General features: G+C 44.9%; 37 protein-coding genes and 1 riboswitch (2 of these 38 cut by a window edge). Of the genes, 15 read left to right on the top strand and 22 right to left on the bottom strand.

Translation table 11 applies throughout. The features are described from left to right. The 5 genes from GO003_RS19350 to GO003_RS19330 all read right to left on the bottom strand — a co-directional run. Positions 1 to 204, bottom strand: the 5' portion of a protein-coding gene (locus GO003_RS19350; protein ID WP_159658894.1) for a chemotaxis protein CheB. The gene continues 390 nt to the left of window position 1, outside the view; the window shows 204 of its 594 coding nt (coding positions 1-204); it begins with the start codon at positions 202 to 204; its stop codon lies beyond the left edge, outside the window. A 132-nt stretch (positions 205 to 336) separates the two neighbouring features. Then, entirely contained in the window at positions 337 to 2349 is a 2013-nt protein-coding gene (locus GO003_RS19345) for a copper-translocating P-type ATPase (RefSeq protein WP_159658895.1), read from the bottom strand. 142 nt (positions 2350 to 2491) lie between these two features. After that, complete coding sequence (locus GO003_RS19340; RefSeq protein ID WP_159658896.1) at positions 2492 to 2878, bottom strand: DUF302 domain-containing protein; 387 nt, start codon at positions 2876 to 2878, stop codon at positions 2492 to 2494. A gap of 20 nt (positions 2879 to 2898) precedes the next feature. Further along, positions 2899 to 3150, bottom strand: a complete 252-nt coding sequence (locus tag GO003_RS19335; protein WP_231089096.1) for a hypothetical protein — start codon at positions 3148 to 3150, stop codon at positions 2899 to 2901. Positions 3151 to 3516: 366 nt separating this feature from the next. After that, the gene (locus tag GO003_RS19330) at positions 3517 to 3747 is read right to left on the bottom strand and encodes a hypothetical protein (protein WP_231089095.1); all 231 of its coding nucleotides are present in this window, start codon (positions 3745 to 3747) and stop codon (positions 3517 to 3519) included. A 207-nt stretch (positions 3748 to 3954) separates the two neighbouring features. On the opposite strand from GO003_RS19330, the gene GO003_RS19325 reads away from it, so the two are divergent. Together GO003_RS19325 and GO003_RS19320 are read left to right on the top strand one after the other, a co-directional pair. Next, on the top strand, positions 3955 to 4791 hold the full coding sequence (locus tag GO003_RS19325; RefSeq protein WP_159653986.1) for a dihydrodipicolinate synthase family protein: 837 nt from the start codon (positions 3955 to 3957) through the stop codon (positions 4789 to 4791). A gap of 240 nt (positions 4792 to 5031) precedes the next feature. Continuing rightward, positions 5032 to 5160: a DUF2024 family protein gene (locus GO003_RS19320; protein WP_159653963.1), complete on the top strand. Its 129-nt coding sequence runs from the start codon at positions 5032 to 5034 to the stop codon at positions 5158 to 5160. Between the two features lie 215 nt (positions 5161 to 5375). Here GO003_RS19320 and GO003_RS19315 read toward each other — a convergent pair whose 3' ends face one another. From GO003_RS19315 to GO003_RS19290, 6 genes are all read right to left on the bottom strand, one after another. After that, positions 5376 to 6314, bottom strand: coding sequence for a VPLPA-CTERM sorting domain-containing protein (locus GO003_RS19315; RefSeq protein ID WP_206444609.1), 939 nt, complete (start codon positions 6312 to 6314; stop codon positions 5376 to 5378). A gap of 95 nt (positions 6315 to 6409) precedes the next feature. Continuing rightward, positions 6410 to 6497, bottom strand: a riboswitch (cyclic di-GMP riboswitch). Positions 6498 to 6949: 452 nt separating this feature from the next. After that, positions 6950 to 9337: a tetratricopeptide repeat protein gene (locus tag GO003_RS19310; RefSeq protein WP_159653960.1), complete on the bottom strand. Its 2388-nt coding sequence runs from the start codon at positions 9335 to 9337 to the stop codon at positions 6950 to 6952. A gap of 1182 nt (positions 9338 to 10519) precedes the next feature. Beyond that, entirely contained in the window at positions 10520 to 12610 is a 2091-nt protein-coding gene (locus GO003_RS19305; protein ID WP_159653957.1) for a hypothetical protein, read from the bottom strand. A gap of 557 nt (positions 12611 to 13167) precedes the next feature. After that, the gene (locus GO003_RS19300; RefSeq protein WP_159653954.1) at positions 13168 to 14661 is read right to left on the bottom strand and encodes a hypothetical protein; all 1494 of its coding nucleotides are present in this window, start codon (positions 14659 to 14661) and stop codon (positions 13168 to 13170) included. Positions 14662 to 14686: 25 nt separating this feature from the next. Then, on the bottom strand, positions 14687 to 16300 hold the full coding sequence (locus GO003_RS19295; protein WP_159653952.1) for a glycoside hydrolase family 57 protein: 1614 nt from the start codon (positions 16298 to 16300) through the stop codon (positions 14687 to 14689). Between the two features lie 10 nt (positions 16301 to 16310). Then, a complete protein-coding gene (locus tag GO003_RS19290; protein WP_231089094.1) occupies positions 16311 to 17174 on the bottom strand; it encodes a DUF4912 domain-containing protein in 864 nt (287 codons plus the stop codon). 1369 nt (positions 17175 to 18543) lie between these two features. On the opposite strand from GO003_RS19290, the gene GO003_RS19280 reads away from it, so the two are divergent. From GO003_RS19280 to GO003_RS19265, 4 genes are all read left to right on the top strand, one after another. Then, on the top strand, positions 18544 to 20574 hold the full coding sequence (locus GO003_RS19280) for an HDOD domain-containing protein (RefSeq protein ID WP_159653946.1): 2031 nt from the start codon (positions 18544 to 18546) through the stop codon (positions 20572 to 20574). A 270-nt stretch (positions 20575 to 20844) separates the two neighbouring features. Beyond that, positions 20845 to 23070, top strand: coding sequence for a cytochrome-c peroxidase (locus GO003_RS26440; protein WP_206444608.1), 2226 nt, complete (start codon positions 20845 to 20847; stop codon positions 23068 to 23070). 63 nt (positions 23071 to 23133) lie between these two features. After that, positions 23134 to 23895 (top strand): hypothetical protein, encoded by a 762-nt coding sequence (locus GO003_RS19270; RefSeq protein ID WP_159653943.1) that lies wholly within the window; start codon positions 23134 to 23136, stop codon positions 23893 to 23895. Between the two features lie 626 nt (positions 23896 to 24521). Continuing rightward, positions 24522 to 25493: a VPLPA-CTERM sorting domain-containing protein gene (locus tag GO003_RS19265; RefSeq protein WP_159653941.1), complete on the top strand. Its 972-nt coding sequence runs from the start codon at positions 24522 to 24524 to the stop codon at positions 25491 to 25493. A gap of 83 nt (positions 25494 to 25576) precedes the next feature. Here GO003_RS19265 and GO003_RS19260 read toward each other — a convergent pair whose 3' ends face one another. The 4 genes from GO003_RS19260 to GO003_RS19245 all read right to left on the bottom strand — a co-directional run bounded on the left by GO003_RS19260 (position 25577) and on the right by GO003_RS19245 (position 31577). After that, positions 25577 to 27133 carry a tetratricopeptide repeat-containing sulfotransferase family protein gene (locus GO003_RS19260; protein ID WP_159653939.1) on the bottom strand — a complete coding sequence of 519 codons (1557 nt, stop codon included), beginning with the start codon at positions 27131 to 27133 and terminating at the stop codon, positions 25577 to 25579. A 94-nt stretch (positions 27134 to 27227) separates the two neighbouring features. Continuing rightward, the gene (locus GO003_RS19255) at positions 27228 to 30869 is read right to left on the bottom strand and encodes a DUF3570 domain-containing protein (protein WP_159653937.1); all 3642 of its coding nucleotides are present in this window, start codon (positions 30867 to 30869) and stop codon (positions 27228 to 27230) included. Then, positions 30856 to 30969, bottom strand: a complete 114-nt coding sequence (locus tag GO003_RS19250; RefSeq protein WP_231089220.1) for a DUF4266 domain-containing protein — start codon at positions 30967 to 30969, stop codon at positions 30856 to 30858. The genes GO003_RS19255 and GO003_RS19250 overlap by 14 nt, the downstream gene beginning before the upstream one ends. A gap of 122 nt (positions 30970 to 31091) precedes the next feature. Further along, positions 31092 to 31577: a TlpA family protein disulfide reductase gene (locus GO003_RS19245; RefSeq protein WP_159653933.1), complete on the bottom strand. Its 486-nt coding sequence runs from the start codon at positions 31575 to 31577 to the stop codon at positions 31092 to 31094. An 884-nt stretch (positions 31578 to 32461) separates the two neighbouring features. Here GO003_RS19245 and GO003_RS19240 point away from each other — a divergent pair. Continuing rightward, the gene (locus tag GO003_RS19240; RefSeq protein ID WP_159653931.1) at positions 32462 to 33229 is read left to right on the top strand and encodes a VPLPA-CTERM sorting domain-containing protein; all 768 of its coding nucleotides are present in this window, start codon (positions 32462 to 32464) and stop codon (positions 33227 to 33229) included. A 153-nt stretch (positions 33230 to 33382) separates the two neighbouring features. Here GO003_RS19240 and GO003_RS19235 read toward each other — a convergent pair whose 3' ends face one another. The 3 genes from GO003_RS19235 to cysD all read right to left on the bottom strand — a co-directional run bounded on the left by GO003_RS19235 (position 33383) and on the right by cysD (position 37196). Continuing rightward, complete coding sequence (locus GO003_RS19235) at positions 33383 to 34282, bottom strand: FAD:protein FMN transferase (protein ID WP_159653929.1); 900 nt, start codon at positions 34280 to 34282, stop codon at positions 33383 to 33385. 300 nt (positions 34283 to 34582) lie between these two features. Continuing rightward, positions 34583 to 36217: a sulfate adenylyltransferase subunit CysN gene (gene cysN, locus GO003_RS19230; protein WP_159653927.1), complete on the bottom strand. Its 1635-nt coding sequence runs from the start codon at positions 36215 to 36217 to the stop codon at positions 34583 to 34585. Between the two features lie 70 nt (positions 36218 to 36287). Then, positions 36288 to 37196: a sulfate adenylyltransferase subunit CysD gene (gene cysD, locus GO003_RS19225; RefSeq protein WP_159653925.1), complete on the bottom strand. Its 909-nt coding sequence runs from the start codon at positions 37194 to 37196 to the stop codon at positions 36288 to 36290. A gap of 495 nt (positions 37197 to 37691) precedes the next feature. Here cysD and GO003_RS19220 point away from each other — a divergent pair, with 495 nt between their 5' ends. After that, the gene (locus GO003_RS19220) at positions 37692 to 37913 is read left to right on the top strand and encodes a hypothetical protein (protein WP_159653923.1); all 222 of its coding nucleotides are present in this window, start codon (positions 37692 to 37694) and stop codon (positions 37911 to 37913) included. A 275-nt stretch (positions 37914 to 38188) separates the two neighbouring features. On the opposite strand, the gene GO003_RS19215 is transcribed toward GO003_RS19220, so the two are convergent. Further along, positions 38189 to 40411: a VanZ family protein gene (locus GO003_RS19215; RefSeq protein WP_159653920.1), complete on the bottom strand. Its 2223-nt coding sequence runs from the start codon at positions 40409 to 40411 to the stop codon at positions 38189 to 38191. Between the two features lie 400 nt (positions 40412 to 40811). Between GO003_RS19215 and GO003_RS19210 the strand changes: the two genes are divergently transcribed. Genes GO003_RS19210 through GO003_RS19200 form a run of 3 tightly spaced genes read left to right on the top strand, consistent with a single transcriptional unit; the run spans position 40812 to position 46314 of the window. Further along, on the top strand, positions 40812 to 41150 hold the full coding sequence (locus GO003_RS19210; protein ID WP_159653917.1) for an STAS domain-containing protein: 339 nt from the start codon (positions 40812 to 40814) through the stop codon (positions 41148 to 41150). Between the two features lie 8 nt (positions 41151 to 41158). Beyond that, a complete protein-coding gene (locus tag GO003_RS19205; protein ID WP_159653915.1) occupies positions 41159 to 41596 on the top strand; it encodes an ATP-binding protein in 438 nt (145 codons plus the stop codon). Positions 41597 to 41607: 11 nt separating this feature from the next. Further along, entirely contained in the window at positions 41608 to 46314 is a 4707-nt protein-coding gene (locus GO003_RS19200; protein ID WP_231089092.1) for an NAD-glutamate dehydrogenase domain-containing protein, read from the top strand. 3 nt (positions 46315 to 46317) lie between these two features. Here the strand turns inward: GO003_RS19200 and GO003_RS19195 are convergent, their stop codons facing one another. The 3 genes from GO003_RS19195 to tssJ form a co-directional block, all read right to left on the bottom strand. Then, on the bottom strand, positions 46318 to 47169 hold the full coding sequence (locus tag GO003_RS19195) for an alpha/beta fold hydrolase (protein WP_159653913.1): 852 nt from the start codon (positions 47167 to 47169) through the stop codon (positions 46318 to 46320). After that, positions 47166 to 49577 (bottom strand): caspase family protein, encoded by a 2412-nt coding sequence (locus GO003_RS19190; RefSeq protein ID WP_206444606.1) that lies wholly within the window; start codon positions 49575 to 49577, stop codon positions 47166 to 47168. The genes GO003_RS19195 and GO003_RS19190 overlap by 4 nt, the downstream gene beginning before the upstream one ends. 78 nt (positions 49578 to 49655) lie before the next feature. After that, positions 49656 to 50150 carry a type VI secretion system lipoprotein TssJ gene (gene tssJ, locus GO003_RS19185; protein WP_159653911.1) on the bottom strand — a complete coding sequence of 165 codons (495 nt, stop codon included), beginning with the start codon at positions 50148 to 50150 and terminating at the stop codon, positions 49656 to 49658. Positions 50151 to 50392: 242 nt separating this feature from the next. On the opposite strand from tssJ, the gene tagH reads away from it, so the two are divergent. The 4 genes from tagH to tssM form a co-directional block, all read left to right on the top strand. Continuing rightward, entirely contained in the window at positions 50393 to 51880 is a 1488-nt protein-coding gene (gene tagH, locus GO003_RS19180) for a type VI secretion system-associated FHA domain protein TagH (RefSeq protein ID WP_159653909.1), read from the top strand. A 224-nt stretch (positions 51881 to 52104) separates the two neighbouring features. Continuing rightward, positions 52105 to 53481, top strand: a complete 1377-nt coding sequence (gene tssK, locus GO003_RS19175) for a type VI secretion system baseplate subunit TssK (protein ID WP_231089091.1) — start codon at positions 52105 to 52107, stop codon at positions 53479 to 53481. After that, positions 53481 to 54842, top strand: a complete 1362-nt coding sequence (gene icmH, locus GO003_RS19170) for a type IVB secretion system protein IcmH/DotU (protein WP_231089090.1) — start codon at positions 53481 to 53483, stop codon at positions 54840 to 54842. Before tssK ends, icmH begins: the two co-directional genes overlap by 1 nt. 17 nt (positions 54843 to 54859) lie before the next feature. Then, positions 54860 to 57671: the 5' portion of a type VI secretion system membrane subunit TssM gene (gene tssM / locus GO003_RS19165; protein ID WP_159653905.1), read on the top strand. Its footprint extends 755 nt past the window's final position; the window shows 2812 of its 3567 coding nt (coding positions 1-2812); it begins with the start codon at positions 54860 to 54862; its stop codon lies beyond the right edge, outside the window.

Raw genomic sequence — 57671 nt, 5'->3', positions numbered from 1 at the left:
GATCAGTTCCACTGGCATCTGAGTGTACTGCGGCAGAATCTCATGCAGCATGGTAGAAACGGTTCTCAAGTGATTGACAATGACGATCGCAACACCCAAATCGGACGGCAGATTCTGTAATAATTGTCTATAGGCGTCGAGGCCGCCGGCCGAACCGCCTACGCAAACGACAGGAAAATCTTTTGCCCCCGCCTTAGCTTTCATCGACCATCACCTCGATTGCTATGGGATATGTCTCCGAAAGGACGAGCTGTAAAAGCAGATTTTTTAACATTTTGTGTAACCCCTTTGTTTTCTCTGTGACTAGTATTCCGAAACTCGATTTTGTGTTTAGAATTACTGGTGCATTTTTAACAATCGCGCATTGATGGCGACTATCACCGTACTCGCCGCCATCAACACCGCGCCCAATGCAGGGGACAGCAACACACCCCAAGCATAAAGCGCACCGGCCGCCAGCGGAATGGCAACCACGTTGTAGCCAGTGGCCCAGACCAGGTTTTGAATCATCTTGCCATAGGTGGCGCGGGAAAGTTGCAGGATGGCCACAACATCCAGCGGATTGCTGCGCACCAGAATCACGTCGGCGGTTTCTACTGCCACATCCGAACCGGCACCAATGGCAATGCCGACATCGGCCTGGGCCAGTGCCGGCGCATCGTTCACACCGTCGCCAGTCATGGCTACCAAAATACCTCGGGATTGTACCTGTTTAACTTTGGCAGCTTTGTCCTGCGGCAGAACTTCGGCGAAATATTCATCCAGTCCGATCTGGTCTGACACCCATTTGGCGGTTGCTTGGTTATCGCCAGTGAGCATCATGCAGCGGATGTCTAAAGCCTTGAGGGCAGCGATAGCTGGCTTGGCCTCGGGGCGGATGATATCGGCCAGAGCTATCGCGCCTTGCAACTGTCCGTCAACCAGAACAAACACGACTGTCTTGCCCTGGGCTTGCAGTGGCTCTACCCGCTGATCGGTCATGCTGATATCTTGTTCTTGAAGATAGCCGGGACTGACCACCTTGATGTCTCTGCCCTCGACCCGGCCTTCCGCACCTTTGCCGGGGATACTTTTAAAGTTTTCGACCGGCGACTTCTGTTCCGAAGAATCAGCAATAGCCTTGGCGATAGGATGTTCTGAATTTGCATCCACGGAAGCCGCATACTTAAGTAACGTTTGTTCGTCGATGTTCTGCGCAAGCACCAGGGTGTCGGTCACGCCAAAACGGCCCTCGGTCAGCGTGCCGGTCTTATCAAAAATAATGGCCTGCAACTTCCGGGCAGCTTCGAAAGCACTGCGATTACGAATCAGCAGGCCGTTGCTTGCAGCCAGCGCGGTAGAAACGGCCACCACCAATGGTACGGCCAGGCCGAGTGCGTGCGGACAGGTAATCACCATCACCGTGACGGCACGTTCAATGGCAAAGGCAAATTCCTTGCTCATCAGAACCAGCCAGATAAAAAAGGTAATACCGCCGCTGCCAAGCGCAATGATGGTCAGCCACATCGCAGCGGTATCGGCCAGATTTTGGGTTTTGGATTTGCTTTCTTGCGCCTGTTTGACCAAGTCGATAACCTGCGACAGAAACGAATCCTTACCAGTGCCTTTGACTTCGATGGTCAATGAACCTTCACCGTTAATGGCGCCACCGATGACCTTATCGCTGGATTTTTTGCTGACGGGATTCGATTCCCCGGTTAGCATGGCCTCATTAACCGAGCTCTCGCCTTTGATGATGACACCATCGGCAGGGATTTTCTCGCCCGGCTTGATCAGCACCTTGTCATCCAGCACCAACTCGCCGAGAGGCACCTCTTTCACACTGCCATCCGGCATCAGTTTGTGGGCGTCGGAGGGCATCAATTTGGCCAGCGCCTCCAGCGCCTTTGAGGCGCCCATCACCGATTTCATCTCGATCCAGTGCCCCACCAACATGATGTCGACCAGGGTGGCCAGCTCCCAGAAGAACATCTTACCGGTCAGGCCAAATACCACTGCGCTGCTATATATATAGGCGGTGCTGATGGCGACGGCGACCAGTGTCATCATGCCGGCCTGGCGAGATTTCAGTTCCTTGAATAACCCTTTCAGGAACGGCCAGCCGCCATACCAAAACACCGCCGAGGCAAAGCCAAACAACAGGTAAAGATCGCCGGAAAAACTAATGGCATCCCGCAGTCCCACCAGCTTTTGCAGCATAGGTGACAGCAGCAAAATTGGCAGGGTCAGGGCCAGCGATATCCAGAAGCGTTTCTGGAAATCGGCCGCCATGTGCGCATGGTGATCGCCTCCTGCATGCGACATTTTAGTTTCTGGATTATCTTCAGTAACGTGATCATGATGCTGCATAGCGATCTCCTGGCTTTATTTAGGATTGCTTCCAAACCCTGATTTACCGCCCTCCACAATACTTTGAGCGGGTTTTGATACGACTTTCTGCCGGCAATAGTGATTAGGATCCAAACCCGCAGAACATTAAAGACTGAGCCGATCAGGCCAACGCAGCCTGGTTCATGATTTTAACGATAGTGTCTTCCACTTCCTGAGCCACTTCTGCCAGTTGGGGCGTGTTGAACATCGCCAGAAGCGTGGTTGGCTTCAATGTTGCCATTACCGTTTTGCCGTCCTCCTCGTAAATGGAAATCCGGCATGGCAGTGCGGTGGAGACACTCATGTTTTCATCGAGCACCTTCTTTGCTTGTTGAGGTTGGCACACCTCAAAAATCTGGCATTCGCGGGTGAACTCCACGCCTTTCTTGGTCATGGTGTCTTTTAGGTTATGAACCTGCATGACGCCAAAATGGTTCGCCTGAACGGCGGCCTGTAAGGCATTCGCAGTGTCACTCACTGATTTATTCGTCGTTAATTTGATTAGCATAGCGGTTCTCCTTTCATGGTTTACAGTTCACGTATCAGTAATGCCGCGGCCCGACTTATTTTTTGGACCGTTTGAGGATAACGACGACCAGCAGGATTGCCAGCAATACGCCAATCACCGACCAAAGCCACATTCCGCCGGCCATGGCCCTCTCTGTAACCGTCATCCTGTATTCTTCGTGAAACCTCTTTGATTGTATTGTGACCTTCTACATATTTCGCCTTTGCTTCAGTGGAAAGAAGATTAACGAGAGGCGGCTCTTGGTCAGCCATGCTCACGCTCAGCTGATTCGCATCCTTACTCTCAGTTGGCGGCGTCGTTATACGGAAACAGAGCCAGTTGCGTGCCGTTCTTGTCAAGCACGTGGTTGAAATAAGCGACGCAGTTGTCTCACTGGAGTGCCGCAGGGTCTGCACCCGATCATCAACATTCTTGCGAAAACGGGATCGGCCAACCCACGCTCGATTTGACCACTCTAATTTCCACTCAACCTGTTCCAGGCCGCGGTTTTTCAACAGCTCGTCGAACAAACGTACAGGGCACGTTTCTTCAGCTAAATGGACGCAGGAAATTTGGTCTTCTACTGAAATTGAATGCGCTCTATCGGGAACGACATCCCCTGCGCCTTTAATGCCCCTCTATTCGTAACGGGCAAATTTACAGATAGAGCAAAGCATCGATGTCATGCGATCCAGTGTTTTAGGATCATCAATTAGTTCGACATAATGACGATAAAACCCCTCCGGGTTGGTGAGAGGCATTCGCAATCTGAATGGATTGCTTTGGAATTTCTCCAAGGTAATCCGATTTTTAGACACGTCGTGTTCGGTTTCAAGTAAGTCACCCCCTGATATAGGTAAATAACTCATGGTTTTCAAAATTGTCACCGCGTTTCTGGACGCCGGCATCTGGAAACACGGCAAGACATTGGGTTTGAGTCATGGAGGATAGTCTTTTAAAGAAGTGATTTAGATGCCTTTCCGTTAGTACGGTGTCAATCGAATTATTTTCGATTCCTTTGAGGGTGTCTGTTCGATAACACACATAAAATCCGGTCTTGACCAAGCTACTTCCAGATTGAATCAGCACGCGTTGCTTCAAAACTACTAGGGCAATTAATTGATCGTCTTATCCAGGATGGCTCTCATGCAATTGCTCCACTGGGCAGCACTGGCGAGAGTGCGTACCTAACCGATGAGGAATGGAATACGGTGGCGGAGGCCTCGGTAAAACAAGTCGCGAAACGAGTACCGACAGTGGTTGGGATATCCGATCTGACTACTCAAAACGCAGTGCGCCGAGCAAAGTTTGCCGAAAAAGTGGGTGCAGACGCGGTAATGGTTTTACCTATTTCTTATTGGAAACTGACGGAACGGGAAATTTTTCAGCATTACGCTACAATCAGCGAGGCTATCGGCATTCCCGTGATGCTCTATAACAACCCGGCTACCAGCGGTCTGGATTTGTCTCCCGAGTTAATCGTGCACATCATCAAGGAGATTGATAACGTGACCATGGTTAAGGAAAGTTCTGGCGATATTCAACGCATGCATCGAATCTCCCAGCTTTCCAATGAAGAAATCCCCTTCTATAACGGTAGTAATCCCTTGGCATTGGAAGCTTTTGCCGCAGGCGCTGCCGGTTGGTGCACGGCTGCGCCCAACCTGATTCCTGCCTGGCCGTTGAAGCTGTATGAGGCGAGCCTGGCGGGTGATTTAAAGCAGGCGCGCGAAGTATTTTACAAACAGCTCCCATTGCTGCAATTTATTCTTAAGGGTGGTTTACCTACGACGATCAAAGCCGGCCTGCAATTGCGCGGATTTGACGCAGGTGTTCCGCGCAAACCGTTACTCCCACTGGATTCAGCCGGTCAAGATGAATTGGCTGCATTGATCAAACAATTAAATGGCTAAAACTTACGCCAAGGACGCTGGTCCTTGGCGAATTTTTTGAGGATACCCCAGCTGTGGATTAACAAAAGAACCGCAAACCCATCGTGATAACGAAAAAATCTGTCAGGTACATGACGGATAATGCTTAGTTGTTAAGCTCTGCTAGTTACCGCTGCTATCCTCCTATACTTTAAATACTTAATTAAATAAATAGATGGAACTCACTTTTCCAAGGGCAACCCGTTTTAATAGGAAATATCGATGTCTATTTCACACGTATTTGATACTTATGCAAAAACAGCTCAGGGTAGAATTATGCGCTTTGATGTTGTGCTGGATAAAAAAATTTCAACGAATAAGGTTAGCGATCAGTTATCTCAATTTACCTAGATGGTGCAAAGTTTTACGATCAAGAATAATTGAACAGTAGCAACTCGCTTTGTATTGTCATTAAAGTGAGTTCCTGATTTAAAGCAGTAAAAGCCATCCTTGGCTTGCCGGTTTTGAGGTTCTGATTGGCCTGTGACTTAAACAGGCTTTAAGAACCGCTGAGATAATGTCCTGCGGTCCGGCAGATGAACTGCTCATTTTGGAACGGGTGTAATTTAAGCTGTTTTTTCTTTTTTACGGCCAAATGACATCAAGCCTACCAGACCACTGCCCATCAGCCAGACGGCAGCTGGGATTGGGACAGCTGAAGTGGTTATTTCCAGTTTATAGTCAGCGACGTTTGCATTCCAGCGGCCTACGCCTGCTCCACCGATGTATACAGAATACTCTTGTCCTGCAACTGCCTTGAACGTCAAGCCATTCAAGCCATCTACAGTTGCGTCGTGGATCAAATAGGTTAACCCTTGGGTGCCAAATGGATCATTGGCATCATAGGGTTTTGGTGCGGGGTTGCCACCTGAAAGACACCCTGGGCAGTTCCACGAGCCATGGTGACTGTAATCACCAGTGTTCTTATCCATGCCAGTAAACACAGTGATACCGAAGTTTTGGATATCAAAGCCTGTTCCAGTGACTACTGAGGGTTTGAGCGTTATGAACATGGTTTCTTCGGCTTTGATCAAACCGATATCGGTTTGATGCTTCCAGCCGGTAGGTCCGTTTACTGTAGGGTTGCCGTTGCCATCTATTCCTGCATCTTGCCATGCTCCTGCGCCGGTATCAATTTCTGCATCACTGATTGACGAGCCGTATCGAGTTAGAGCGTCGGCTTTGGAGATTTCCAAAGAACTGCCTGCATGATGCAATTCGGCGGCCCAGTTCAAATGAGCTTTGCCGGAGTAGTTGAATGGCAGATTGCTGGAAATACCAGTGCCGGTGCCTACCCATCCTGTTACGTTAGGATAATTGGCATTTTGAAAGCCATATACAAAACCGTCTGTACCAGATATACGATTTGGTATTCCGTTACTATCAACGCCAGTTCGTATTTCTGTGTTGTACATCGTATGCGCAGATGCGCTTGATATTGAACCGATTGTTAAGGCTGAACCTGCAATTGCCATAGATACAGCTTTTGCTAATTTAGTTGTCATCACTTTTAGAACCCTCATGGTTTATTTGCTAATAAAAGAAGTGATGTCTGCCGGCCTCATTAAAACGCAAAGCTAAGCAGACCTCCTTTTTAAAAGGAGGCGACCCGGCTATCTTGAAGTCAATTGATTCAAGACCCATAGGCTTTCCGGCCCTGTCTCGCAACAGGTGTGGCGATCTACTGATATCATCGATTAAGTCAGTATGACTTTCATAAAGGCAATTAACGAGCCAATAATTATCAAATAAGCGGATGTGGATTTTATTTTTTTGATGAGAGAATAAGCAATTGATTATATTGAAATTAAAATAACCATTTGATAGAGAAGTGACGTTTTTAAAGCCGATTTATTGATTGAGGCTTCTGAACATTTTATTTGGGAAAAGAGAAAACTCAATAATGTGTCATATGACGCAGACACATACAAAAATTGTGGGATATGACCTGAAATTTTTCGATTTCGGTTTATTGCTAAAACCAAGTTGACGGGAAGCTACTGAATAATGCAGCTTTCTTGTAACAGAATAAGCCCTGAGATTTAACGCGTGTTGTGAGGCAAACAGAGCTAACTTTAAAACCGTTGAATCTATCACTCGCATCAATGGCGGTGATAGATTCAACCCACTATATTAAGGATTATGAACCTGTTTTCAGTTTTTCAAGTTCTGTTTTTGCCTTATCTGCATCATCAAAAGCCGTGTTAAGGGAAAGTGCTTTTTCAAATGCTTGTTTAGCGTCTTCATTACGCCCTTTTTTCAGATAGATCATACCCAGATGGTAATGAAGGTCGGGAATTCTCGCCTCTTTCGCAACGGCTTTTTCTAATGCGGCCACTGCATCATCTGTCTGATCATTCAGATAACTCAACCAGCCAAAGGTATCCAAGAATGACGGGAAATCTGAGTTTTTAAAGGTTTGCGCTAACGATAATCCCCGTTTAATATTTTCTTCACCACCTTTGTTGGCCAGTAATGCGGCTAAATTATTGGTTGCCAGCTGATGCTCAGGCTTAAGTGTGAGCACTTTTTCATACGTAGCCATTGCGGCATCGGTATTTTTGGTGATTTCATTAATCGCTGCAAATTCCATTAATAGCTGAACGCTATCGGGTAAGACGCCCAATCCTTTTTGATAAACGTTAAGTGCTTTATCGGTTTGTTCCTGTCTTAAGTAAACAGAAGCCAAATCGCGATAGCCTTGTTCAAACTTAGGATAAAGTTCTACCACTTTGGAATAAAGCTTCTCACCTTCGACAAATTTGTTTTGTTTGAGATATATTTCGCCACGCATGGACAGGAAAGCACCGTTTTCGGGTTGTTTGGCTAATATCTCATCCAGCGTTTTTTCAGCTTGTTTAATGTCTTTTTGTGCCAGGTAACTGTTAACCAATCCGCTGACAGCGTCGATAGCAAAGGGTTTGATTTCCAATACTTTTTTGAATTCATCCGCTGCTTCTTTTGTTTTTCCTTGAGCTAAATTGACTTGGGCTATTTTATAATGGGCCAATTCTTTATTATCGCTAAGGTCGAGCAATGAATGGGCTGCGGCTTCAGCTTTAGGCCAGTCTTTACGTTGCCCGTATAAGTCGACCAGCATAACGACAGTCTCGACATCTTTTTCATTATTGGTTTGCGTTTTTTCCAACAGTGCTAATGCCGCGTCAGCCTGATTTTGTCTTACCATCAATCTGGCCAAGTCACGTGACGCAATCAGATTCTTGGGATTGATAGCCAGGATTTTCTCAAGAGATTCACGGGCCAAATCGATTTTTCCGTTTTGTAGATGGGTGCTTGCCAGCAATAGCAGGGCTTTTTCGGATTCCGGTTCATCACGCAATACGGTTCTTAAATCGGCCGTGGCGGCGTCAAAGCTCTTCTCGTTAAGAAAGATGCCCGCCCTCATCAAAAGCGCATTACTGTTTTTCTGATCGGCTTTGATAACTTCTTCAAGAATCCCACGGGCTTTTTCCATGTCTTTGTCACTGATTGCAATGGCGGCCAATCGAGTTTGTGCTTCAAGTCCGTGTTTACCGCCGGGATCATCAGCAACGATGGTATTCAGAACTTCTTTGATACGGTCCGGTTGATCCTGATAGATTCTGAGTAAGGCAAAACGCAGGCTAAAGTTTTTTGGGTTTTCCTTGATTAGGGCCTGCAATTTGGTTTCAGCTATGTCTTTGCTTCTTTGTGAGATCAAAAAATCGACCAAAGCTAACTTGGGGCCATCAGCTTCTGGCAGTTTAGTTATTAAATTGTTTAATACCTGTTCAGCCTCATCAATACGTTTATCGGATGCATAAAACTTGGCTAACCCATAATTCAAATTTTCATTTTCCGGAAATTGCATTGCCAAGGCTTTCATCTCGGCTTCAACCTGATCTTTTTTGCCTTGAGCAGAAAGAATATTGATTTTTACCAACGCAAGATTAATCGCATCAGGATGGACTTTTAAAGCCGATTCTACTAACTGCAATGCCTCATCAATTTTTTTCTCGTCACCCAGAATTTTCACCATTAATAAGGTTGCGTCTTGTTGGCCCGGTTCGAGTGCCAAGACTTTTTCAAAAAGCGCCTTCGCTTGGGTCGGGTCTTCTTTACGTAGGAATATCGCGCCTTTTAATGCCAGAGCATCGATATTTTCAGGAGCTTTTGCCAGGACTAAATCCGCTTTTTCTTCCGCTTTCTCTACGTTGCCGCTGATTAAAAATAATTTACCCAGTTTAACTTGAGCATCGAAACGGTCCGGTTGGCCTTCGACAACGGCGGATAATAAACCGAATACTTTTTGCCAATTTTGGCTTTTTTCTTCGACTTGAGCCAAAAGAAAATTAGCATCCATGTTTTTGGGGTTGATTTGCAGAACATTTTTTAGCTCTACACGGGCTTTCTCAAGATTGTTCTGATCGTAAAAGGACTGGGCTTTTTCAAGATACTTTTGCTCGCGCTCTTGTGAGCTGCCGCAGGCCGTCAGCAGTGCGAGCGTGATAACCAGCAGTAACCGGTGGATAAATTGTACAGCTATCATTTGGGAGGTCCCTATGTTTTATGAAAGTAGTGGTTTAAATAGTTTGTCATGCAGGCCGGAAGAGACGTTAGCCAAAATGCTGAATATCAGAATAGAAGTTATCGTGACACTTTTTTCAGGTTAGAGATAAAGTGCAGGGTTTCTGGGAATCATTAATGCCAAATATTAAAATAGCCCCAACTCTATTTGCAAATTAATCATTAACTAAACGATATCACTCTTCCAAAGCAAACTTAATGCAATAAAGGTCATGATCCATGTTCTGGAAATTCAAATGTATATCCTAGTATTCTCCAAAAGGAGAGGTTAAAGAGCGCGTGTAGGCAAGGTGAGCGCCTTCTTTCTCTGGCTTCAGAACGTTTATTTCCAAGTGATCCGTTCAATTATTTGCTGTAAACAAGGTGGCCAATGTTGCTAATCTGATAGGGTTTTATCCTAAAATCCGTTGTTAGTCTACGAAAAACCAAGATAGACTCAAAAGAAATCAGGGTGTTGTATTGATTCAGTTATTCATACTGTGAGTGACGGCCTACAGATTGACATCTCTTTGAAAATTTTTGTATTTTTTGTGAATTTTGGGGGATGAAATGATTCTTTCCAGATTTAAAAATTAAGAGATATTCTAGTTCATCAAAGTGACAGTTGATAGGTGATTTATTTCTTTCATACTGAAAATCGTTCGACTTTCTTAATGGTGCAGGATGAGCCTTGAGGATCGTTCTGAACACGTTCTGTGCGGTTTGGAGGCAGCTTTAATGCTATCGACATCCTTGCCAAACTCATCTTGCCTCCTTCTTTTGGAGCCACATTGGTAATTGCTGCCGTTTTTCGATCAGATAGGTGTATAGCATTTAATAGCCGTGATTAGTTAGTTTCGGAACATAATTACTGCAGGTGTCTGGGAAATACACCGCTATGGACCAGGCCGATTATTACATAGAGCACCAATCGCAGTAAGTGCCATTGGCGTATTGTGTGAGTCAATAATATTACCTGATTAGCAAGCTGTTTCAGCTAAATCAATAAGAGCCCGTCATGCCCGTCCGGAAACGGGCATCCAGTGCCATGTAGGGTAAGCTTCGAGCTATCCAGATGGTCTGGATTTCGGCAATCACTGCCGAAATGACGCGGTCGGCTAGGGGAAAAGAGTTAGAACCGAAACATTTTTATAATCAGGAAAAATTATGAGGCAATATCGACTATCAGTGAGTTGGCTTCCGACTTTAAGTTTCTGGCTTTTCTCAGCATGGGATTCCGAATGGTTGGGACTTGTAACAGTGCCGCTGTCGCTTCCAGTCTATAGGCAGCTTCCAATTTTTTTACCGCTTCAGGATAAGGTAATATTTGTCCTTCAGTCAGCACCTCTATCGCGTCTTCGGTATCAGCCATCGCGAGCTTGACCATTTCTCTTCCGTTTGCGGCATCCAGCTTCATGGCTTGATCCAGCAAATGATTGGAGTTTCGAATATTTTCCAGAGCATTGATGCTTCTAAGGAAGAGAGCAACTGCCACTACCTGCGATGAGCCTATCTTGACTTGGCGATCTTTACGAGAAGAGGTGAGGTGTCCGGGTGAGTTATTAAATGCCTCTGTGTTGTAATAGGCAACCGCTTCTTCTATCGTACTGACGCTGTTATTGTGAAAGAAGGGCGCTGTGTCAGCCGCTTCGACCAGAGTGGGGGTGTTAAAACGTCCTTCACCATAATTGCAAGGCGCATCTTCCTCCTGTTGCGAGCGTAAAAGGCTGCTGCAATCACCGTGAGGATCTGTCCCGAAGCCGCCGTCCATCGGTGTGTCCGGATCCAGCAGAACTGCGGCCTGATCCATCATCATTTCTATCCCGGTATCACGGGTTGGATTACCATTTGTCGTGGAACTGATTGCGCCCGCATTGGAGTGGCATCCGTTACAGTTAGCTGACTTTCCGAAAACCGGTTTTCCTGACGAGTCAACCGGATTTTCTTTAGTGTCGAATAAAACTTTTCCTCGCTGCACTATTTCTGATTTGAAGGTCATTTTGCTCAAATTTAAGTCTTCACTGCGGCCTAACGACAGCATATAAAGCTCAATTGCAGTTAATTCAGCGTCGGTAGGCAAGCGGAAATCTTTACCCGGCTGTCTGTTTAACGTTTTTGGAAAATGCTGAACCACTGCCCCGATGGTAAATTCACGCAACGAACCGTTGCCCACTGATCCATCACCTGACCAACCCAAGGCATGTTCAAATTCTTCATCTTGCGGGAATTCTCCTTTATTGGCGACCAATTCTGTCGTGATGCTGGTCGACAGTGCCAGCAAATGAGGGACACTTCGCATGACGCCGGGCTTGTCAAATCCATCGATGTTGCTCAGCACCAAGCCCATTTCCCGCATCAGTCTGGGTTTTTCCAAGTCCTTGAGAGCAGGTCTGGTCTCGGCAACAAATAAAGGATCATTTTTAGGCAGCTTGGCAATGTATTTGGGATCAATGGTATGGTTGTTATCCAGTCTATGGCAGGTAACGCAAGTGCGGCCGTTACCGTTGAAGGTTTCATTGATAAATAATCTGCGTCCTTCGGCGATTTCTGCACCGAGTACGCTGGTCAGGTTGGTTTGTTTGTGATTTGCTGCCTGTGCGGATTTGGGTAATAAAAATTCAAAAGGTATTTTTGAATAAGGTTTTGAAATGACTTCACCCACTTGAGTCAAAGTCCATAGCTTGTCTGAATAATACAAGCGTTGTAATGCACCAGGTGCTCCGCTGATGACAATCGATTGATCCGGCCTTATGCCAGCGGGTGTGATGGCCAGCATATCTATTTTAAAGTTTTGCAGTTCATCTTTTTTTAATTGAGTAATCAGCTCGGCAGAGTTGTCTTTGTGGTTCAGTTCCCCAATCCGGTAATAGCCGTCAGCCGGTTCGGGTTTTACTGTCTGTTGATCGCCTTCTTTGTTATCCACTAGCCATAAGTCATAGCGTTTGTTGTCGAGCCCTTTTACCTGGACTGATATATCGCCTTTCATAAGATCCAGCTTGAATAGTCCCCGAGCCAAAGTCGGCGTTTCAGAAAAAATGCGAGAATAAGCTAAGGGAATTTTTAGCGTTGTAGGGCTGCCGCCACTCGCTTCATAATTGCTTTTCCAGTTGCTGTATATCGTGCTCAATGCGTCTTTATTGCCGTGGCCCAGTAACGGTTCATTGCTAAATTCAGTTGAAGATTGTAAAGAGAAAAATGCGGTTATACCGATGATCGTCATAACGCCTGTTAGCGTGTAAGCTCTTTTTTTATTCATGCTTTAAAATTATGGGCTAGAAGTCAAAGTAAGGAGGCTCAATAATCGAGGGATGTTCAGCGCAATCAACAAGCCTTCGTTCACACGTATAACGGAGTGTGTTTAAAATTCTGTAACTATTCAGAGCGAAGCACAAAAGTCCCTCTCCAGCCGGAGAGGGCAGGGTGATGGGCGTTAAAAATAAGGAAAAAATTCTTCATTTTATTCCCTCATCCCAGCCTTTTCTTGGGGGGGGGCAAGTCTGTCGCGCTGAATAGTTACAAAATTCTTTGAAATAACTCTTAGCAATATTGTGGCCATTATGTAAACAATGAAATATAAAACAAAGACTTATTGATTTAAATATAAGGTTTTTCAGTGTTTTTTGATAGGGAGGGATAAGCGTTATTCTCGCAACAGGGCATATGACACAGAGCGTTGTGTTATTTAACCTGTTTTAATTTTCTATACCCACAAAATTAAGCGAGGGAATAAGAGGTTTTTTTGCGTTTATCTTGAAAAAACGTGCCGCCACGCCCATAACCTAAGCAAGATAAAGCGGATGCTTTGTGATGGAATTAACTGAACAGTTGATTTTGGTCTTGTCTGAGCTGAGCAATATTTTCTTCAGTAAAATAAAACCGGTTTTTAAAAATCCTGTTCATGACGGCCAGAATTTGACGAAATTTGTAGGCGTTATGATGTGATTCGCCTTTCTGTTCTGAGGTTCGCCAACTTTGTTCGTCAGATATTCTGATTTCAACACCTAAGGTATGTTGCTGGGTAATTTTGTTGATTTGATTTCTTCCGGCGTACAAAGGTGTTCCGGGGATCAGGATTTCATGCGTATCGGTTGCTCTATGGATGGGTAAGGAGAACGTTATTTTGCATTGAAATTTTCTATGGCCTTGCGAGGAATGTTCGTTCTTTGCGGCATTGACACTCAGTGCTTCATAAAACGCCTGTGCCTGGGTTGCCAGTTCTTCTTCATCCGGTTCATCCTGCCGTCCGGCGCTTCTGGATAAGCTGATCATCAGTTTTCTAACCGCTTCCTTCATGCTTCCCGGCGTGTCGAAGAGTGTTTGTGTAATCGAATGGGATGCCGTGTTTTCCTGCAAGATAACGCCTCTTTTTTGGAGCGCATGAAAGAGTTTTAAAGTATCGTTTTTATCCTTGAGAATAAAGGTCAGCGCCAAAATATCTCGGATATCATAGGCTTCGCCTTCTAAGTCTTTGCCAAGTTTTGTAAACATGCTCTCCGGACTTTTCAGACGGGCTTTGATCTCGATAATTTTCACTCTGACGCCGTCACCGCTATCGAACACGATGTAGCCATGATTTTTATGATGGCAAATGGATTCGTTTAATTTATGGAAAAAAGTGGATATTTTAACGAATGCATTCTGAGCTGATTCACTTTCGGGTATATGGCGCGGGTTTTCCCAGTCATAAATAAACAAATCATCCAGGCTTTGTTTTTCGCTGGCTAAAAAAAAGCCCAATTGGGCGAAGTCATTGATATCCTGACTGTCTTCCTCAACCGATTTGATCAAATGACACATTTTCAGTAATGCGCAGGCGGTTTCTTGCCAATGTTTCGGAACCTCCCTATTCTGGTCACGATAACCATGAAATACCTTCGGATATTTACCCGAAGAGGCTAACAAGAAAAGATGTCTGGGATCTTCAAGCGTCAAGTATTGAAACTCAGGATCATTTAACGTTAATTCAAATTGACCGATAGTTATAAGACACTGCCGGTAAAGCGTCTGATTATTGCCCGCCTTTTCACAAAGTGCGTTCAACTGGCTTTTTACAAAAGGAAACATCCAATTGAAAAAATACTTATAAGTTTGTTTGATGTATTGCGTGGCCCTGATTTTCTCGCTGGCTTGCAGTTCATCATTGTTTACCGTATCAAAACCGCGGTTGCCCATCATTTTTGCGGCTTGTTTCAGGGCTGTCGAATAGTCTTTTGCCGGTAACAATAAATAGGGCGTCATCTCGGTTCTATCCAGGATGGAACCGAATATTTCATGATGCAATTCGTGGCTTGAAGGTGTGTCATCCATTGGATTTTCCTGTCCGTCTCCAGATTTAATAGGGTGCCGTATTGTTTTTTTTAGGGCAGAACGTTCTGAAATTAATGTCCGGAAACAGATTGTCCATGGTTTCCAAAGCTATAAGATAGCGCTCGTCAATACGGTTTTTGCGGATACTGTCATGAAGATAATTAAATCGGGCCAGATGGTCCGTAATACGTTTGTTAGCGTATTCGACTGCTGTGCCTGATTTCATGATGAACGGCCAGTCTGACGCTTGGGCTAGTAGCAAAGATCTTGCTGCTTGATTTAATGTTCTTTCTTGTAAATTATCAACTGTCAGACGGGAAAGGTCACTGGCCAGTTTTTCCATCTGCGCTTGGGCTTTATAAAGAAACGGGTAAATCCAGTCATTTTTCTCGTTAATCCAGTATTCGGAAGAGCCGTGTTCACCCCATGATGAGGCTTTGGGCGTTATGACATGACCTCCCTCAAATTGTTCTAAATAAGTCTGACAGTTTGTCGTCGTCAAGCCGTGAGCCGGGTTGTCAGCCAAGCGCAAAACGTGCTCTAGCCAAAAAGGCCCTTCGAACCACCAGTGGCCGAACAGCTCGGCATCAAAAGGGGCGACGATGATCGGCGGTGTTGCTGTTTCGTCTGTCAGCGTATCGATTTGCTCTAGTTTTTGCTGGATAAAGTGCTGGGCATGACAAAAGGTCTGGTTGATTGCCTGCTTGGGATCATACAGCTCTTTTTCACTGTCTTTGCCCGTAATGCGATAGTATTTGATACCGGTTTGGATGCGGGTAATGCCATCTAAAATGTAAGGCCCCAAATACTCCAAGTCCAGATCAAAGCCAATGTCTCGATAATATTCACGATAACTAGAATCTCCTGGGTAACCTTCCTGGGCACTCCAAACCTGTTTTGAAGAGGCAGGGTCCCGGCCAAAAACAGCGATTCCGTTATTTAGTCTGTGTGCACAATAAACCGTCTGTTTGATCGAATAATCACTCGATGAAAGGCTGTGGCTGTCAACAAAAAAATAAGCAATACCGACTTCTCTTAAATGGTCTTCAAGGCCCGGATAATATCCGCATTCGGGTAACCAGAATCCGGTAGGTGCAAAACCCAAATGGGTTTTAAACGTGTCAATTCCGACTTTGATCTGATTGCGGACGGCGGTTTCACTGGTATTCAGCAAAGGTAGATAGCCGTGCGTGGCTGCGGTGGTTATCAACTCTAAATTACCCAGCGAATGATGCCGTTTAAACTGCTTGACCAGATCGCCTTGATAGCGGTCCTGATAATCGGAGCAGGATTTTACAAAGAAACGTCGATAAAGACGGGCCAGCTTTTGGTATTCGGGCTGGTTGCGGGTTCTGATGACTTCCTTTTCGGCAAGCTCTATCTGCCGGTGCAAAAAATCAAGATACCGTGATTGCAATAACGCATCACAGAGCATGGATATCAATGTAGGCGATAAAGAGAGCGTCAGTTGATAATTGATCCGGTCTTTTTCCAATCGTTCTAAAACATTCAACAAAGGCAGATAGCATTCTGTTATGGCTTCGAATAACCAGTTTTCTTCGAAGAAACTGTCGTACTCCGGATGGCGCACAAAAGGCAGGTGCGCGTGAAGAATGATGCTCAAGTATCCTTTTTTCATATCCTGTTAATCAATCAAAGTAATTCAAAATAAAGTGTTCAGAGCGAGTCTGAGAAAAAGATGAACATGTCTCGTTACTATAAATTATGTCTTGTTGATTTTGTTCCAGGAGCATGCTCATTTTTGTGAAAAACAGATATTCATTCTGGTCTTTCTTAGCTAGGGAAACAAAACGCGCATTCTTTGGATAAAAATCGGTTTTTAAGCGGTGTTTTTCATCAGTATGTTCGTGTTCAGGTAAGTCATCATGACGATTATTTGTATTGACAGCAGAATACACATTATCAGCAGGGACTCGGACAATGTTGGATTCTACGACAGGTTGTAGCGAATGACTGGTGCCTCTTTCTCCAATAACAGCGGTATATGCTGTGTCGGAGATTGGAATCCGAATTCTTTGACTGTGTTTATTTTGAGGGAGCGGGATGTCAAAAAATAAGTTGGAATTGTTAAAAGATATCGAATTATCGGGAAGCCAGTAAATTCTGAGCGTTAAAGGTGGAGGGTTAGGCGTGTTAGTTTGAGTATTGAGTTGTGCGGGTTCAACAGACCATACCGCATGAACATGATGAGGATCTACAGGCATGAGTAACAGCTCCGGTTTTTCAATGTTGCGTGACGGAGCAAAATCCCGGCTGACGGCCTGGCTGATCTCCAGCAACTCGTTGGTCGGTAGTTTTAATCCGGGACCTGGAGCTGAACGAGCATGCTTGCGGTTGGGCGGATTGATTCGTATGCCATTATTTATCCGTACTTTTGATACGTTTTCGTTCCGGTCCGGTGAAAATGTTTGGCTGATTTGCCGGCTGATATCAAGCATCTCTTCTTGTGACAGATTGACTCTGGGATCGAGTCCTGATTGAGAAAGTGTCATCACCCGCCTTTGGTAGTTATTTAAGTCATCCAAGTTAGGGAGTATTTTATCGATTAAAAACACGGGATGCGAGAAGTAACAGTCAAATTAAGGTTCTACCAAGATTAACCCAGTCTAAAGGCTTAACTCGTCATGATTAAAATTCTTTTGAAATAGAGATCTTTCAATTTTATTGATAGCTTTGCCGTTTGAGCTTAAAAATGGAAAACAATTGGGGTAAGCGTTAGCTGGAATACGCCGCTAGTTGAAAATAGAATTAATTATCCGGCGATAATTAAAGATCCTATTAGTTTCTTAAAACACTAACCTTAGCCGACAATTTTTGCAAGGTAATTGAAAGGTTTTTCCGAAATGCTGAAGGTGAAATAAATTAAAATTGTTTTTGTTCAGTAAACAATCTATTAATTTATGACGGGTTGCTAAGTTTGACTTACCTACTTATAGTTTAACCTGTGTTTTCAAACACATAGTGAAAAACTGCCGCGAGGATTAAATTATGAGTTATAACAAATATGAAATTATTATTGGCTTGATGTTTTTTACAGGTATTTTTGCATTTATTTCAGGCCAATTTATTATTTCAACTGTTCTGTTTGCAATATCAGCGATATATAGCAACATTATTATGAGTCGCAGGCTTCGATCTCAAAAAAAATAATGAGTATTGAAGGTTAGAGCAATTATTTTTTTCTTATAAAACACATGTATTATTTTACTTTTAATATGTTAATTCCCGCAAAACTTTGTTGCGGGAGTTTTTTCTAGAAAGCAAAAATTATAAGTGTGTCACGCTGTAAAATTTTGAGAAAGGAGAGAGTACTTAGATTTCTTTCCTTTGCCCGCCCAGATTAATGTGATTTCAGATTAAATCCAGCAAAAAAACTGGATTTATTTTTTCGTATCACGGTTCTCATTTATCGATTTAAATTTCAAATAAACTTATTTCATATTTTTAGGGATGAAAAATGGAAATAAGGGCAAAAGTTGAATATTCCTTTTATAACGATTGACTGCTAATGTTACTTGAGCATGGCGTTCACTCTGCAATGAAATCAAACTATAGTTCATTGGAAACTACTCGCCCGCTTGGCATTGAGGGTGTAGGTGATTGAAAGAACTTCTGCAACACCGATGTTGCAGAGAGCTACAGGGATGGTTTCATGCGTCCTTTGAAATCATCCTACACCCAATAAAATGGGGGTGTTGAGCAAGTACGTTCATGGTTTGTGCCCTCGCAGTTTGGGATCAATGGCTTTGACGTGTCCTAATGATATTCGCCGTAGTGATGCTCTAATTCAGTCATAATTGATCCAATCGTATCTCAACGTTCAGATGTTATAACATTTTTTGTAAGACGGGCCGCTATCACATGTCTAATGACAATATTATTGAAATTGACAATACAACTGACAGTTCAACAAGAACCGGCAGGTTAGCAAGGTCTATTCTTAAAAAACCCGTCAAAGATTTACAGCTAATTCCGGCAGCTGCAATTAAATTACTAAAGCTGACCAATGATGACACGTCTAAAGTTAAGGATTTGTCCAGAGTCATAGAGACTGAGCCCGCTTTGGCGGCAAAAGTAATACGGATAGTCAATTCTGCTGCTTTTTGCCTCCCCAAAAAAATCACATCGATAAAACATGCCGTCAACTTGCTGGGGTTTTCTGCAGTCAGGCAAGCGGCAATGGATCAATTGATGTACAACAAGTTGATCCGTAATCGAACTAAAAGTCTTTTTAACCAATTATTTTTCTGGCAACACTGTCTGTTTGTTGCTTCATTAAGTAAAAGGATCGGTGTAGCTTTAAGATATCCGGATCCGGATATGCTGTATACAGGGGGGTTATTGCACGACATTGGTAAAGTCATTCTGGAAAACTACGGTGAGGTCTCATACAGCGATTATTTATCGGTAGTGGAAAAAACAGATTGTGCCCAAATGGAGAGTGAGAAGACATTTTTTGGCTTGTCTCACACTGAAATTGGCCATCACTTTTGTCTGGAATGGCATTTACCCTCAGCTTTAACAGCTATCATTGCGTTTCATCATGATTTCCCGGCCCCTTCTTCCGAATATAATCAGTATCAAATTGAAATTGCGATCATTGCTTTCTCAAACTACATAGCCTGTATGCAGGGCATCGGTTCAGCGGCAAATTTGAGTGTGCCGGTGCTGCCGGAACAGGTATTTAAAATTATCGATATCAATAAACTGGATTTGGAAAGTCTGCTGGAACAAGTGGACAAAGATATGCTGAACACACGCGAGTTTTACGGCATCCAGTTTCCAAATGCGAGCCGCCTGCGAGCAAGTTTGGTAAAAACAACTTTAAAGTTATCGTATTTTGGTGATAGTAAAACGAGAATCAAACCAAAAAGCGTAGACCTGATCGCGCCTAATATTTCAAGTTTGACAATTCCGCATCGAAGTCTTGATCCCGATGAATTTATTCCCTGGACGCTTGAGGCAATACATAATGATTTTCATGTGGACCGGGTCATGATGCTTAAAGTCGACCCCAAGCTAAGAGGCATGGTTGCAACTTATTGGTGGCCGAGTTCGATTCTGCAACATGACTTGGGGAAATTTGAAATACCGATAAGTTCAATCAGTGGTCAACTGCTGAAATGTTTACGCACAAAAAAGCCGGTGCTGATAAAAAATGAAAGTGTTGACGATGAGAAAATACTGCACCGTCTTGCAGTTGATGAATGTATTGTGCTGCCAGTTCTGCGTCATCAGCGGATGGAGGGTCTCATCTATGTGGATAATGCTCTGACGCATCAACCCTTACAAGCGCATCTATTATTCGAGATGTTACCTATTGCCAGTGAATTGGGTGTGGCTTTAATAAATGCCCAACTTTACCGGCTGGCGCAAAAAAAATCGCAAATAGATCCTTTAAGTCAGTTATTCAACAAGCGCGTTATCAATGAATTTTTGGACAAGCTTTTTAAAAGCGGTAAGACGATGCTTGAAAAAACGGTATTGGGCTTTATTGATATCGATCGATTCAAGCTATTTAACGACGATTGCGGGCATCAGGCCGGTGACGATGCATTGAAAATCGTAGCAGATATCCTTCGATCAATGACGCGTCCCGGCGATTTAATCGGTCGTTACGGAGGCGAAGAATTTTTGTTTGTATTGCGCGATACAGACTCCAAAGGCGCTCTTAACTACGCAGAGCGTATCCGAAACGAAATCGAGCAAAGAGGCAAACTACTCAGTGAACGTTTTCGTGGTCATGCATTGACAGTCAGTATTGGCGTAGCCGTTTACGACGCATCCTTTGCTACTTATGCCGATATGATCAAGGCAGCCGATGATGCCATGTACCGAGCCAAGTCTGAGGGGCGAAATAAGGTTGTGTTGAGTAATCTAAAGTTTCATTAGAGATACATTTTCATTTAAAACGCTCAAATTCGGTGAGCGATCAATTTCTCTTCAGAAAGAATTCGCGACAAATTCCTCCGCTTTACTTCATATCCTTACCCCTTATTTTGCTGAATAAGTTATATAACATAGTTTTTTAGCAAAATATACTTGTTCATATTTGTAAAGCCAAAATAAATCAAGGGCTTAATATTTTTTTTCGTGGCAGGATTATTGCTTTGTAATTCCCGGAAAACGAATTATAAAAAATACCCGTTCTAAGGAAACAACATGCGACTTAACAAAACATTTATCCTATTAAGCATCATTATGCTTACGCAAGAAGTGAATGCTCACGGGCCTTTTCCCGCTTCTTTGCAAGGAGCGCCTATCCCGCCTGTGCCTGGATTGCTGGATGGGGCTGATCCTATTGTGGTCAACAAAGCTGAGGCTATTGCATTGGGTAAAGCCTTGTTTTGGGATATGAATGTCGGTAGTGATGGAATGGCCTGTGCGTCCTGTCATTATCATGCCGGTGCTGATGATAGAGTAAAAAATCAACTAAATCCGGGTTTGCGAAGCCCCAAACCTTCAGGTCAAACGTTTCAAACAACTGCTTCGGGTGCGGCAGGCGGTCCTAATTATACATTGACCAAAAACGATTTTCCTTTTCACCAATTTGAGGATCCTTTCCAGCTTCCTGAAAATGGTTTAACAGGTGTTGTTAAATTCAGCAGTGATGATGTTGTTTCTTCTGCCGGAACGTTTAGCGGCGAATTTAAAAGTGTTACCAAAACAGGAAGCACTGTCGATCAATGTGATAGAGCGGCCGATCCAATTTATCATGTTAACGGTATCGGTACGCGCCGGGTTGAGCCAAGAAATACACCGACTGTTATTAACGCTATTTTTAATCACCGAAATTTTTGGGATGGCCGTGCAAACAATACTTTCAATGGCAGTAGTCCCTGGGGAAATAGAGATCCCAATGCTGGCGTATGGATTAAGGTCAATACAAGATCGGTAAAAAAAGAACGTCTGCAGCTTGTAAATTCATCACTGGCCTCACTGGCATTAGGGCCGCCAATGGATGAGCTGGAAATGGGTTGCCGGAACCGCACGTTTTCAGCTCTAGGGCGAAAGTTGTTGTCGCGGCGTCCTCTGGAAAACCAGAAAGTGCATTACCAGGATAGCGTCTTGGGTAGTCTGAGCCTCAGCACATCAAGTCTTTTAAAGCCAGGGCTCAATACCACTTATTCGGCCATGATAAAAAAGGCCTTTAATCAGAAGTATTGGTCTTACACGCGCATCGGCGAGTTTGGTGCTCCATCCGCTAGCAGTGAGTTACCTTACAATCAAATGGAAGCTAATTTTTCCATGTTTTTTGGTCTGGCATTACAGCTTTATCAGGCCACGTTGGTATCTGACCAAGCCCCCATTGATATGAGTCGACGGGATGCCGACTTTATGCCCATTGATCTCAATGAGTCAGAGTTGCGCGGATTTAACTTATTTAGAGAGCTGCACTGCAACGCGTGTCACGCCGGAGCTGTTTTAACCTCTGCCGCCATCGTTACAAATGCAATGACATTAGAAGCCGATCCTGAAGCTTTCGGGCCTTTGCCGGCATCTTATGGCGCCAACTTGTCGCGAAATGTGATCGGTCATGATAACACTCGACTTGGCGGTGGTGCCAAGTTGATGGACTTCGGGTTTTTTAACACAGGTGTAGCAGATCCGGACGGCGATCCTGGACTGGGTGGTGTTGATGGATTGGGTAATGCGCTATCATTTTCTGATCAATATCGCCGTTATTTGGCGGGCGATACCACCGGCGGAATTGCTTCTTCAGGCTTAATGGATTCAGGGGTCACCAAAACGCGCTCTTGTGATTTCGTTTCGCCGTTTGCCAGGAATGCAACCGTAAGTAACGTGAACCATTTTACATTGGTTGATGGCTTATTGGCCGATCCAAATGGCGATCAGAACTGTCTCGGCGTAGGAAAATCCTCTTGGGCATTTATCCCTACTAAAGGCGCAGCAACTTTAAATCTTAATGATCCTTCATCCAAAAAAATAGATACTGCAACCAAAGCAGCCTTTAAAGTGCCAACGCTCAGAAATATTGAGTTAACAGGTCCTTACATGCATAACGGCAGTATGGCCACTCTGGAACAAGTGATCGAGTTTTACAGCCGGGCCGGAAATTTTGCCAGCAATAATACGCATTCTTTTATATTTCCGATGTCAGATCTCCAATACGACGAAACACTTCGGGCTGATTTAATAGCTTTTTTGAAAACGTTAACCGATGAGCGGGTTCGCTACCAACGGGCGCCTTTTGATCACCCTGAAATTGTCATTCCTAATGGACATAGCGGCGATGAGTTGTCTGTGCAAACGGGCAATCCTATCAGTTCAGAATTCGCCAAACAGGAATTTGAAGTTATTCCTGCTGTTGGCGCAAATGGAAGAGTTGATCCTATAAAGTCCTTTGAAGCAAATTTTGCCGATTAATTACAAGAGCACTGGGCGGTTTCAATCAGGCCGGTGCTCAATTATATTTTTGGAAAAAATGACATGAAAAATCACATTATCAGCAACACAAAAAAGTCGCCTATGATTTTTTTGGCGGGCTTGCTTTTGTTGACGGCCTCAAACGCAGAGGCGGTAAGTACCTTTGGTGGAAATGCGACAGTAAATTTTACTATCGATAGTATTACCAACAGGGATGGCTCAGCAAATTTAGAAGGCTTAAGCGTGTTTGCTTCATTCGTTTTGGATGACTCGCAAACCTTTAATGACTTCGCGTTAAATGGGAATGGCTCAGTCACAGCAAAGCCTTTAACGCCTGAATCATCCGAGATGTTGAGTAGTGGACGTCGTTTTTCCAAGACATTTCAAGTGGATGGGGCTGTGTCAAATGGTTACGGGACGGTTAATTATTTTGCCTTGTTTGATCTGTTGTTTATTAACGAATCTGGATTTGACTACGATATAGGCTTGACGATTGATTACAGCTTATCAGCAAATGCTGAAGGCCAAGCTGCTGTGACAACGGTTTCTATCGCGTATGAGCACGTAGAAGGTGATTTTTCCGGTAATGATTATGCCAATGCCTGGGCGGATTTAAATAGCGGCGTGAATCAGCAGTTAATTGAAGGTAAAGAATCTTTTTCTTTTGGTCTTTTAGCGGGTGATGAGGAGATTGTAATCCTGGACGCTAACATTCTGAGTTATGCTCAAGCGACTGCTGTTCCCCTTCCTGCAGCTTTGTGGTTATTTGCTTCTGCTGTTATGGCTCTCCCTGTGTTGAAAAAACGTAACTATTCAGCGAAGTAATAAAGCTAAGGTGATGCGCCGTGTAGGTTGCGGTTGGCGATAGCCAACCCAACATTTCAAGGTCATGGCATTAATTGTTGGGTTGCGAAAAGCATGCAACCCAACCTACGCTGGATTTTACGAAAAAACAAAGTTTAAACAACAAACGTATTTGATGGCTGCAATTTCCGGGTTCGTTGTTACTGGTGTGATGAATATCATGCGAAGACAGTCGTTAATTCATTCAAGAGTGTGTGAGAACAGTATCTGTCTACTAAGGTTGCAAAGTTTTGTTTCCTTCCGGTTGGCTCGTCTCAATCAGGGTTGTGAATGGATGCCACATTAAAATAATGTGTCATATCACACAGTTAATGAGGTATATGGCTCATTATGAGCTTGCGATTTTATAAATGTAACGTAAGTACTTGAATAAAATAAATTTTAAAGGTGGAATGGAAAATGCTTTATTTTAGTTTGATTATCTAAGATCAAACTTTTTCTAAAGTTGTAAAGGAATTTAAGCTTTTAAAAGTAATACCGGGAATAGTTTTGGTTTTCATCAGAACTTAATTTATCTTCAAATCAAAAGATTAACGGGCATGCGGTTAGTGTGCCTTGTTTTTAATTTTCTCGAGGCAGCAAAAAACATGTACCAAACAAAAAAACAGAAACTTCGTAAAGCGGTGATTGCAGCATTGGGATTGTCGGTAATGGCCGGTTTTTCCACTCAGGCCAGTGCTTATAATAGCTTTTCCTTAGGTACCTATACGGGTACAGACATTTCATTAAATCACACAACGCCTTTCAAAGCGTTCTCTGACTATGAAGCACAAAATCAGGGTTGGGTTCATACTGCACGGTTTTTAACGTTAACAGTAGGCTCTGCCCAGGATATTACTGATGGCAAAACGTATGATGTGCAGTTGCAGATGACGGGCCGAGGTAATTTGGGCGTATCAGGATCTGTAGCCATTGATAATCCTTCTTTTGCAATTTGGACAGCGGGTGCAAACTCAATAGATACGGGCTCGGTAGTCGGTATTGGACATGCCTGGAATCCAACGCGTGGGCCCAATGAAGTGGCTTTGGATAGTACGGGTAATCCAGCCACTGTGCTTACCAATGAAGTGATTCGCGCCGCCGGTGTGCTGGATGGTCATGACGGCTGGATTGGCTATGTCAACTCCGGGCCGGCTTACACTTTAATCAATTCTACTGAACCTCTTGCTGGAGGTAATCAAACAAATACCGGTAATCCCGTAACTGATAGCGTTTCTAACGGCGCATTAAATACTACCAGTTTGTCTTGGTTGACCAATCCTTCAGCTTCAAGTACCAGTTTTACTAATGATTATTACAGAAATGGTAATGCTATGGCGGGCGTTACCAGCGATTATGCGATGATGCTTTTATACGGTTTAAAAGCCGGTAATTATCTGATTGCTACAGGAGGCAGCTGCCCAACCAATGTAACACCCGCCGCCGTATGTGGAACGGGACAACAGTTTACATTCGATGTATCAGCTGCGCCGGCAATGGTTCCGGTCCCTGCTGCTGTATGGTTTTTCGGTACTGCTCTATTAGGGTTGGTTGGATTAGGTCGCCGCAAAAGCGCGTAATATTACTCTAAAATAATTTAGGCTTATAAGCCCGCTTAAGATTTTCTCAAGCGGGCTTTTTTTTGAAGGTAATTTTAAGTTTGTCATTTTGTTGTTCCGTAACCAAACGTTTTAATATAACGCGCAAGAATTGGCTCAATTGCATCAAAACAGTCCTTATAGCCTTGCCAGCGGCCCAGGGCGGAAGCATATAAGGGTTGAGCAACTGCAGAAAAGCTGGGCGTGGCAATGAATCGACCAGCAGTCTTTTCGTGAAATTGATTCACTTCTTCCGTCCAGTCCAAACCAAGAAAGTTAAAAACGCGTTTAAAACTGCTTTCAAAATCAAGCACGGTATCCTCGTAACGCAGTTCCAGATAGTCGGGCTGGATTAGATCGCGCAGATTTAGCCATAAATCCATAACGGCGGCATATTGCCTCGCTATGCCTTTCCAAGACAATAAATTTACAGTACCGGGCGATAAGCTGAAAGCTTGTTGAGCGCAGCTGATACAAATATCTCTGGGATCCCGCAATGCGAAAATGATCCTGGCTTCAGGAAATAGCGTGCTGATAAACCCTATTTCAATGCTGTTCAATGCCACTTTGTTGATAAAGCGAAGAGTCAATGCTTGCGGGCCATATTCCTCTGCAACGCGCCTCCAGTAGAGCTGCCGCAAGTGCCGGGCATCATCTTTATCCAGACGCCTTAATGCAACCGGTACATTACCTCTTATTTCGGATATGTGTTCCATTTCACGGATGACTTCCTGAATAAGACTGTTCTCGTCGGAGGTCAAAACATTCGGGTGAGCAGACAGAACTTGTTCAGTTAATGTAGTGCCCGAACGGAGAAAACCAACTAAAAAGACCGGGATGGGTTGAGCATCATTTAACGCTAATAATGACCAGCGCTGCAATAAGGGCTTGTCGAAGCCGATTTTATACGACTCAATTTGTTGGAAAACAGACTCAGCATCAAATTGCTGAATGGCGGGTAGCAGCCGAGACAGTTCTCCTGCCTGGCTCATCAAGTCAAACGCTTCACCGTAACGATGTTGTTTGTCATAGACTTTCGCCAATTCCAGGCAGGCCCTGGCTCGCTGTTCCGGTTCATATTCCGTCTCAAGCAGTTTTTCCAAACGCTGTTTTGCTGTTGTCCATTGCTTTAATTCAATCTCGATGATGGCGAGTAAAATAATGCAACCTGACGCATCTTTGGTTGTGGCTAATTGACAGGCTTTTTGTGCCTGGGTCAATGCCTGATGGAGTTGATTCATTCTATGCAGGCAGGCTGCCAGATTATGATAGGCGGCCGCACTTCGGGGTAAGAATTGCACGGCGGTTCTGGCTAGCTGGTGTGCCGAATCCAGCTCTCCTTGCCTTTGTAATTGTTCTGATAGCTCTAATAACGCTTTACTTCGGGATTTATCAGGTTTTCTTAATAACAGCTTGGCCGCTTTAACTAATAATTTTCGGCCCTCTGCATTATGATTTCGCCAACAAAGGCATTGACCTAAACCCGCCAAAGCCTCGGCATTATTAGGGGATTGTTGTAAGGTTTGTCGAAAGCACTGTTCGGCCGCTATAAAATTGCCTTGTTGTAACGCGTAAAATTTTGCTTTACTCAGTAGCTCGTTCGATGGGACGGAATCTGTCAAATGAAAAGGGTGGGTTAGGGGGTTAAAATCTTTGGTGACTGTTCACAGCGTGAATCCTTGAAATCCTCTCTCAAAAGGAGTTTTAAAAAGTCTGCTAAAACATAAAGCTCCAGCTCGCTGTTATAGCGCCTTGACGATCAAGTTGGTAGCCATTGGCGTCCGTGCTAACCGGCTGCAACCATTCGACGCTGACAGAGTGCCCGGCAAATTGGCCGGCAGGTATAAATGCGTTTAGACCCAAGCCGATATCCCAAGTGTTCCCGCCGTAATTACTGGGATAATCGACCGTTGCGGTGGTGTCATGGGGTTGGTTGGTTTCTCCACGAATCTGGTCTTGCCAGGTATAAATACCTCGGACGGACGCGGATAGCCAGTTAAAAATGGTATAGCTGCCCCAGCCGGTAGCCTGAAAAATATCGCCATACGCATAGCCATGATCATTTTTTTCCAGACGCTTGACGCCGCTCAGCTGGGCCCCCCAGCCCCATTCATCTGCTTGTCCTGTATAAGTCAGGCTGGGCTTTAAATCCCAGGTGCCGCTACCCAACTGCATGCCATAGTCTTGCAATACCGCCGTGCCGGGTTCAACCTCGGTTGAACTCCCGCTGTTTTGCAATGTGCCGCTACTCAGCTTGGCGTCTATGCTGCCGGTAGGTGCGCTCATGCCTATGCCTAAATGAACCTTATGATTCCCCGTATCAGCCACTTTAACCAGTGCGGTAATTACTGTATCGCCGATATCACTGCTGGTGTGCTCCGTGCCGCTATGACTGTCATCGCCACCTGTCTGGAGAGATTCGCTCATGGTCATGTCCATGCTCATGATCTGCGGCATAACCATCAAGTTAAGCCAATCAGTCGGGGCGTACATTAGATCCAGCATATGCATCTGCATATTCATTTCGACGGGTCTATTTAAACAGCCGCCAGTTAAACCTTTGCAAGCATTAGTGATCAAGTCTTGATCACTGGCAGTATTGGAGCCATGCAGCATCGATCCGTCCTGCATGCTGTACATAAATCGGTAGCCGACCATAATGTCGTCGGCTTTGTTCATCATGTGGCCGAACATGATCCCCGCAGGTATTGGAGCGCCGTGGTGGTGCATATGATGGCCGCTATGGTCATCGCCAGCGCCCATTTGCCTGGCTGAAAGGTCGACACTCAGATTGGCATGCGCCAGAAAATAATCAAAGTCAGCATAATCGCCTACGCCACCGCCGCCCAGCTTCAGAGAGCCGGAATGGGTCACGTATTCAAAACCGGCTTCCACTTTAATGCCGCGGGCAAACTGTTTGCTGACGGTAAGACCGCCGCTCAAGTCGCCGAAGGCTGACAAGCGGAAGTCGCTGGAATAATTGCCATCGGCTCTGGGTGACAGAAAATAAGGCGCAAAGAAATCGGCTTGTGATTGCGAGTAATAGCGAATTCCGGGTGTAACCGTTAATCCTCCCGGTAAGGATTGGTACCACTTTAATTCAAAGGTATGCGAGTTGACGCCCCAGTCGTCAATAAAAAAACGGTAATCCAGATGCGCCGTAGCATCCATTTGCGGCATGTAATGATTGATACGGTTAGAAAAAGACCAGATATTGCGTTGATCGGGACGTTTGTCGCGGAACAGCTCCAAGCCGACAACTTCCAGATCAGTGACTGATTTCCAGTCAACTTCACCCGGTTCAGCCTGCCATAGCTGGTAATATTCTTCAGGAGTAATTTCGCCTCGAACATAAACGTACTTGTAGGGGTTGCTTAAATAACCTCTCTGATGGCTGAAATTGGCAGTTGACTGGAACAAGGTGTTTTTAGACAGCACTTGAGCAATGCTGGTATTGAAGCTGTGAAAATCGCTGTCATCATCTAGATCGTCATAATCGGTGGGATTATGTGTAGGGTCATCGCCGTGGTGCGATAGCGTATGTCCACCGTTACGGGTAATCGAATTGCTGGTCATGCCGTAGCCGCCGGATATCGTTGTGAGCTTGTCGTTAAACTCATGGCTGACGTTAATAGATCCGAAGTGTGACAAAAAGTCGGGCTCATCAGACAATCCGCCCGATAAAGCCAGAGTGGTTGCATCAAAATAATATTTAGCGGTCAGTTGCGGCATGGACCGCGCTTCCTGGGGCTGGATCTGGAAACGCTGAACTGCGGGGGTGCCGGTAGGTACCATTTTGTTAAGGACTTGCCGGTAAAAATCGATCGCAGCTTGGGCATTGAGCGCGTCTGCGGCGGCTTTTTGTTGGTCGGTGCTTTGCGAATACAGTTGTTCAGCCGTTGATAACGCAGCTTGATATTCGCCAGTGATAGCCGCTAATTCTTGATTGAAGATTGTGGTCAAATTGCCGAATTCAACTGGGTTAGCCGTGCTAAGCGTACTCAATTGGCTATAAAAGTTAGCTTTTAAATCAGCTAATTGTTTTTCATAAAGGGCGGTCAAGTTGTTCGCTGGAGGTCCTATTTTGATGTTATCTAAAGACATCCCAAATTCTTTACCATCCGCAGGCGTTTGTGGGTAGCCATTAAAGTGAATCCAAACGGCATTGATGTTATGAAAAGCCTTGTCTAAGAGCAGATTCCCACTGAATCCATTGGCAATTGTTTGATAGGCAACCCGGGTGGCATAGTTAGTGCCATCTCCTTGGTCCAAACCAGGATTTACCGCCGAGTTGAAGCCTAAAATTTCCCAAAAATCATTAGGTCCATTATCCGGATTTTCGTCACTGATCGCCGCAAAAAAGTCCATTGAGATCAGGCTGAACGCACTGTTATCCAAAGCTCTCATGTAAATACCTGAAGAATCCGCGTGATAACCCAGTGTTCTGTCAACTGAAGAGCCACTTCTGTGCAAATGAGCGGTCGAATTCGAAGAATCCTCAACGATACCGATCGCCATTTTCTGATTGTTCTGATCGATTCCCTGATAGAAACATCCAAGGCCCCCTGTGCCCGCACAATTTCCACCCGCTATCGGGGCGTTGTTAGCAAAGCCTGCATAAGATGAGCTAGTCATGATGACATTGCCGGTACCGCCAAAGTCGACAGTGAATTCCTCTTTGATGCTACTGACCGGGAGGTTTTCTATGTTGGCCCGGATGTTCGATTTGATTTGCTTGTACTCATCGAATTTAGGGGTAATGGCAGGGTTTAAAATCGCCAAAGGCTCCACATAATCTTGCTCAAGACTGTCTTCATCGGCGTTGAAACTGGTTTTTAGCGTATTTTTAGTCGCGTCTTTGGTTTGAACGAGCGCGCTTAAGGTATTGTTTAAATTAGAAGTAATAGTGGCATCAGCCGCTTTGTAATTGTCATCAAACTCTTGAAACCCGTTGAGTCCGCCGAGTACAGTCAGTCCTGACGCAGTGACACCACCGGATGCCGCAGAGACTAAATCGACATAACTCACTTCACTGGCTGGAGTTTTGTCGGATTTTTGCTTGTATTTAGGTAGATTGGCCAGCGTTTCCGGGATACTGAACGCCGGCGTCGCGCCGCTGTAGATGTCTCTATCCAGGCTGAAGGCAAGTTCTACACGGTCGGATAACGGAATGGTGGCGTCGAGATGATAAATATCCACCTTCATACGGTTATCGCTTTCCTGATAACGCCCGTAACTCGCATTCCCTGTTATCTGTGCAGCAGGGACGGCCGCTGGGACATCAATTCCCGGCAGGCATAATGCGGCCGTAGTCAAGGCAGCCAGTGCCTTGTTTTTATCGGCTTTAATTACAGCCACAACCGCCCCCGGCGCCGCTATGTCCTCCTTGTGACGCCTCCTTGCTGCTGAAAATGTGATCACGGAAGCCATTCAGATTTGGCGTAGGATTAATGCCCATCGTTTCCTTGGCGAGATTGCCTCTTTCCCACGCGGAAACACTGCTACAACCTTGACAAATCAAAAGGGTGCCGGTAACAAATGCCAATAGGCATGAATCGTAAAAAAGTTTCTTTCTAATCATTACTCAGCCAATAACGCGGAAATTTGTGCTCTTAAAGTGGGCTGATCTTCGTCGCGAAACCCCAAGTGGACGTGCCGAATTTTTCCCGATTTGTCGGCTAGATAAGATGAGGGCATTGCTTTGACATCAAAAATGCCGGGACACTTGCCATTTGGGTCGAAAGCTATCGGGTAGTCTACCGGGTTTTGGGCTAGAAACTGTTTGGCTTCCTCGGTATTCTCGTCGACATTAATGGCAACTATTTCAAAGCCCTGGTTGATCAGTTCGTTACGCAGGCTGTTTAAAAAGGGCATGGATTTTTTGCAAGGCGGGCACCACGTAGCCCAAAAATCGACTAACACGACTTTACCTGAATAAGAGGTAAAATCGAGCCGTTCCTGATTGCCGTAAATTGCATCCGGACATTGCGGTAATACTTCGCCTTCTTTGGCAGCATGGACTGCGGAACTGAGGAGAGCGGCGATGAGAATTAAAGTTTTTTTCATGTCAGGCTAATTGGTCTTTAGTAATGATTAAAAAATATTTACCAGCAATTTTTATTCCTTTGTACCTCCTTAGGAGGAGGTTTTAGCTGAATGTTCTGAAAAGGGGGGATGACCTTAGGATCTGCATTCTAATTTATTATTTATTACGAATAAGGCTTATCTCTTAAATCGATGTAGTTGCCCAGTTTTTTAGGAATGTCCAGGCTTGTTAGAGCGCTGTGTTTGCATTAATAGATGCCGTCATCCGGGCAATCCCTGCCGGGGTGACGCGGCTGCCTCAGGAGAACAGGGCGTTTACACAGGCCCTATCGATAATGCCTGAAGCCCAAGCATAATGGCAGTCTGTACGGTGTTTGCGTTTCGGGATTCCATGCAGGTAGGGCATTGACAAAATGAGCATCAAAAATTCCATTACTCCGCTTTTTATCAAGAATATCCTTAGTCTTTACTCCGAGCAAGAAACGGGAAACAAATTGCTGAACCTAAGGTGTGGTAAATGACCTATTAAAATAAGGCAAGTAACATAGTTTAATTAATAAGGTGCTTTTGGTCGGCTGCTACTGATTTATAGAATTACAATAATTGGCAAATTCATTTAGAGACCGGTGATGTTATAGAGTAAAATCAGCTCTGAGTGGTTAAGATTGAGTGTGGCTTGTATATTGCTTTAGTGATTCTTGTATCGCTACACCCGCTCCGAGGTAGGTGTGGAAAACCACGGCTAATTTCAAAATTTGAAGATAGCAGGGTTGCAAGCCTTGAAAGATACTTTTCTGAATCGAGTGTTTTCGGATTGTTAGGTTGTTAAATTTAAATCACTGTATTACGAACTGTCTCATCAATGAGTGATAGGCACCTTCTTAATACAAAAATGGAGTGTACTTATGAATAAAACAAAAATGCTAAACGGTCTGATGTTTGGAGCGCTAATCTCTGTAGCAGGGACTGCAAGTGCGACAGTAGAAAATGAATTAGTCATTGATTTTGGTGGTACCGGTAATGTCTTTATGACTAGCTCATCTTATGCTGGCTTTGCTAACAACGCCCCGATAGGGGGTGGAAATTGTGCGGGTACAGGGGCAACGGGATGTCTCTATCAAAATGAGATGGTTATCGGTACTATCGAAGACACGTCCAATTCAACTGCCCATTTGCACAGAAGTGGCAGCGCAGGTGACAGAAAATTGGGTTATCACGCTGATTCCCCGGGGATCTATGTCAGAGCTCAAGATAGCAGCGCGTTCAGCCTGATCTCAATGGACTTTTTTGCGGCCATCAGCGACGAAAATCCGGATAATGGACCTGATGATTTTTGGGAGATTTTAGGTTTCAATACCGCATTAAATCCTGGGTTGGACACGGGTAATGGAACTGATTATGCAACACGGGTTGCATACCAAACGGTAGCTAATGGTTTCAGCGGTAATTTATTGTTGAGCAGTGATTTTCAGAATATCAATGCCTTCTGGATTCACTTTAACGGTTATCCTCAAACGCCTGCGGATGGAAAAGAGTTTGGCATGTCACTGGATAACATAAAGGTGGGTGCAGCAGTTAGCCATGTGCCTGTTCCCGCTGCTGCTTGGTTGTTCGGCACCGGCTTGCTGGGTTTGATTTCTTTTGGTAGAAAGAAGACAGGTTTAAGCGTGTAATTTTTTGCGGTTAAAAAAGGCGGAATAGGCAAAGCCTTTCCGCCTTTTTTTATGCCTCATAAAAGCAGAAAATTACTTATGCTATCCGGTTATTTTGATGAAAATGATTTTTCGTTTTACCCGTTAAATTACCCATAAGTTTCAGCTTTTTTTCTAAACCAAATTGCCACCTGTTTTCCCGCTCTGATCCATCCACACATGAGCTAAGCCCAGCTGTTTTATCCATTTTGCACCGTTTTTTTCCATCAGCATCGAGATGGTACATGCGCTGCCGGCCACTACGCACTGGTCTGCCAATACCGTCACACTGGCCATACCTTGCACAGGCCAGCCGCTTTTAGGGTTTAGGATATGGCTGTAGCGTTGGCCGTTAATGACGATGCAGCGTTCATAATCGCCGCTGGTAGCCAGTGCTCCGGCATAAAGGTTGACGGAGGTAAGAAGGGCTCCGGGGATTCGAGGATGTCGTATTCCAACTGACCAGGGCCGCCCATCGGCATGAGGGCCGAGCACTTTGATATCGCCGCCTAAATCGATGACGCCATGCTCGATTCCGTGTTGATAAAAAATCCCTGCAGCTCTATCTGCGGCATATTCTTTGCCAATTCCGCCAAAATCCAGTTGCATGTCTTTGACGGCAAAACTCAAAGACGATGCGTGTATTGTCACTTTTTGCCAGCCGATCTGTTTGAGTGCTTTCCGGATTTCCGCTTTGCCGGGCAAGGTATTGCTTTTAAAATTCCAGATCGTTCTCAATACGCCGGATGTGATGTCGAACAAGCCTTGGCTTTGCTGATAACAGGTGTTGGCGTAATTTAATAAGGCGGCGGTTTCATCGTCTATGAAAACGCTGCCGCCGATTGCTGCCGCCCGATTAATCTCCGCTAACACGCTGTCTTCTCGGTATCTCGAGTATTTATGCTCAATGCGGATAACGTCGGAGATGACATGGTTTTTGACAGCAGCCGCAAGTTGCTCATTCGGGCTGTAAAACTGAAGTTCGCAAGGCGACCCCATTGCCTGAAATTGATACCGGTAGAGGGATAAAGGCATGATGAGCGCCGGTGACAGGTTGAATTTTTCGTAATAATTCAGAGAATTGATGTTGAAGTTTACTGGTAACTATTTAGAGCGAAGCACAACAGTCCCTCTCCAGTGGGAGTGGGCAAGGTGAGGGGCGTTAGAAATAAGGAAAAAATGCTTCATTTTATCCCCTCATCCTAGCCTTCTCCCTGGGGAGAAGGAACAGTCCGTCGCGCTTGAATAGTTACGTTTACTGTAAGTCTATAATGCATGCTGCAAACGAGTTGCAGATCATCCTTGCTCAAAGCTTTCCTTACCGGAAAGTTTGTATCAGTGAATAATCCCCTCGATTTTCATTTCGGCATGAATTTCGTCTGCTGATAAGGCATTTGTGTCAAAGCTCAGGTCGGCCATTTCGTAATTTAGACCCACACATAAACACAGTAATCCGGCATTTTTAATGGCTTCGGCAAATTCTGTGGGTTCTGTGAGCATGGTTTCCACCACGGTTGCAGCATGACCGTTATCAAACAGTTTTCGCTCCAGAATATAAGCGGTTTCCTGAGCCTGTTTGCCGGTCAGCAGAATAATGCTGGGAATCTGAGCGAATCGCGCTGCGCGTTCTTCAGCGGTGACCGGCAGTAATTCCGACTCGTCGGCATTGTCGGTAATCATACCCGCGCCGACGGTAACATTGGTCAGGCGGTCAATAATGATGAACGAACCGGTACCTTTGCTTTTTTTATAAGAATCAAATACAACCGGTGCATTGACCGAGACGGTACAGGAGGCGATTTCGTTGAGCTTGAGCTCGGTTGCATCATGGTGTTCCAGGGTGTTGACATCAATGCGGTGATGTATCATCGCGATCGAACCTGAAATGCTGCGCGTGGCCATTTTGAAAATGTATTGACGGCCCGGTGCCAAAGGTTTTTCTATCATCCAGACCAGGGTTGCTTTGAATTTATCGGCTACCGTCATGGCTTGAATTTCATTACCGATAATCATGTCGCCGCGGCTAATGTCAATTTCATCTTCCAGCGTAAAAGTCACGGCCATTTGGGCGAATGCTTGTTCCTGTTCGCCGTCATAAGTCACAATGGATTTGATTTTGCTGGATTTTCCGGAAGGCAGAGCCGTAATTTTGTCGCCTTTATTAAATACGCCAGCGGCAACCGTGCCGCAGAATCCGCGAAAATCGAGGTTGGGACGGTTTACATATTGCACCGGGAATCGGGCATCCTGAAAGTTATGGTCGGTGGCAATCTCAATGGAATTCAACAATTCCATTAACGGTTTTCCTGTGAACCAGGGCATGTGCTCACTGGGATTAACGACATTGTCACCGTTTAATGCCGAAATCGGGAGAAATCGAATATCGTGTAAGTGGAGGCTTTCAGTAAAGGTCAAGTAGTCTTGCTTGATTTGATTAAATACTTCTTCGCTGTAACCCATCAAGTCCATCTTGTTGATAGCCACAATAACGTGCTTGATTCCCAGTAATGAGGTAATGAAGCTGTGCCGTTTGGTTTGGGTCTGGACGCCGTAACGGGCATCAATCAAGATGATAGCTAAATCGCACGTCGAAGCGCCGGTAGCCATGTTGCGAGTGTATTGCTCATGTCCGGGGGTGTCGGCGATGATGAATTTTCGTGTCGATGTCGAAAAATAGCGGTAAGCAACGTCAATCGTAATCCCTTGCTCTCGCTCGGCCTGTAACCCGTCGACCAGTAATGCCAAATCGATTTGACCAGCGCCGGTAGTGCCTGATTTGACACTGTCAGCTTTTACTGCAGCGAGTTGATCCTCGTAAATCATTTTTGAGTCGTGCAAAAGGCGTCCTATGAGCGTACTTTTGCCGTCATCGACGTTGCCGCAGGTTAAAAATCGCAATAATTCTTTACGCTCATGCTGGGCAAGGTAAGCGTTAATATCGGTACTGATAAGGTCTGATTGGTGGGACATGAAACTATTCCTGAAATCTGGGTGCTAACTAATGATTAAACAGCGTATTCGAAAGGCTGGATGCAGGCTATTAAAAATAGCCTTCGCGCTTTTTCTGCTCCATAGAACCGGCCTGATCGTGGTCTATGAGACGGCCTTGACGCTCGGAACTGGTAGTCAGCAGCATTTCTTGGATGATTTCAGGTAAAGTTGTTGCGTGGGATTCTACTGCGCCCGTTAACGGATAACATCCCAGTGTTCTGAAACGAACCATTTTCATCTCAACCTTATCGTCCGGACCAATCGGCATGCGATTGTCGTCGACCATGATCAACATGCCATCCTTATTCACGACAGGGCGTTCTTTGGCGAAATAAAGCGGTACGATAGGAATGCTTTCCATATGGATATACTGCCATACGTCCAATTCTGTCCAGTTGGACAGAGGGAAAACCCGAATGCTCTCGCCCTTGTCAATGCGTCCGTTATAGATATTCCAGAGTTCGGGCCGCTGGTTTTTCGGGTCCCAGCGATGATTTTTGTCTCTGAATGAATAAACGCGTTCTTTGGCACGCGACTTTTCTTCATCTCGTCTGGCACCGCCAAATGCCGCATCAAATCCATATTTATCCAGCGCTTGTTTGAGTGCATCAGTTTTCATCACCTCCGTATGTTTTTTACTGCCGTGAGTAAAAGGCCCCATGCCTTGATTAACACCGTCTTGATTGATATAAACCAGCAGTTCCAGCCCCAGATCTTTTGTGAGCTTATCGCGAAATTCAATCATTTCGCGAAATTTCCAGGTGGTATCAATGTGCATCAGCGGGAAGGGCGGCTTGCCGGGATAAAAGGCTTTCATCGCTAAATGCAGCATGACTGCAGAATCTTTACCAATTGAATAGAGCATCACGGGTTTTTCAAATTCCGCAGCGACCTCTCGTATGATGTGAATACTTTCGGATTCCAGTTGTTTAAGGTGTGTCAGTTTATAGTCAGTCATTCAATAGTCCGTGAGCTTTAAATATCCAAGACGCTGATAAATTAGCGAGTCAGTTGTCAATTTCAGTTATTTTAAGTGGATTGGCCGATAAATGCCAATGCGGGATTCTGGGTTGAGTAAACTCGGGGAAGCGCGATGACTTGAATTTTTTATAGAGGGCATTTTTCGATGCATAAAAATTCACGCTACATTATAAAAAACAATCTATACGAAACTATTTGGCATTACAGGTGTATAACTAAAGCATGGTATTAAAAAACCATGTGGATCTTAAGAGATGTTCTAACAGGAAACGATGAACAAGGATAAGATATTCTGGATTGTCTTTGGCAATGGCGTAAGGTCACTGATTCGTAAAACGATAGCAAATCTAGTTTGTTGTCGATCCGATTGAATCTTCCGATGACGTTATAAACCGTTCTAGTCACTGAGCGAGAATAAATGTTTCTGTTTCTTAAGTTCTTATTTTTAATGTTTCAAAATAAGGAAAAAATAATGAATAACACCATAATGCCCCGCGTAATCATTGGTTTAACTGCTTTGTTGATGAGTTCAGCTGTATTAGCAGAAGCTAAAAGTTTTACTGTTAAACCTTACGAAGCACCTGCAAAGCCGGCAGTTGAAGCTGTCGCTCCAGAGACGGATGAAGCCCCTGCTGCATCTGAAGAAGCCCCTGCTGAATCTGATGAATCTGCAAAAGAAGCTGATTCAGAATAGCAAAGTGACTTGGGTTTTTTAACCTAAAGTCAACGGGTATCGCATATGAGTATGTGTGCCTGAAACCTGAGTACGTAGCCTTGATGAAGTGGAACGTAATCCGGGATATTTCTTAACCCGCATTACATTCCACTTCATACGGGCTATTACGTTACTTGTTAGGGTCGAGACTTATAAACTGCCTCCATATTTGCCCAAGCTCTTGGCCTGCGGAGTAAAGCAAAGAAGAGCATCAGAAAATATCAATAGCAAAGGTACAGATTCATTTTGCCATTTTATCTACAGCTTGATTTTCGAGAGTGCTTTGTGGCAGAACTTACTATTGATGCGCCGTAACTAAAACAAAATACCAAACCTAATTGGACTGCCGTCCAACGTCCAAAAAGCTCATTTTTTGATAACAGATTTTCCCGGTCAGGCCCCAATAAGAAATCCACGCCCGAATAGGTAGTTGAATATTTTTTAAACTCTGTGACCAACCCTTGATTCAATAAGTACCACCCTGCCGGAATGGCGACAACAGTTAATGCCATTATTAATCCTGCTTTGGTTACTCTTCTGAAATTAATCCTCGACAGTAAGACTGAATTAATTGAGATTAAATAAAGCAGAAGATAAAGATAGCCACCTCCACCTAATTGATATTCACCAGGACGAGCGATTAATTCATTGAGATTGTCTGTCGATGAGTAAGTGAATGCGATAGTTTTACACAGATATAACCATGGCAAAGAAATCAACAATAGATACACAAACATCAATGGAAAGCGCGTGAGCTGCTTATTGGCCTGGTCAGTCAGCAGATTAAACAGTGAAAGTGAGAATATCAAAGGACTATAAAGCGCCAGATAACGAACTATTCGCTCTATAAAACTGATCAAGAATGGATTATTTAACATTTCGAACAATTTAATTCCAAAATGTCCCCAAATCATTTTTTCATTGACTTGCCAAATCAAATTGGTTGATCCGGTGATGTCCGAAAGTGTTTCCTCTGTAATGCTGAATTGTAAAAGTATCAAACTGATAAGACCTGATAGCATCACGCTGGCAGGCAGAGTTAAAAATTGAAAATAGCCAAATTTGGCCATCCTGGCTGATATTACCCCACTCATACCAATCCAGAGCAATGCGCTTGAAAATAGAGCGATAGTTATCATGTTTCCATCATGAAGAAACATTTCTCTGATGTTATAGGGGATTTGCGGAAGACCTAAAACAAGCTTAATGGATACAGTAAGAACAACTACCCCGGTCAACCACCTTATCAATACATTCAGCAGTATCTGTCTATCTAAAACCATTGAACTCGGATATTCATAATGGCTGTCCGGCAGAGGTTCGGGATATTGTTTTAATGATTCGGTTTTATAGTGGGATAAGTTGGCTTCGAAGTGTTCTGCCGTATTTAGCAAATAAGCAATGAATAAGACCAACAAAACATCAGTGATTTCGGGGGTATGGCTGCTAATAAATATTTGCAGCAACTCTATGATGAAAACCCAGATACAAACCAACACGGCTGATGCTTTGATACTCGAACTGGTGGTTTTTATCAGCCAGATAATACTGCCAAAAAGAAAGGTTTTTTCGCATAAATTCTGGGCATTTACCAGCATGGATCCTTCAAGAAATCCGGAAAAGGGTAACCATAAAAAAGATTTGGGTTCAGATGTAAATTCAAATGGAGTTAATCCTTTAATCGTTAATAGCAAGAACAGAGATGATGCAAGAACGATTGTTAAGAGATTTTTAGCGATTAGTTGTTTGAAGGGGTAAAGCAATAAAATCGAAAACAAGGAACCAATAATAAAATTAATCGATAAATCACTGTTTAATATAATCAGCTTTGAACCCACAGTAAAAGCAACTAGTAATGCAAAGAATGTAAATTTATGGCTTTGGGTAAGCCAATAACCAACTGTCAACCAAGCAATCAGTGCAAAAAATATTTCATTTAAGGAAAGAGGTAACTCAAGTAAATGTTTAAGATTATCTTTTATAAAGTTAAACTGAAGTGTGGGTATAAAAGGTATTAATTGACTGGAAAGCCAGGCAACTGTAATCAAACCGGGTGGTGTATACCAGTAGCTGAGTCTTGAAGGGGCTAAATTTGTTTTTTTCCTTATTGCCCATCCCACGCCAATGCCGATAAATAATCCCAGCATATTCCAAATAACATCGCTGTAAGACAGGACCCTTTCGGGTAAATAGATCTGTACCAATTGAAGGGCAGCACTGAAAATGATTCCGTAAAAAGCTAAAGAAATCGCTTTTTTTAAAGGTAGACGATGAAACTCATGTCTTAAAATCCCCAAGGCTCCATAGGGAACAAATAAGACAATGTTTGCAATCAGATCTCCTAATCCGAAAATATTATCCTGCTGATAAAGTTGGCCTAACAGGGTATCCCGTTCAAAAGGAACATAATGAAAATTGAACGGATAGACCGATCCATAAAAGATAAGAAAAACTGTTAAATAGAATAGAACATGCATGTATTGATTAAGGATCAGTTATTTTGGAGTCATCGTCATTCTAGGTGAGATAGCAATCATCGTCATCTTTTTCCAATAGGTCTATTATAAGACCGTCGTATTATCGCTTTTGGTTTTAAGAAAAAAAATCTGACTCAAATAACTCAAATTAAATGCATGCTTTCGATCAATCAATCATTGACTTAGACTGGTGCTTAGCTAAAAGCTTTGCCGGCCTTTCAATTTTCAATATTTCTGGTACAACTGGTTCAAGTTAAAAAATTGAGCGAGTGATGAATCAGTGAGAAGTTAATCAGCAATGAATTGGATATTTGATTAGTGGAGTTTAGTTAATGAGTCCGTCTCAATTGTTGAAAACGAAATGTACAACATAATATTTTAAACCAACCAATAATCGCCTATGAATCTGACACAACATGAAATAAAGGGTTACTGTATTGTTCAAATCAATGAGGAACGTGTTGACGCGCATAATTCCGGAGAATTGAAGGAACGGATTTTGGACTTGATTGAACAAGGCAACTTGAACATTATCGTGCAATTGGACCAGGTCAAATTTGTCGACAGTTCCGGCTTAGGCGCATTACTGGCGGGATACAAGCAAGCTTCAGCCAAAGCAGGAAAACTCGCCTTAGCGAACATGCAGCAACAGGTGTTGTCCATGTTCGAGTTGACCCGCTTGAACCGGGTTTTTGAGATTTATAATGATGTTGACGAAGTTTTTGCAGCTGAATCCTAGGAGTTGCTATGGAAAATACAGATATTCAGGTTGATGTAATTATTCCGACACAAACCAAATATCTGGATTTGATCGGTAGCATAGGTGAGCGTATTGGCAAGGAAATAGATAACTATACCGGTGATAAGAAAGCCCTGGCTTACCAGCTCAATCTTGTTTTAACAGAAGCCACCACTAACGCGATCAAACATTCGGCGGGTGGTCGTCCTTTGATTAAAGGTGAGGATAAAGTCAGAATCACGATCAATATTCAGGACGATGTACTCGAAATCAAAGTATACGATCACGGTCAGGGCTTTGATCTTGAAAATGTCCCCATCCCTGATTTTGAAAACCCCAAAGAAGGCGGCATGGGCATTTACTTTATAAGAACGTTAATGGATTCGGTCAGTTATAAGCGATTGGATGAGGTCAATGTTCTGGAAATAAGAAAAAAGCTTAGATAAGGAGCGCGACTTTGAAAGTACGTCTAACTGCCGGTCAAACGAGTTTAAAATCCGCTCGTCAAAAACAAAAAATCCAGTCCATTTGTACGCTCCACAATCACCATGTCAATGCCATCAAGCGATGCGTATTAAACCGGATGACACAACTGTTGTTGACCGGAGACAATTTTCTTTTATCGCTGCCTTCTCCGGTATCAGCATCAATTATCGATCAATTAGCCGATTGTTTGAGCGATAAGTTGGGTCGATATCTCCTTAGAACGCTGAGTCTGCCGGGAGAATCTCAGGAAATTATTGCGATTGTCAGCGCCCATTCAGAACATATCGTGGAATCAATCACGGCTTTGCAAAGCAGCAGGAAATTACCCCTGAAACTGCTGCTTTACCGAGTGCTAAATGTAGAACGTGATGAACAGCAGATTCTGAGTGTCGATGTGAAATCCACATCCGGGCTTCACGAACTGATCATGCTGGTAAAAATAGAGACTACGAATACATCATTACGCACAACCATCACTCATAGGATCAAAGCTATTCTCGAATGGTCGGCGCAATGGGAAGAAAATCGTCCGGAGCTTCAGGATAAACTGGCAAATGTAATAGGACTTGACGAGTTCGCCGACTACCAGCCGCTATTAGCATGGTTTAAACAGGGTGCATTCAAATTGCTTGAAGCGATGGAATTGACGCCCGATTCAGATTTGGCACCCCTGTTTTCTCATTTTTGCCCGGTTGATAAAGATCCCGAGGAAGAACAGTTATTTCTCGAACACTTAAGGCATGTTTTGGCACGTTCAACGCCTTTTGTGATGGATTATCTGCCTGCCGGGTGCTCTTTCATGAGCCCATCATCTCTGGTGTATGTGGGGTTAAGGTCTGAGAATAAAGCCGGTGGGTGGATAGAGCATGCGTTTTGGGGCGAACTGGATGCCAATGAGCTGAACAGTCTGACCTGCAAAGTTCCGTTTTTAGCCCAAAAATTTACTTTGGCCATGAAACAGGCGGGTATTGAGGAATACAGTTATGAATTTAACCAATTCAAGGATATTTTTAATGTTTTCCCTGTAATTGAAAGCTTTTTGCTCCAGCAGCCCCAGCTGTATTTATTGATCGAATCGTTAAAAACTTACATTTGCCGGTCTGAAAGCGTCAAGAGTCTGGTCCTCGCCAGCCCTAATGCGGATCGCATTTCGTTGCTCATCATTATTCCTAATCAGTTGTACCGTCAGGATATCGAACGGGAAGTTGAACGCAAGCTTTCAAGTTTCCTGAATTGCCGAATAAAAAAATCGTCCCATACTCAGGTTTGCGGGCGATTTATCGGCTTGCATATGATGCTGCAGCCGTCAGATCAGGTCGTCGATATTGACGTTGACCGCTTGGACAGAGAACTGAACAAGGTCATTCGGCCCTGGCAAGCATCATTCAGGCAGTTGGTAGAAAGGACTTTTGGAGCCAGAGAGGGGGCGGTATTATGGCAAAAATACCAGACCGTTTTTCCTTTGTCCTATCAGATGTTGATGCCGCCACGTTTTGCGGTCAAGGACATGATGTCGATTGAAACCTGTGTCAAAACAGGGGGGCAAGCCGTCAATTTGCTGAGTCCTTGTCATGCCCGGCGTGATTACCGGCTGCACTTTTACAGCCGTCAGGAACATTATCTGGACGAATATATTCCGGTGTTAAAGCATTTGGGGCTGAGAGTAAAAGATCAGGTTCAGTTTGTTTTTCACATTGAGGAGACCCCGGTCTTCATCAAAAGCTTTACGATTCTTGCCGCTAAAACCCAGATTGAAAGCTTCAGCAAGCTTAAGTTTCGTCTTTTGGAGGCAATTAATGCGATTTCACTGGGGAGAGCGGATAACGACTCTTTAAACAGTTTACTGGTTTTGACCGGTATGTCCTGGCAGCAAATCGATGTGCTGAGGGCTTATCGCAATTACTTTCTGCAGCTGGGCCATCCTACAACCATGGCCAGTTTCAATCATGCGCTGACGCATCATCCCCTGGTTACCAAAAATCTGTTTGCCTATTTTGACGCCCGTTTTAATCCGGAACTGGACGGTGACGATCCTCTTGCGCGCGAAGAGCAGACGCTGTTTCCCTTAAAACTGCAGTTACTCGAAAACATGGCAGCAGTGACTGATGCTAACGACGATAAGGTGCTGAGGACCTTGTTTAATCTGATTGACGCGACGGTGCGATGTAATTTTCATGTCCGTCAGCACAGTGATGACTTTTTTGTGGCGTTCAAAATTAACAGCCTGGGCATTATTGATTTACCTGCACCGAAACCGCAGAACGAAATTTATGTTCATGCTGCAACCATGGAAGGTATTCATTTGAGAGGCGGCAAGATTTCCAGAGGTGGTATTCGCTGGTCGGATCGGCCAGATGATTTCAGAACTGAAATTTTGGGGTTGATGCAAACTCAAATGAGCAAGAATGCATTGATTATTCCAAAAGGAGCCAAAGGCGGCTTTATCGTCAAATCAACAAGTAATGGCGAAGACTTTAAAGCGGCTGTCAAGCAGGCTTATGTCACTTTAATGGAGGGCTTGCTTGATCTGACCGACAATTACATCGGCGAAGAAGCCGTCACTTTGCCGGGTATCGTCCGTTACGATGATGTTGACCCTTATCTCGTCGTTGCGGCTGATAAAGGGACCGCGCAATTTTCTGATTTGGCTAATTCTGTTTCCTTACGTTACCGGTTCTGGCTGAGTGATGCTTTCGCAAGCGGAGGTTCCAGCGGTTACAACCATAAATCGCTGGGTATTACTGCCCGTGGCGCCTGGGAATGTGTCAAACGGCATTTCCGGGAAATCAATAAAGATATACAAAATGAACCCTTCTCGGTTGTCGGCGTAGGCAGCATGGATGGCGATGTTTTTGGAAACGGGATGTTGCAATCCAGACAGATACGTCTGTTGGCGGCCATCAGCGGCCAGCATATTTTTGTTGATCCGGATCCGGTCAATCTGGAACAGGCCTATGCCGAACGTCAACGGTTGTTCGAATTGCCGGGATCCAGCTGGAACGATTATAACCGTGACCTGATCTCTGACGGCGGAGGGGTTTTTTCACGACAAGCCAAAGATATTCCGATTTCACCGCAACTGCGTAAATGGTTGGGAATACGCTATAAAACACTGGACGGTGCGAGTTTAATCCGTTTTCTGCTTTCGGCGCCGGTCGAGTTATTGTGGCTGGGCGGGATTGGAACTTATGTCAAAGCGACCTCTGAAAAAAATGAGGATGCGGGCGATAGAAATAACGATGAGGTACGTATTGATGCCGCTCAATTGAAGGCTCATGTGGTTGGTGAAGGGGCGAATCTGGGCTTCACCCAAAAAGCGCGGATCGAATATGCCCTGGCCGGTGGCCGTATCAATACCGATGCCATCGATAATTCAGCCGGGGTGGATACGTCCGATCATGAGGTCAATTTAAAAATCCTGTTGACCGGACTGCAAAAGAAACAGGTGATTAAAGATTATCAACAGGAATTTGAAGCGCTGACTGATGAAGTCTGCAAGAGCGTGCTGGCTGACAATTACCGGCAAAGTTTGTGTTTGTCGCTGGAACGGCTTCGAATACATTTTCACAGTGCCGACGTATTTTTGAGTCTGGCCGCCCGATTGGAAGGTTCCGGGTACCTGGATCGGCTGGTCGAGGCATTTCCGTTGAATAAAGAGGTGATGGCCCGGACGGATCAGGCCATTACAAGACCGGAACTGGCCGTGTTAATGGCTGCCGGTAAAATGATGCTGACTCAGGAGATCATGGATGAATCGGCTTACATTGCCTTGCCTTTGTTCGATACATATTTGCAGTCTTATTTTCCTGATCCCATCGTTCGAAATTATGCAGATTATTTGTCCGGACATCCACTGGCACAAGCCATAAAAGCCACGGTTATCAGCAATAAAATCATCAATCAGGCAGGTATTAGCTTTTTAAATTGGCACAATGATCGATGCCCTCTGATCCAAAGTGTCACCGCCTATCTGACATTTGAACAGGTGCTTGAGACGGACAATCTGCGCGAGCAAATTTATCAACTGGATAACCGCGTTTCGGCTGAAGATCAATACAGTTTGCTGTTGAAATTGGAAAATGCACTGGCTCAATTGAGCCAGTGGTCACTGATCAATAATCAGAACGTGCTACCCGACAAGACGCTCATCGAATCCTATCAAATCAGTTTGCAGGCCTATTTACAAAAATTAAGTGAATCCGGTCAATGTGACACAGAAATAGCGCAATTTGTGCAGGGTGGCATACCTGAAAGTCTGGCTCAGCGGTGTGTAGCCATGTCGTATTTAAATGATTTTCCGTTGATTGTTTATCTGATGAATCAAACGAAAGGGGATTTTGAAACAGTCTATCGGGTTTTAAACGAGTCTATGACGTTGCTAGAAATCGATAAACTGATGCAACGACTGGATGCCATGATTTTACAGGATTATTGGGAGAGGAAAGCGGCCGGTGACTTGCGTGTGGAACTTAGGCAAATGCTGGTTCAATTGGCCCAAAAGTCATTGGAAAGCAGTCATACCAGCCCTGCCAAGTTATTGAATGATGTTGTTTATAAAAATAATTACAACCGTTATCAGCGGGTATTTAAGGAAGTGTGCCAAACCAGCAGTAACAGTTTGCTGCCGCTATTGAGTTTGAGTAAAGCGCTACGCAGCCTGGTGATGCCGGTTTTGTAAGCGTCATGGATTCAGCGCCTCGGAGAGTAGTTCGGGCCATTGATCCGTCCAGCAGCACGTATGGTCATAATTTTTAATGGATCTGAAACGGGCGGAAGGTTGCTGGTTAGCATAAGACCGGACTATTGCGGCCGGTACGTTTGTGTCTTTTTCTGCAGCAAAGTGAACCTGGCTGATTGTGGCCGGTAATCGGGGTTGCTGAGCTGGATTTAAAGATTCGCTCAATTGAGAATAACCGTGGTGCTTCGTCCAGGCGGCGGTATCCAGATTTGCCGATAAGGTGATGAGGGTCTTGACTGCCGGTATTTTTGAGGCCATCAGTGTCGCCAAAGCACCGCCGCCGCTAAACCCAATCAAAACCAATCGGTGGACTCGTTTGTCCTGTAACCAGTTGTGTAAAACTTCCACCAGACTATTGACCAAGGGTAGGGCATATCGATGCGATGTCCATAAGTGGGGGCTGCAATTCTGCGATTGATTCAGACCGTAATAGCAAGGCCTTCCCAGCAAAATGGATGGCGTATTGTCCAGCGCCATCAAATTAAGAATCAGCGGATTTCTGGCGGTGGGGTCGCTAGCGATTAGCCAGTTGTTTTCCCAGGGCGTTCCATCCCCATCCAGATAAACATGCAGTTCCGGGTAGTCGTTTGTCTGTTGAGCTGTTTTATTCTGGTAAATGCGATGAATGAAAACCTTGCTGCTTTGCAGTTCATCCCTTATGCCCAATTCTTTTGCCGATTCGGCAAAATACTCTGAAGGCGTGGCGCAACCGCTAAGTTGCGCTGCACAGGCTATCGTCAACGTGGTAGAAAATAGGCTGTGCAGGCCTACTAAAACTAAGCGTTGTTTAATCAAGATTTCGGTACAAAAAAGAACGGGCTGCCTTCGTGACCCGCATGCTTGAGCGGCGCGTATTGAGGGCTTTGGTCAAAACCGACCCGTGCAGCCGACACGCGGACTTGTTTGGAGACCGTTCTGAAAATATCGTAATCTTCGATGATTCCGGAATTACCCTGTAACGCGTCTATAAAGGCCCGTGCGAAAATAGAATGTTGCTGTGCGCCTTGGTCCAGAACCGGTGCGACGCCTCCCGATGTCAGTACCGTTCGCGCTTTTCGGGTGGTCATGAATTTGAGCCATTTTTCACGTTTGGCTTCCGGCATTTCTTTCGGCAAACGTGCGATAGCGGTACCTGTCATCGCGCCTGAATAACACGAATCAGCAACAACCAGAATATGCCGGGCTGAAATGATGTTGAGGTATTGCGTGATATCGTCGCTTGAAATCCAGTTGGCAGTATTGTCGACTTCCGCGTCGGTAGGGAGCCAATAAGCGGCCAGGCTTGTTTTGTCGCGTTCGCCATGTCCTGCATAATAAATCAACAGGTTGTCGTTTTCCTTCAATGAGTTACGTATCGTGTTCAACGCACTCATAATTTTATGCCGGTTGGCATTGATCAGTAAGGTGGTTTTGTAGCCGTATCGTTGACGAAGGATGGCATCAATCGATTTGGCGTCATTGACGGCCGTTTTGAGTGTGGGCATTTCGGCATAATCGTTATTGCCGATGATAAGCGCGTGATAATGTCCGAAATCGACTTTATAGGCATTGTCGGATCGGCTGGGCGTCGCGTCCGATTCAGAAGATGTTTCAGATGCACCTTCCGTTTGACTGACGACATTAAAACTAAGGCTGCTTTTTTTTCCGGATTGATCGATTGCGACAAGGTTGACTGCCGATGCCGTTTGTTCCGCGGTAACCTGGAGACGAAAATAACCCAAATCGTCGATTGTTCCCGGTTTATCATTGACTAAAAATGATTTAAGGCCGGCAGGCGCTTCAACTTTGCCGGTTATTTCTTTAGTTTTGGCAATCGATCTCAGTTGTAAACTGGGTATTCCCCGCGTTAAAACCATGGGTGGATCGAGGATTTCAATATTGGGAGCGGCCAAAGCCATCAATACGGGTTGTTTGTTTTCGAGTTGCGCTATTTTTTCCTGGTCCAGCGTGATTTGTTTTTTGAGTGCCGCTATGCTTTGACCCTGAGTTTGTAAGGCTTTTTTCTGAGCGCTTAAGTGTTCTCGCTGTTTGGGTTCAGCCGAAGATTGGGACGGGTTTTCGAGGCTGCTTTTTATGTCTTTTAAAATGGTTTGATACTCTTTTTCCTGAGCCTGGAGCAGCTTTTCTTTTTTGGCCAATTCCATGCGAGATTTTTCCAGCTTATTGTCAGTATCCCGATTCACTGAGGCGGTGGGAGCCGGCGGGGCTTTTGCAATCAGCGTTTTCTGTTGAACTTTAGCCGACTGAACGTGATGCTGGATGGATTTTTCTTTGGTTTTCAGGTTTTTTTCAATACTGGACAGTTGGCTGCTTTTTTCGTTGAACTCGGTCTGGGTGGACTTTAATTCCTGTTCAAGTTGTTTCAAACGGGATTCGTTTCGCGATGATTTGTTTATTTCCTCGTTTAAAGACTTCTTTTTCAATTCCAGATTATTTTTCAGCGATTCAAGCTCATCTTGCTGATCTTTGAGTTGTGACTGGGTTTCGGTCAGTTGTTTGCGCAACTGGTCGGCTTCGAATTGACGTCGTGCAGCGTCTTGGCGCAGGGCTTCCAGTTCCTCTTCATGCTGGGAGCTGACCTGAGAGGTGGCAACCGAAGCAAATTGCAAGTCTCCGGTGTCCAGACCGGAAGCTTTGCGATACCAATTGAGCGCTGTGGTCATGTTTTGTTCAACACCCAAGCCCTTCTCATAAAGATAGCCTAAGTTGATTTGAGCTCTGGAGTGACCTTTTTCAGCTGCTTTTCTATACCATTCTGCGGCCAGACGGGGATCGGATTGTGTGCCCAAGCCTTTTTCATAGATTTCTCCGACATTGATTTGCGCTTCGGGGTCACCTTGTTGTGCCAGAGGCAGCCATATTTTGAGGGCACTGGCAAGGTTGGCGCGGTCATAGGCAACATATTCACCGCCCCGAACTTCACATTCACCCGCCGTGGTTTTGATGGCTCTGCGAGCTGTCAGATAAGTCATTTGTGTGCCCAGTTTTCTAACTTGACCGGGTAACAAACAATCCACTATGAACAACTTGTCGGTTTCAGCAGGGCTATACCCTTCCATGGCTCGCATACCTTCCGGGCTGTTGGGATCGGTGGTCTGGCAACCCGGTGCGAATAACAGCAAACCCGACATGGCCAGCATGAGGCTTTGTTTTTTGGGGGATTTAAAACCAAATGCTGGGTTCAAAAAAATGGTGCCTGACATAGCTGGCCTCTTTACTTAAGTTAAGAGCTAAAGATTATAGTCGAGTGTTCTGAATAACCCTCTTTCCCGCTAAATTATTCAGCGTTTCTCAAGTTTTACCGTGTACCCGTCTAGCGAGATCTTCAACGCGGAAGATTGATCAAAAGGAATGGGTAAAACAGCCCGCCACTGAGCATTATCCAGGTCTCGAAACGCAGCAAATACAGCAAAGTATCGGGTATCCGGTTTTACGTCGAGTGTCAGCGATTTATCCGTTAACGGTTTAAGTTCCATTTCCTGGCGAAATTGGACCGCATTGCCCAGCAACGTTTGGTCATTATCGTATAGCGCAAAAAAATCGCTGGTATTGAATTTATCAATGGAAGCCAGTTGATAAATGCGTATGACTAATGGAGAAGCCCTGTTTTCAGCATCTGGATTCAAAGCCGAGCCTGCTTCAAGCTGAAGGCTGAGTTTTACGGGGGGTGGGGGTTCTGCTGGTTTGGGCGCTGCAACTTCCTCAGTGGACGCACAACCGAAAATAAAAGTTATTAAAAAAAGCGCGGTTATCAAGAAAAGAGGTTTGTATGTCATTGTTGAATAAAATTGATTCAGGACTAAAAATTGTATTTGTTCGAGTCTAGCGTTTAAGTATGAATCGGGTCAAATTTTAAGGCTTTGAAAAAACCGATAAAGCCATGCGCAAGCTTACCCAAGAGGCCTGGTGATTAATTTTATTATCAGATACTTATATTTATATTTTTCTGGCAAAAGGCGAGTAAGCACATATAATCAGTGCTTCTTAACCATCACGCATTCATTAAGAGACGATTGTTATGGCTTTATCGCTAACCTTACTCTCGTATAAAGGTCAACCTTTGTCTGAATCAGTCACTGTGTCAGTGGACGAAAGGGGAGGGTCCATAGGACGCTCGGAAGATAATGATTTAGTGCTCAGTGATCCTGAAAAATTTGTTTCCAGACATCATGCTCGTATTTCCTTTGAGCACGGTGGTTACTATCTGACGGATACCAGTCTCAGTGGCGTCTATTTCGATATGAACGCCGCACCCTTGCAAAATAATACTCAACAGTTGTTTAACGGAACGCATTTACGGGTTGGTGAATACGAAATCAGCGTGACTATTTCCGCTACAGCGGCCCCTAAAGAGGCTGATTCGCCATTCTTAAATGAATTTTTGGAAACACCGGCCCAGATTCCGGTTCATGAACCGGACTTGTTTTCGCCGATGCTTGATGATCCATTTGCCAACCGCTTGTTGGCCAATGACGATGAGGCTTATGTTGAGCATTCTGACCTGATTAATTCAGGTGACAACTTCAAAGAGGCTGAATTTCAGAGTCATTTGCCGGATTCTGCATCACCGCTGTTTGATAGTTTTGTAGCGCCCAACATCATGTCAACTCCCGCTGAACCGGATGAAATACCTGTTATTTCAAGCTTTGAAGATCTTTTTGGCGACTCATCCGCTAGTCCCTGGGCGTCTTCTCAACCGGTTGATGCCAGCAATCAACCCGTGGATACCTTGTTTGATTTTAAAGATCCTTTCGAGGAAGAGTCGCTTCAACTCGCAAAAGACGATGAGCCGCAACCCTCACCTGTTTTTGTTGAACCGGAGCCCGAGGTGCCCGGCAGTAGTCTATTGGATATTGTCGAAACGCCGGTATCTCAAGCCAAACCAGAACGTCTACAAACGTTCAAGCCGCCCGCTCAGGAAAAAACTCAGACCTCAACCGCGTTGTTCGATGCATTTTTGTCCGGTGCGCAACTGGATCAAAGCATAAAGAGCTCCGAACCGGCTGAAGACACGTTTAACCGAATCGGCCAGATGTTCAGAAAAATGGTCGATGGCACTGTCGCTGTATTAAGAAGCCGAGCAGAATTTAAAAGCCTGTTTCGGGTCAATATGACGGTCATCAGAGCCTCAAATAATAACCCATTGAAATTTGCAGTTACCACGGATGATGTACTCAAGCAATTGATTCAAAATAAGGAAGGTGGCTTTTTAGGATCAGTTGAAGCCATCGAACAGGGCTTCGAAGACATCATGAATCATCAATTGGCCATGCAGGCAGGCATCCAGGCCTCTTTGAATGAATTGTTAAAAAAATTTGATCCAAAGACGGTAGAAAAACAATTTGAGCAAGGCATCGTTTTACAAAAGAAAGCCAAGTGTTGGGACAAATACCAGGAGTCGTATGGTGTTGCCGCTGAAGAAGCCATAGAAAATTTTTTCGGTGACGCGTTCGTTGAAGCGTATGAAGCTCAGATGAGCACGCTGACTTCGGCGAGAAAAAAATAAAACGTATCTACTCACTCTCCCATTTTGTTGGGGTAGGTGCTTGATTTCAAAGGACGCATGAGTACTTCCCTGTAGCTCTCTGCAACATCCCTGTTGCAGAAGCCTTTTCAATCAAGCACCTACACCCGCTATTCAAAGCGAGTGGGTAGTTACAATAAAACTTTTGGTCTATGCTGAAGGCTGCAATTTGAAAATTCACCGCATCCACGATCCGGATGTGTTTGATGCACAGTGATGACAGTGACGAGGAGGTGTTAGTTAACATGGCGGAAAACAACAGGACTGTCTGGTCGGAGGGTATGTTTCTCCGCCCGCAACATTTTCAGCAGCATGATCGTTATATTGAAACGTTGATTCGTGAACGGTGTGGAGGTTTTAATCCTTATGACTGGGGATTTAAAAAAATCAGGATAGACCCGCGCCAACTGGCGATGGGTAAATTTTCATTAACCGAATGCAGCGGCGTTTTTCCTGATGGAACCCCGTTCAACTTGCCCGAAGACGATGATCTTCCTTTACCGGTTGATATTTCCGTCGACACTCAAAATACGATTATTTATCTGTCGTTGCCGACCCGCCAGCCTGGAAACGTTGAAGTGGATACCGATCAGGTCCGTAACAAACTGGCGCGCTATCATGCGGTTGAATATGACGTCAGAGACCATAACACCGGCAATAATACCACTTCGCCTGTTTCAGTCGGCAAGCTACATACTTCGTTGATGCTTGAAACACAGGAGCGTGCCGGTCATCTCTGTTTGGGGGTTGCCCGCATCATCGAGTCGAGGATTGATAAAAATGTCATCCTTGATGAACAATTCATACCTCCTTCGGTTGATTGTAATGCGATACCAATATTAAAAAGCTTCATCAAGGAATTATTCGGTTTACTGCATACCCGAGGCGAAGCATTGGGCGGCAGAGCAACCGAGGCAGGAAGAGGTGGCGTGGCCGAAATTGCTGATTTTATGCTTTTGCAAATGGTGAATCGCGTCGAACCCTTGTTTGAACATCTACAAAACATACCCGCCTTTCATCCGGAAAGTTTTTACCGTCTTGCTGTCCAACTTGCCGGCGAATTGTCTACATTTTGCAAGCCGAACAAGCGGCCGGTAAGTTTTCCGCCTTATCAGCACGATGATTTACAGCTCACTTTTTCCCGGGTCATGAGCGAATTGCGCGATCTGTTGAGTTCGGTTTTGGAACAAAATGCAATACCTATTCCGCTGACCCCACCCAAATACGGTATTCGCGGCGCCAAAGTGCCCGATCCTCATTTATTGAAAGACGCTATTTTTGTGCTGGCGGTCAATGCTCAAATCACAAAAGAGCAATTGCGCAGCGGGTTTCCGACGCAAGTCAAAATCGGGCCGGTTGAGCAAATTCAGCAATTGGTACGCTCTGCGCTGCCGGGTATTACCATCCATCCTTTGCCCGTTGCGCCAAGACAAATTCCTTATCATGCCGGATTTGCTTATTTCGAGCTGAATAAACAGGGCGAACTCTGGAAGCAGATGTATCAGTCCGGCGGTTTTGCCATTCATATTGCCGGAGATTTTCCGGGCCTTGAACTAGAGTTTTGGGCAATCAAAAACGGGTAATGACAGTGAATCAAGACGATCCCTTCGGAAATTACATCGACGATGACAAAACCATACTCAGACCTAACCCGGGCGGCCGAAAACCGAAACCGCAAGATCCGGTCAGCCCGAAATCGTCTGATGTTAGACCCTCCCAGCCTGTTACGCTTCCTGAAGGGCTACACGAACAGTTAGGCCATTCGGACACCAATCCACTCACCCAATGTGCGTTGTCGTTGCTGTCTCTGGTTGCACAATTACGCAATACTTCGTCACATCCGGATATAGCCGGGCTTAGATCCAGTATTATCAATGAAGTGAAGCGCTTTGAAACCACCTCTCTACAGCGCGGAGTTCCAGCCGATCAAGTCCAGGCGGCTCGCTACTGTTTGTGTACGTTACTGGATGAGACTGTGCTCAATACACCGTGGGGTAATAACAGTCTTTGGAGTACGCAAAGTTTGTTAATCACGTTTCATAAAGAAGCGTGGGGCGGTGAGAAGTTTTTTCAAATATTAAAAAACATCATGCAACAACCCGGCACGCATTTGCATTTGCTGGAGTTGCTGTATTTCTGCCTGTGCCTTGGCTTTGAAGGGAAGTACCGGATACAGGAACACGGAATGACCCGTCTTGAAGAAGTCAGGGAAAATCTTTACCAGATCATTCAAAGACAACGCGGCGATTACGAACAGGAATTGTCGATCAGCTGGCAGGGCATAAAAGACAAACGCAATGTATTAAGCCGTTTGGTCCCGTTATGGGTGATTGGTTCAGTGGTGGGTGTGACGCTGATGCTGGTTTTTCTGGGATTTCTTTACCTGATCAATGCCGCTTCAAGTCCCTTGCTGGCAAAACTTTATAACATCAAAGACAGTTTATCCTTCCAGGCCAGCGTTGCAGCCCCGGTCATTACCCCGGCGCCCGAGCTGCAAGCGGCAGCTGAACCCGCTTTTTCATTGTACGACGATATCAACACGTTTTTAGCGCCTGAAATAGCGCGAGGTGAAATTGCCCTGGATAGAAAAAACGGCAAAATCATATTACGGATTACGGGCAAGGGATTTTTCAGTTCGGGAAGCGATAACATCACCGACCGCTATTTTCCATTGCTGGACAAAATCGGTAAGGCGCTCAGTAAAGTCACCGATAACATCCTGATCGTCGGACATACCGACAGCGACCCGATTTTTTCGGCAAGATTTCCATCGAACTGGGATTTATCGCAAGCGCGAGCTCAATCGGTTGCCAAGGTATTAAGCGGCAATGTAAGCGTTAACGCGACGATTACATCAGAAGGCCGGGCGGAAACCCAGCCTTTGGTTCCGAATGACAGCGCCGAACACAAAGCCATGAACCGGCGTGTTGATATTATTTTTTGAGGATATAAGGGATAAGTGTGAAAAAAATCATCGATTTCTTCAAGAAACAGTGGGTTATTCAATTATTAGGCATCATTGCAATTGCGCTTTTACTGTGGTTTTTTGGACCGCTTATTGCGATAGCGGGTCATACGCCGCTGGAGTCGGAAGTGTCCAGGCTCATCGCGCTGTTAATTGTGTTTGTGGTTTGGGGACTGAATAATTTAAGGATTCAGATTAAAGCCAACCGTGCCAATAACAAAATGGTCAATGACCTGGCCGGATCAGGATCAGCGGCGGATGCGGTTACCGATCAAACCGAGACAGAATCAAAGGAAGAAATCGGCGTTATCAGCCAAAATTTTGATGAGGCGCTTAACACCTTAAAACAGATTAAAACCAAAACAGGCCAGGGCCGCCAGTATTTATATGAGTTGCCCTGGTACATTATCATCGGCCCCCCGGGTTCAGGTAAAACGACCGCTTTGATTAATTCGGGGCTTGAATTCCCTCTAGCCGATAAATTCGGTAAAAATGCAATTCGAGGCGTAGGCGGCACGCGCAACTGTGATTGGTGGTTTACCGATCAGGCCGTCATGCTGGATACCGCCGGACGCTATACGACCCAAGACAGCCATGAAGCGGTCGATAAGGCCGCTTGGCTGGGTTTTTTAAATCTGCTCAAAAAACACCGGCCCCGCCGCCCTGTCAACGGTGTTCTGATTACCATGAGTTTGTCGGATTTGATCAAGCAAACCGAAGAAGAACGTCTGCAGCATGCACAAGCAATCCGGCAGAGAATACAGGAATTGCATGAACACTTCGGTATCCGTTTTCCGATTTACATGCTGTTTACCAAATGCGATTTGGTTGCAGGATTCAATGATTTTTTTGCTGACTTGGGCAAGGAAGAAAGAGCTCAAGTGTGGGGCGTTACTTTTCCGGAGGAAGATCAGAATAATCCGTCCGACGTCATTTCCAGGGTGGGTGATGATTTCGATGCCTTGTTGAAGCGCCTGAATGAACGGCTGCCGAAAAGACTTCAGCAAGAACGGGATCTGCAAAGACGGCATCTTATCTTCGGTTTTCCGCAACGCATGGCTTTGTTAAAAGGCAATCTGCTTGAATTTCTGAAAGAATGTTATGGTGCCAACCGTTACCAGCAAGCGCCGTTTCTCCGGGGTATCTATTTAACCAGCGGCACGCAGGAAGGCACGCCTATTGATCGGTTGATGGGCATATTGGCGAGTACTTTCAAGCTCGATCGTTTTTCTGTGCCAATGTTTAGCGGGAAAGGTAAAAGTTATTTTATTAACCGCCTGCTGAAAGAAGTCATATTTGAAGAGGCGCTGATTGCCGGCTTAAATCAACGGGTCGAGCGCTATCAGGCTCTATTGCGGCAAGCCGCCTATGGTTCGGCGTTAGCGCTGACACTGGTAATGGTCGCTTTATGGACGACCAGCTATACCCGCAACCAATCGGCGCTTTCCGATCTGGACGATAAAATTCAACAATTTGAGAAGACCGCCGCCAGTTATCCGATTCAAACCGATTTTTCTGCCTTATTGCAGCGGATGAATGCGATGCAGCAGGTTGCTCAGGTTTACCCGGAAGATACCCCCTGGTCCATGCGCTTCGGTCTTTATCAGGGCAGCAAACTGCAACCGGTTATCAACGAAACCTACGACCAAGTGTTGCTCAAGCAATTTTTACCCTTGATAAAAGAGAGACTTGAACAGCGGATTACCGGCGAGGAAGCCAAAAGTCCGGATATATTGTACGAGCTATTGAAAATTTATTTGATGCTGGGTGAACCGGAGAGACTGGATTCCAGATTGGTGCGGCCCTGGATTGCTGTTGATTGGGAAAAAAATTATTCCGATGAAGTTCAGGTCAAGCTGCTGGAACATCTGGATAATCTGCTGAAACTGAAAATCGAACCTCAGCCGCTTGACCCGCGCCTGGTGGCCTCAACCCGACAAATTCTAAATAGGGTGCCGGTTGCTCAACAAGTCTATTTACGCATCAAAAGCGAAGCGTTGCAGGATAAGAGCCGCGATTATAAGGTGCTTGATGCCTTGGGTCCTAATGCGACGCGGGTGTTTAGGCTGGCTAATGGCCGCCTGGAAGAACAGGTTATCCCTTACTTGTTTACGCATGACGGTTTCTATCAGGTTTTTTTAAAACAAAACCAGCAGCTTGCCAAGGAAACCGTCGATCAGAACTGGATCTTGGGTGATGCTGCCAAAGTCAGCGCGCCGGATCCCGATCGTCTTCAGCAGGATGTCCAGGGGTATTATGATAAAGACTTTATTCAATATTGGGATGATTTTCTGCAGAATATAAAGATCAACAATATCAGTTCTATCCAGCAATCAATAGAAGTGCTTGAATTTGCTTCTGCACCCGATTCCCCCATTCGTCTGCTGCTGCTGGCGCTGGATAACGAAACGTCGCTGACTCGTAAACCACCCAGTCCTTTAGCTGCATTGACTGCAGTCAAAGAGGGTGCGGAACAGGCTGTAGATGCACGGACGCAAAAACTCTTGAAGACTGTTAAATCGGAAGATGCTGGAAATCTTCCCTCAGATCCCCCTGGAACTGCAGTTGAAAAATATTTTCAACCTTTGACATCGTTAGTCAGAAACGTTGGCGGAGCAGGCGCCCCGTTGGATCAGACCATCAATTTACTCGTACAGTTGTATGGCTTTATGATCGATTTGGGAAGTACCTCCGATAGCGGCGGGGCGGCTATCAAAATTGCCGCGCAACGCAGCGAAGGGGGCGGAAGCGGTGATGTGATGACGCGCATGAAGATGGAGTCAGCCCGGTTGCCTGAGCCGCTAAAAA

The organism is Methylicorpusculum oleiharenae (assembly GCF_009828925.2).
GTDB classification, from domain to species: domain Bacteria; phylum Pseudomonadota; class Gammaproteobacteria; order Methylococcales; family Methylomonadaceae; genus Methylicorpusculum; species Methylicorpusculum oleiharenae.
The sequence above is the reverse complement of the archived record's forward strand: the minus strand, read 5'-3'. Positions and strand labels throughout refer to the sequence as shown.

What these genes read in the sequence shown, in the direction of transcription:
- GO003_RS19335 (WP_231089096.1), bottom strand. Translation starts at nt 3,150, where the DNA reads ATGGCTGACCAAGAGCCGCCTCTCGTTAATCTTCTTTCCACTGAAGCA.
- GO003_RS19305 (WP_159653957.1), bottom strand. Translation starts at nt 12,610, where the DNA reads ATGAATAAAAAAAGAGCTTACACGCTAACAGGCGTTATGACGATCATC.
- GO003_RS19340 (WP_159658896.1), bottom strand. Translation starts at nt 2,878, where the DNA reads ATGCTAATCAAATTAACGACGAATAAATCAGTGAGTGACACTGCGAAT.
- GO003_RS19315 (WP_206444609.1), bottom strand. Translation starts at nt 6,314, where the DNA reads ATGACAACTAAATTAGCAAAAGCTGTATCTATGGCAATTGCAGGTTCA.
- GO003_RS19205 (WP_159653915.1), top strand. Translation starts at nt 41,159, where the DNA reads ATGGAAAATACAGATATTCAGGTTGATGTAATTATTCCGACACAAACC.
- GO003_RS19345 (WP_159658895.1), bottom strand. Translation starts at nt 2,349, where the DNA reads ATGCAGCATCATGATCACGTTACTGAAGATAATCCAGAAACTAAAATG.
- GO003_RS19280 (WP_159653946.1), top strand. Translation starts at nt 18,544, where the DNA reads ATGTCTAATGACAATATTATTGAAATTGACAATACAACTGACAGTTCA.
- GO003_RS19310 (WP_159653960.1), bottom strand. Translation starts at nt 9,337, where the DNA reads ATGATAGCTGTACAATTTATCCACCGGTTACTGCTGGTTATCACGCTC.
- GO003_RS19265 (WP_159653941.1), top strand. Translation starts at nt 24,522, where the DNA reads ATGTACCAAACAAAAAAACAGAAACTTCGTAAAGCGGTGATTGCAGCA.
- GO003_RS19250 (WP_231089220.1), bottom strand. Translation starts at nt 30,969, where the DNA reads ATGGGCATTAATCCTACGCCAAATCTGAATGGCTTCCGTGATCACATT.
- tssJ (WP_159653911.1), bottom strand. Translation starts at nt 50,150, where the DNA reads ATGACATACAAACCTCTTTTCTTGATAACCGCGCTTTTTTTAATAACT.
- GO003_RS19235 (WP_159653929.1), bottom strand. Translation starts at nt 34,282, where the DNA reads ATGCCTTTATCCCTCTACCGGTATCAATTTCAGGCAATGGGGTCGCCT.
- GO003_RS26440 (WP_206444608.1), top strand. Translation starts at nt 20,845, where the DNA reads ATGCGACTTAACAAAACATTTATCCTATTAAGCATCATTATGCTTACG.
- GO003_RS19190 (WP_206444606.1), bottom strand. Translation starts at nt 49,577, where the DNA reads ATGTCAGGCACCATTTTTTTGAACCCAGCATTTGGTTTTAAATCCCCC.
- cysN (WP_159653927.1), bottom strand. Translation starts at nt 36,217, where the DNA reads ATGTCCCACCAATCAGACCTTATCAGTACCGATATTAACGCTTACCTT.
- GO003_RS19300 (WP_159653954.1), bottom strand. Translation starts at nt 14,661, where the DNA reads ATGGATGACACACCTTCAAGCCACGAATTGCATCATGAAATATTCGGT.
- GO003_RS19240 (WP_159653931.1), top strand. Translation starts at nt 32,462, where the DNA reads ATGAATAAAACAAAAATGCTAAACGGTCTGATGTTTGGAGCGCTAATC.
- cysD (WP_159653925.1), bottom strand. Translation starts at nt 37,196, where the DNA reads ATGACTGACTATAAACTGACACACCTTAAACAACTGGAATCCGAAAGT.
- GO003_RS19220 (WP_159653923.1), top strand. Translation starts at nt 37,692, where the DNA reads ATGAATAACACCATAATGCCCCGCGTAATCATTGGTTTAACTGCTTTG.
- GO003_RS19270 (WP_159653943.1), top strand. Translation starts at nt 23,134, where the DNA reads ATGAAAAATCACATTATCAGCAACACAAAAAAGTCGCCTATGATTTTT.
- GO003_RS19295 (WP_159653952.1), bottom strand. Translation starts at nt 16,300, where the DNA reads ATGAAAAAAGGATACTTGAGCATCATTCTTCACGCGCACCTGCCTTTT.
- GO003_RS19245 (WP_159653933.1), bottom strand. Translation starts at nt 31,577, where the DNA reads ATGAAAAAAACTTTAATTCTCATCGCCGCTCTCCTCAGTTCCGCAGTC.
- GO003_RS19290 (WP_231089094.1), bottom strand. Translation starts at nt 17,174, where the DNA reads ATGACACTTTCTCAATCAGGACTCGATCCCAGAGTCAATCTGTCACAA.
- GO003_RS19320 (WP_159653963.1), top strand. Translation starts at nt 5,032, where the DNA reads ATGTCTATTTCACACGTATTTGATACTTATGCAAAAACAGCTCAGGGT.
- GO003_RS19210 (WP_159653917.1), top strand. Translation starts at nt 40,812, where the DNA reads ATGAATCTGACACAACATGAAATAAAGGGTTACTGTATTGTTCAAATC.
- GO003_RS19330 (WP_231089095.1), bottom strand. Translation starts at nt 3,747, where the DNA reads ATGAGTTATTTACCTATATCAGGGGGTGACTTACTTGAAACCGAACAC.
- tssK (WP_231089091.1), top strand. Translation starts at nt 52,105, where the DNA reads ATGCACAGTGATGACAGTGACGAGGAGGTGTTAGTTAACATGGCGGAA.
- GO003_RS19215 (WP_159653920.1), bottom strand. Translation starts at nt 40,411, where the DNA reads ATGCATGTTCTATTCTATTTAACAGTTTTTCTTATCTTTTATGGATCG.
- tagH (WP_159653909.1), top strand. Translation starts at nt 50,393, where the DNA reads ATGGCTTTATCGCTAACCTTACTCTCGTATAAAGGTCAACCTTTGTCT.
- icmH (WP_231089090.1), top strand. Translation starts at nt 53,481, where the DNA reads ATGACAGTGAATCAAGACGATCCCTTCGGAAATTACATCGACGATGAC.